Source organism: Dactylosporangium sp. NPDC048998, assembly GCF_043197855.1.
GTDB lineage: Bacteria > Actinomycetota > Actinomycetes > Mycobacteriales > Micromonosporaceae > Dactylosporangium.
This window is the reverse complement of sequence record NZ_JBICTV010000009.1, coordinates 1-57,128: the sequence shown is the minus strand read 5'-3', so window position 1 is coordinate 57,128 and position 57,128 is coordinate 1. Positions and strand designations below refer to the sequence as shown.

Sequence of the window (57,128 nt, the reverse complement as noted above, 5' to 3'; positions counted from 1 at the left end):
GGTGGCAAGGTGGTCGACGCGGAAGAGGTCCTCCAGCTCCTCCGGGTCGGTAGTGCGCCGCTCCATGCGGTCCAGCAGGCCCAGCTGGCGGTGCAGCAGCGTCTGGCTGCGTCGCGCGATGTTGAGGAAGACCTCATTGAGCCCCTGCCGCAGCTGGGCCTCGTGCGCCGCGGACTGGACGGCGGTGCGCTGCACGGCGCTGAACGCGTTGCCCACCTTGCCGATCTCGTCCCAGCCGTACTCCAGCGGGGGCGCCGCGGCCACCACGTCGATCTGCTCGCCCTTGCGCAGCCGGGCGAGCAGATCGGGCAGGCGCACGTCGGCGAGGTCCTGCGCCTCCTGGCGCAGGCCGACCAGGCGGCGGACCAGCGAGCGCCCGATCCGGATCGACAGCAGGATCGAGACCAGCACCGCGATGAGGCCGAGCACGCCGGCGGCGACCACGCGCAGCACGATCGCGGTGCCGACCGGGCCGGCGTTGGCCACGATCACCTCGCCGAAGCGCAGGTCGAGGTAGCGCAGCTGCTCGACGAGCTTGTCGTAGGCCTCGCGCCAGGCGCTCACGTCGATCGGCAGCGCCGCGTTGGGCCGCGCGTCCGACATGATCTTGTTCTCGAACTCCTGCACCCGCCGGTAGGAGTCGCTGGCGGCGATCGGATCCCAGATCTCCCGGCCCTCGGCGGGCAGCTCGACGACCGCCTCGGCGTAGGCGTTGCGCTTGGCGCCGATGACCGCGATCAGGTCGGCCGACTCGGTCTTCTGGAACTTGCCGGCCGCCGCGGCGCCGTTGATCAGCGCGTCCTCGCGGGCGAGCAGCTCGCGGCCGCGGCTGGTGGCGATGACCGTGCGGGCGTTGCGGGTCAGCTCGGCGTCGCTGATGCCGGGCAGGGCGTTGTACCAGCGGTAGATCGCGTCGATCGGGCGGTTGTACGCCTCCATCGCCCGGGCGCGGTCCTCCTGCCCGAGCGAGATGGCGGTGCGGTCGGCGGCGAGCCCGTCGAACGCGGCGACCACATCCTGCAGCCGGCCGCGGGCCAGCTCGGGGATCGCGTCCTGCAGGGCGGAGTCGTCGGCCCGCTGGCGGAAGTCGGCGAGCACCCCGTCGACCTTGCCCCGCTGGTCGTTGAGCGCCGTGACCTCGGGTCCGCCATCCGGGCGCCCGATGGCGAGGTACACCTGCGTCAGCTTGCGCTCGCGCTGCAGCTCGACGATCACGTTCTCGGAGGGCTTACCGCTCAGCGCGTAGTACGTCTGGCTGTCGAACAGCTCGCCCGCGGCGCCGGCGGTCAGCGTCGTCGCGAACACCCACATGATCACGAGCGAGGCCAGCGGCGGCACCAACAGCGTGATGATCTTCGCGCGGATCGACCAGGTGCGGATTCTCCACGAAGGACTCTTCATGCGGTCGGTTCCTCGCTGGGGTCGCGGGGCAGGAGGGAAGGCGCCTCGGGGCATGATACGGACACGGAGGGCGTGAAGTCACCAGCAAGGCAGTGAGCGGTCGAAACCGGTCTCGTCCCCTATCTCGCCCTTTGCCCGGTGTGGGCGACCCGTCCCAGGGCAAACCCGGCGGCATGCGGGTTGCACGTTGGGTGCTGGCGATCACGGCCTGGACCATCTGCGCGGCGGCGCTCAGCGCGTTCAGCCTCTACCGGGTCAATACGACCCGCGACGCATTGATCAAGGCCACGCGACCCGCGCCCGGCGTGAGCCCGCCGGCCTCGCCGTCGCCGTCGCCGGGATCACCCACGATCCTGCGCACGCCCGGCGGCAACATCCTGGCCGGGTGCGACAAGGGCCAGGTGCGGGTGCAGTACCTCAGCCCGGCGATCGGATTCCGCATCGCGAGCGCGGACCGGGCGCCGGCCCCGCAGTCCGGGGTCACGTTCAAGGCCGACGGCCGGGAGGTGCGCGTGATCGTGAGCTGCGCCGACGACGGGCCGCACGCCGAGATCACGCTGGGCTGACTCAAGCCGGCTCGGGCCGGCTCAGGCCGGCTCACAGGTACAGTCCGACACCCGGAGGATCGTCGGCGGGCACGCTGACCCGCGGGCCGCCGTCGCGCAGCTCGTAGAGTTCGGCGAGGGTCGCGCCGTCGGGCCCGATCCCGGCGGACGTGCCTACGGCGGCCTCCAGCCAGGCGGCCGCCTCGTCGAACGGCAGCGGGGCCACGTGCAGCTGCGCGAGGCAGCGGCCGGGGCGTACGACCGCGGGATGGAGCCTGGCCAGATCCTCGTTGGTCGTGACCGCCACCAGCACGTCGCGACCCTGCCCGAGCAGCCCGTCGGTGAGGTTGAGCAGGCGGGACAGGGCCTGGCCGGTGGCCTGCTTGGCCTCGCCGCGGATCAGCTCGTCGCAGTCCTCGAGCAGCAGCAGCCGCCAGCGGCGCTTGCCCTGGTCGTCGCCGTCCGTGCCGAGGGCGGTGTCCATGAGGTACGCGGGCTCCGCGAAGAGCCGCTCGGGGTCCAGCACGCAGTCGACCTGGCACCAGTCCCGCCACCGCCGGGCCAGGGCGCGCAGCAGCGTGGTCTTGCCGGTGCCGGGCGGCCCGTGCAGCAGCAGGAGCCGCCCGGCGACGTGCTCGGCGTCCAGCGCCATGAGCCGGTCGATGGCCTCGGCGGTCTTCGCCGCGTAGTTGGCGCGGATCTCCGTCCAGTCCGGCGCGGTGATGCGCCGCTCCCGCCGCCGCGGGCCGTGCTGGGCGGCGTGCCAGAAGCCGATGGGCACGGTGTCGTCGGCCGGCGGCTCCGCCTCCTCGGCGCCGTCGACCGCGCCGGCCAGGATCCGGTCGGCGAGCTCGGCGTCAACCGCGGTGACCGTCACGGTGGCGTTGCGGCTGTGGTGCCAGCGCGTGGCGCGCAGGGTCCAGCCGTCCCCGGCCGCCAGCGTCGAGCGGTCCTGGTCGTCGATCGCCTCGCGCAGCACGGCGGCGCCGTCGGGCAGCAGCGTGGCGTCCTTGCGCAGGTTGGTCAGGCGGCGGGTGCGCGCGTGCGGCTGCCGGCCGCTGACGAACGCGGACAGGGCCAGCACGTCGAGCACATCGATCACGCCGTCGCCGTCGTCGATCCAGCTGCTGACGGGCACCGCGGCGGTGGGCTCAACGGGGGACATCCCTAAAGGATCAGGCGGGCTCCCGCTGCAGTACACCCATTTTCTCCGGAACCACGGCCGTGCCGACGCCCCGGATCGCCATCGAGGCGCAGCGCTGCGCCACGTCCGCCGCCTCGGCCAGCCCGGCGCCGGCGAGCCGGGCCAGCACAAACCCGGCGAGATAGGCGCCACCGGCGCCGGTCGCGTGGGCGACCGGGGCCGGCGGCGCGGCGGTGCCGACCGTCTCGCCGTCGAGGCTCATGACGACCGATCCCTCCACGTCGAGCGTCACCGCGACGACGGCCGCCCCGGTGCGCCGCAGCAGCTGACCGCGGTCCCGCTCCCGGTCGAACTCGGCGGCGGAGCCCTTGACGGCGTGGCCCGGCTCGCGGCCCAGCACCCGGCTCGCCTCGTCCCGGTTCGGCGTCACCAGGTCGGCACCGACCGCCGCCCACGGCGCGAGGTCGTGCGCGTCGACGGCGAGCAGCGGCATGTCGAGGCGGCGGGCGGCCAGCAGCGCGCGGACCTCCCGCCCGAGTGCGCCGATGCCGTGGTCGCAGACGACCACCGCGTCCGGGCGCGGGTCGGCCCGCAGCGTCTCGTCGAGCCGGCGCACGAGCGTCTCGGCGGCGATCGGGCTCAGCGGGCCGGTGTCGCCGTCGTCGAAGCGGACCAGGACGTACTCGTCGGCGACCACGCGCCGCTTGGTGACCGTGTGCCGCCCGACCGCGGTCACCAGGCGGTCGGCCACGCCGCTGTCCCACACGCAGGTGCGCAGGCGGGCGCCGGCGTCGTCGTCGCCGACCGCGCCGATGAGCGTGGTCCGCGCGCCGAGGGCGGCGAAGTTCGCCGCGGTGTTCGCCGCGCCGCCGCACACCTCGCGGGTGGTGTCGAGCGCGATCACGGGTACCGGGGCCTCACGGCTCAGCCGGGTGGGGGTTCCGCAGAGCCAGCCGTCGAGCAGCGCGTCCCCGACGACGAGCACTGCGGCGTCGCGCCAGCCGTCGGCCAGCGCGGCGAAGTTGCCTGAGGTTTGCACCGGCCGCCGTTACCCGGCTCGGCGCGCTTCATTCCCTGCGACAATCGGGGTATCGAACGCGCAGACGTGGCGATCATCGGCGGGGGCATCGCCGGCCTGGCCCTCGCCGCCGAACTCGCCGAGCTGGATGGCCGGTTGGTCGAGCGGTCGGGCGGCGCCCGGCCGGAGCTGCGCATCGTGCTGCTCGAGCGGGAGAACCAGTTCGCGTACCACACGACGGGCCGCTCCATCGCCACCTTCTCCGAGAGCCTCGGCAGCCCGCAGATGCGCGCCGTCACCCGCGCGTCGCGCACGATCCTCGACGCGCTCGGCGCCGAGTCGGGCACGCCGCTGCTGCGCACCCGGCCGATCGTGTGGGTCGCCGACGAGGAGCACCTCGACCGCCTCAACCGGCTGCTGACGGGCAACCCGGCGCTGCGGGCGGTCGACCCGGCCGCCGCGCAGACCATGTGCCCCGTGCTGCGCGAATCGGTGGTGGCCCGGGCCGCGGTCGAGCGCACCGCCCAGGACATCGACGTGGACGCGCTGCAGCAGCAGTACCGCGACCGCGCCACCGCCGCCGGCGCCGTGCTGCGCACCGCGATCGGCCTCGAGACCGGCACCCGCGATCCGGACGGCTCCGGCTGGCGGCTGACCACCGACCGCGGCGAGCTGCACGCCGGCCGCATCGTGAACGCGGCCGGCCCGTGGGCCGACGCCGTGGCCGGCCGCCTCGGCGTGACCCCGGCCGGCCTGACCAACCTGCGCCGCACCGTGGCGATCGTCTCCGCCGAGCGCATCGGCCCGTCCTGGCCCCTCGTCATGGACGTGGGCGAACACTTCTATTTCCGCCCCGAGCGCGGCGGCCTGCTGGTCTCCCCCGCCGACGAGACCCCGTCCCCGCCGACCGACGCTGTGGCCGTGCCGCGGGACGTCAGCCTGGCGGTGGAGCGCGCGACGACCGCCACCACGCTGCGCCTGCAGCGGGTCCGGACCAGCTGGGCGGGCCTGCGCACCTTCGCACCCGATCGCAACCCGATCGTCGGCCCGGACCCGCGGCACGAGGGGATCTACTGGTTCGCGGCCCTGGGCGGCACCGGCATCCAGACCGCCCCCGCCCTGGCGAGGCTGGCGGCCGCTCAGCTCCTCGACGAGCCGTACGAGATCCCCGGCCTGCGCCTGGAGACGCTGCTGCCGCGCTGACCCACCGCCTCGGCCCAGCCGAACGCCGGGCTACGCGCTCGCGGAGAGGTCCCTGGACACCGGGGCCTGGCGGACCGGGGGCGCGGGCAGCGCGCCTTCCGTGCGCAGCAGCGCCCGATCCGCGTCGTCGACGAAGGACAGGTCGGCCTCCACGTGCCGGCTCGCCGCCGACAGCAGCAGGACCACCACCGGGTCGGTGGCCTTGCGCCGCAGGCCGTCCAGGTTGCGCAGCTCGCGCATGAGATGGGTGCGCTGCTGGCTGAGCACGGTGCGGACCGTGTCCGGATCCCCCGACCGGGCCGCGGCAGTCACCTTGAGGAAGAAGTCGTCCCGGAAGCCGCCGCTGCGCGGGGACGCCTCGCCCAGCCAGCGCCGCAGCTCCTCCCGGCCGCCGTCGGTGATCTCGTAGACCACCCGGTCGGGCTTCACCGCCTGGGCGTGCCGCTGGGAGATCACCATGCCGTCGCGGGACAGCCGGTCGAGGATCTGATAGAGGTGGCCGATGTTCAGCGGGCCCCACTGGGGGCCGACCGCCGTCTCGAAGGCGCCCTTGAGCTCGTAGCCGTAGCTCGGCCCGTTCGACAGCAGCGAGAGCACCGCGTGATGGATCGGCATGCCCAGAGCGTACCCCTTGCATTGTCACAATGCATTGCGACAGAGTAGGCGGGTGATCCCATTCATCTGGGCACACCTCCGGGGGCGCGCGGCGAGGTCGGTGGCGCTCCTGCTCGGCGTGCTCACCGCAACCACCGGCTTCACCGTGCTGACCGGCGCCACCGACACGGCGCGGCTGGAGGTCACCGGCGAGGTCGACCGCACGGCCACGGCCGCCTACCAGGTGCTGGTCCGCCCCAAGGGCGCCCGCACGCAGCTGGAGACCGACCGGCAGAAGGTGAGCCCCAACTCGCTCAGCGGGATCTACGGCGGGATCACCCCCGCGCAGGTCGCACGCATCTCCGGCCTCGCCGGCGTCGACGTCGCCGCGCCGATCGCGATGGTCGGCTACGCCAACGCCATCGCGCACACCACCGTCGACATCACCGACCTCGTCGACCGCTCGCTGGACCGGCAGGTGATCCGCATCGACCGGACGTTCCTCGCCGACCGCGGGCTGAGCGTGGCCAAGGGCCGGCCATTCTTCGTGTACCTCACCAAGCACCAGGTCTCCTGGCCGATCCTGGACGGATACGGGTCGAAGAGGGCGCAGTTCAGCGGCGGGGAGGTACTCCCCGGCGAGCAGCTGTGCAGCGGCGCGATCAGCGTGCTCGAGGACGGCGCGCCGGTCTGCAACTGGCTCACCGAGGCCGTCCTGTCCGATCTGATCACCGACGTGCAGAGCACCGACCTGCGGATCTACCGGCTGACCCCGGACGGGCGCTTCGAGCAGGACGGCTTCGGCCGCGGCGCGAGCGCCGGAACGCGCGACCGGATGACGGTCTCCCTGTACTGGGAGGTGCCGATGCTGCTCGCCGCCGTCGATCCGCAGGCCGAGGCGCGGCTCGTGGGGCTGGACCGGGCGATCGTCGACGGCCGGTACCTGAACGCCGCGGACAAGGTCGGCAAGGAGTTCAGAGACCCGCTGCTGCCGGTGATCGCGGTCAAGCAGCCCTACCCGGACAACAGCCTGCGCATCGGCATGAGCCGCTTCGGGCTGAGCGCCCCGCCGCCCGGCAACGCGCCCCGCGACGCGCTGGACGCCCTCGAAGCGCTGACCGGGCCGGTGCTGGACACCAGGTCGCTGCAGGCCGACCCGTCTCGGGTCGGCCCCGGCCAGTACTTCTACCCGTTCATGCGGGTCGGCGGGGTCGACTACCACGAGAACCCCGACGGCTCGCTGGCCGCCGCCACCGTCGAGGCCGATCCGGAGGCGTGGCGCACCCCCGACATGCACGGGATCATCCTGCCCTGGCAGATCGACGACACCGCGTTCCGCACCATCAGCCAGGCGCATCAGCTCGGCGTCTCCGAGATCGTGGGCACCTACGACCCGAGCCGGATCGCCGCCTTTGACCCGCTCAGCAAGGTGCCGATGGAGACGTACCAGCCGCCCGAGGCGCCCGGCGACGACCAGCGCAGCCGCGACCTGCTCGGCGGGCAGCCGCTGCGCCCGGACGGCTCGGCCGGGTACCTGTCCACGCCGCCGACGCTGCTGACCACCCTCTCCGCGCTCGACGAGCTGCTGGGCCAGGAGCACATGACCAGCGAGCAGGAGGCGCCGATCTCCGCGGTCCGGGTGCGGGTCGCCGGGGTCAGCGGGTTCACGGCCGCGTCGCGGGAGCGGGTGCGGGTCGTCGCCGAGCGCATCGCCGCCGAGACCGGGCTCGACGTCGACATCACGTACGGCTCCTCCCCCGCCCCGCAGGCCGTGGACATCGCGGCCGGCGCGCACGGGCGGCCCGCACTGCGGCTGTCGGAGCTCTGGACGCGCAAGGGGGTGGCGGCGGCCATCGTCAGCGCCGTCGACCGCAAGAGCGTGGTCCTCTTCACCCTGGTACTCGTGGTCTGCGCCCTCTTCCTGGCCAACGCGGTCGCCGCCGGGGTCCGTGACCGGCGCACCGAGCTCGCCACCCTCGCGGCGCTGGGCTGGCCCGCCCGCCGGGTGTTCGCCGCCGTGATCGGCGAGGTCGCCGCGATCGGGCTGCTCGCCGGGGCGGGGACGATGCTGCTCGCGGCGCCGCTCGGGGCCCTGCTCGACGTGCGCGTGCCGTGGGGGCGGGCGCTGCTCGCGGTACCGATGGCGCTGGCTCTCGCGGTCCTGGCCGGCCTGCCGCCCGCGGTGGCCGCGTCGCGGGCACGTCCGGCGCGGGGGCTGCGGCCGGTGGCGTTGCGACCGCGCCGGGCCGGACGGCCGCGCGGCCCGCTCGGGCTCGGCCTGCGCAACCTGCTGCGGGTGCCGGGCCGCACGCTGCTCGGCGCGGCCGCGCTGGCCATCGGGATCACCGCCGCCACGCTGCTCGGCGCGGTCACCTTCGCCTTCCACGGCGCGATCGTCGGCACGCTGCTCGGCGACGCCGTGTCCCTGCAGGTCCGCTCCGTCGACACGATCGCGGTCTCGGCGACGGTACTGTTGGGCGCCCTCGCCGTCGCCGACGTGCTCTACCTCAACATCCGCGACCGCTCCGCCGAGCTGGCCACGCTGCGCGCGACCGGCTGGACGGCGGGCGCGCTGGGCCGCCTGGTCGCCGCCGAGGGCTTCGGCATCGGCGTGCTCGGCGGTCTGCTCGGTGCGGGCCTCGGCCTCGCCGGCGCCGCCTGGCTGGTCGGCGCGGTGACCACCGGCCTGGTGTGGACCGCGATCGCCGCGCTCGCCGCCGGCGCGGCCGTGGCCACCGCCGCCGCGCTCGTCCCCGCGCTGCTGCTGCAGCGCCTGCCCACCGCCCGCCTACTCGCCGAGGAGTGACCATGCCCGAAACCACCGGGGCCGCGCTGTCCGTCGAGGCGCTCACAAAGCGGTTCCACACCGGGGAGCAGGACATCGTCGCCGCCGACGAGCTCTCCCTGTCCGTCGCCGCGGGCAGCTTCACCGCGGTCACCGGGCCGAGCGGCTCGGGCAAATCGACGCTGCTGCACCTCGTCGGGGCGATCGAGTCCGCCGACGCGGGCTCCATCGTCGTCGACGGGGTCGAGGTGACCGCGCTGCGGCGGCGCCGGCTGAGCGAGTACCGGCGCACGGTCGGGTTCGTCTTCCAGCGGTACCACCTGTTGCCCGCGCTGACCGCCCTGGACAACGTCATCGCGCCGGTGCTGCCGTTCAAGGTCGGCTTCGACAAGCGGGCGCGGGCCCGCGAGCTGCTCGACGCGGTCGGGCTGGCCGGCCGGGAGCGCGCGCTGCCGGCCCAGCTCTCCGGCGGCCAGCAGCAGCGGATCGCGATCGCCCGGGCCCTCATCGGCGCGCCGCGGCTGCTGCTGGCCGACGAGCCGACCGGCAACCTCGACTCGGCCAACGGCGGGCAGATCCTCGACCTGCTGCTGGAGCTGCGCGAGGAGCGCGGCATGACGGTCCTGCTGGCCACTCACGAGCAGCACATCGCGGCGCGCTGCGACCGGATGATCCGCCTCGCCGACGGGCGCCTGGTCGAGGACATCGATCTCACCGCGGGCGAATCGCCCGAGTCGACGCTCGCGCGCGCTACCCAGCTGCGGCTTTAGCCGCGGTTTGCACCATTTCACGGGTACGATCGGTATCACGTGCTTGCGGGTTGGGGGTGTTATGCCGCAACTCGATACGGGTGTGCTCACGCACCCGGAGCGGCTTCGGGCCCTGCGCCGCGCGCGCCTGCTGCTGACCTCCTCGTCGGCCCCGGTCGACGGCCTGGTCCGGCTCGCCGCGCGCTCGGTGGTCGCCCCCGTCGGCCTGCTCACCCTCGTCGACGACGAGCGCCTGCACGTCGTCGGCCGGCACGGCCTGCCACAGGACCTCGACCGGGTGGGCGCCGAGCCGGCGACGAGCTCGTTCTGCCAGTTCGTGGTCAGCGAGGACAGCCCGCTGGTCGTCCGCGACGCCCGCGAGGACCCGGTGCTGCGCGACCTCGGCGTGGTGCACAGCCGGAACATCACGGCGTACCTCGGCCAGCCCGTCCACGACGCCGGCGGCCACACGCTGGGCGCGGTCTGCGTCACCGACTCGGTGCCGCGGCACTGGACCGACGACGACATCGCCGCGATCGCCGAGTGCGCGGGCCTGCTGGAGGTCCTGCTCGCCGCCGAGACGTCCCGCGAGGACATCGCGCTGGCCGCGGCCGAGACCGACGCGGTGCTGGAGAGCGCGCTGGAGGCGTTCGTCGCGATCGAGCTGACCGGCGAGATCACCCGCTGGAACCGGGCCGCCGAGCGCACCTTCGGCTGGTCCGCCGAGGAGGCGATCGGCCAGCACGTGCACGAGCTGATCATCCCCGAGCGGTTCCACGCCGCGCACCGCGCCGGGCTGTCCCGGCTGGCCCGCGGCGGCCTGCCGCGCCTGATCGGCCAGCGGTTGCAGCTGTACGCCGTGCACCGCTCCGGCACCGAGTTCCCCGTCGAGTTGACGCTCAACGTCGTCGACGGCCCGCTGGGCCGGCACGCCCACGCCTTCATCTACGACATCAGCGAGCGGGTCATCGCCGAGCGGCAGCTCGCCCGCGAGCGGCACTTCCTCAGCGCCCTGCTGGACAACCTCGACGCGGGCGTGGTCGCCTGCGACGAGCGCGGCCGGCTGATCCTGTTCAACCGGGCCATGCGCGAGATCACCGGCCACGACGCGAACTTCTCGACCGCCGAGGCGTGGACCGGGGAGCGCGGCGCGCCCGGCGGCGGCACGATCCTCGGCGAGGAGATGCCACTGAGGCGCGCGTTCCACGGCGAGCACATCCGCGACGCCGAGGTCGTCATCCACCTGCCGGACCGCCCGCGCCGCTCGTTCACGGTCAACGCCCAGCCGATCCGCGACGCCGACGGCGCCCGGCTGGGCGCGGTCGCGGCCCTGCACGAGGTCACCGAGCGACGCCGGGCGCGGCGGCTGCTCGAGTGCGAGCTCGCCGTGTCGCGCATCCTGGAGAACGCGGCCACGATCGAGGAGGCCGGCCCGGAGCTGCTCGAGACCGTGGCCCGCACGCTGCACTGGCCGCACGCCGAGTTGTGGCTGGTCGACCGGGTCGGCAACGTGCTGCGCAACGCGGCGATGTGGACCGAGCCGGGATACGAGATCCCGCCGCCCGACCTGCTCGCCCCGGGCAAGGGCGTCTCCGGCGTGGCCTGGGAGACCGGGCAGCCGACCTGGGTGCCGGACATCTCCACGGTCGGCAGCCGGCTCAACGTGCCGTCGCTGGCCGAGCACGGGCTGCGGGTCGGCCTGGCCGTGCCGATCCGCGACGGCACCGGGGTGACCGGCACGCTGAGCTTCTTCGGCGACGCCGCCGAGCAGCCCGAGCAGTCCCTCATCGCGCTGCTGTCCGGCATCGCCGCGCACGTCGGGCAGTTCCTGGAGCGCCGCCGCGCCGAGGACCTCGCCGAGCAGCTGGCCCGCACCAAGGACGAGTTCATCGCGCTGGTCGGCCACGAGCTGCGCACGCCGCTGACGTCCATCTCGTCGTACACCGAGCTGCTGCTGCACGACCACGACGACGAGACCACCCGCAGCCAGTTCCTGGCCGTCGTCGCCCGCAACGCGGAGAACCTGCGCGCGATCATCGACGACCTGCTCGACCTGGCCGGCCTGGAGAGCGGCTACGTGACGATGGTCGAGCGTCCGCTCGACTTCGCCGCCGTGGTGCGCGAGGTCGCCGACGCCAACGCGCGGGCGGCCCGGGAGAAGGACCTCGACGTCTGCGTCCGGCTGCCCGGCGGTGCCGCGCCCGTCTCCGGCGACCTGCGCCGGCTGCGCAAGGTCGTCGACCACCTGGTCACCAACGCCGTCAAGTTCACCCCGGCCGGCGGCCGGGTGGAGATCCGCCTCGACAGCGACGCGGCCGGCGTGGCGCTGCGGGTGGTCGACACCGGCGTGGGCATTCCCGAGGAGGAGCGGTCCCGGCTCTTCGAGCGCTTCTTCCGCGGCTCGAACATCCGCAACCAGGGCGTGCCCGGCACCGGCCTCGGCCTGGCAATCAGCCGCACGGTCGTGGAGCGGCACGGCGGCACGATCACCGTCACCGACCACGGCGACAAGCCCGGCACCACGTTTGTGGTGCGTCTCCCCGCGCACCGCCCCTGAGTTGTGTCTTTGCCGCCGTCGGGCAAGCTGGATGCATGCGCGTTCGATGGATGACATTACTCCTGGTCAGCGGGCTGGCGCTCAGCGCGTGCTCCGGCTCCGACACGGCGTGGAAGAGCCCCGGCGGCGACGGCTCGAAAGCCCCCTCCTCCGCGGTACGCATCACGTCGCCGTCGGACGGGGCCAAGGACGTCCCGACCGCGCTCGACCTCGTCTTCTCGGCCCCGTCGTCGGCGACGGTGACGCTGAAGGACGACTCCGGCGCGACGATCACCGGCGCTCCCGCTGCTCCCGCGCCCGGGTCCTCCAGCACCCCTTCGTCCCCTGCCTCGTCCGCCGCTTCGCCGTCCTCCGCGGCGAACAGTGTTCGGTGGATTCCCGACAAACAGCTCAAATGGGGTACCGACTACACCGCCACCGTCACCGCGGGCGGCGCCACCAGCAGCGTGAAGTTCACCACCATGGCCAAGCCCGCGAACGTGACCCGGGTGACCAGCCAGGTCGGCGACAACCAGGTCGTCGGCGTGGGCATGCCGATGATCCTGTCGTTCGGGGTGGACATCCCGAAGGACAAGCGGGCCGAGGTACAGCGGCGGCTCTTCATGTCCTCCGACCCGCCGCAGGAGGGCGTCTGGAACTGGTTCAGCTCCAAGGAGATCCACTACCGCCCGAAGGAGTACTGGCAGGCGGGCACGAAGCTGACCCTGCGCGCGGCGCTCGGGGGTGTTTCGTTCGGCGGGCAATCCGGCAAGGAGACGTACGGCGAGAAGGACCTCACCGTCGATGCCACCGTCGGCAAGCGGCTCATCATGGAGGTCGACAACGCCACCAAGAAGATGACCGTGACCGAGGACGGCGTGCTGCTCAAGACCATGCCGGTGAGCCTGGGCAAGCCGAGCAACCCGTCCGACAGCGGCAACTTCATCGTGATGGTCAAGAACGAGTGGGAGTGGTTCGACTCCTCCACCTACGGCGTGCCGGTGGACTCTCCCGACGGCTACCGCACGAAGGTGCAGTTCCCGCAGCGCATCACCTGGAGCGGCCAGTACATCCACGCCGCCCCGTGGTCCGTCGCCGACCAGGGCAAGCGCAACGTCTCGCACGGCTGCGTGAACATCTCGCTGGAGCTGGCCCAGTGGCTCTATGGCGTCACGCACATCGGCGACCCGGTCATCGTGAAGGGGACCGAGGAGCGCGTGAAGTACGGCGACGGCTGGACCGACTGGGAGCTCCCCTGGGACCAGTACGTCAAGGGAAGCGCCCTCTAGAGCCCCGTTTTGGCTGGCCGAGGGGGACCTGGTAGCCTGATTCATCGCGCACGGTGACGCGTCGTTGTTCCATGCGCCAAGGAAATCCAACCCGAGCTATCAAGACGAGGCTGTCGCGTGGCGAACATCAAGTCCCAGATCAAGCGCAACCGGCAGAACGAGAAGCGCCGCCTGCGCAACAAGTCGGTCAAGTCGTCGCTGAAGACGGCCATCCGCAAGTTCCACGAGGCGAGCGCCTCCGGTGACACCGAGACGGCCACCGCGCTGCTTCGTGACGCGTCCCGCAAGCTGGACAAGGCCGCCAGCAAGGGCGTCATTCACAAGAACCAGGCCGCCAACCGCAAGTCGGCGATCACCAAGAAGCTGAGCGCGCTGACCTCCGCCTGACGGTTTCACCGCCAGCGCTTCTGCACCCGCGAAAAGCGCCGCCCACCCCCGGTGGGGCGGCGCTTTCGCTGTGCGGCAGAGCTTCTGCCGTGCGTGGGCGCCCGTTGTCATAAAAGTGACCTTGGAAGATCCCGGCGAGGCCGAGGTTCCAAGGTCACAGCGCGCCGAACCCGCGGGCAGGCGGCGGATCGAAGCCGTGTCCGGCCTCGTCAGGCGAAGCGGCCCTGGTTGATGCCGTACGCTGGCGGGCCAGGTCCTCGTCCGACCGCCACTGCCGCTCCGCGTGCCGACCGGTCGTGAGGCGGCCCCGTGACCGTCGGCGTAATCGCCGTAACCGTAGGACGGCGCCACGTTATGGCTCTCCGCCGCGCGGTACGCCTCACCCTGCGCCGCCAGATCGCGGGCCGCGCGCTCGTCATCGTCCTATTCCTCCACCGCGCGCAGCGACCACCGCGAACACCGCCCGTTCGAGTGCATAACCGCGGTCATCCGATCCACCCTTCACGGCGGCATTGCACTCCGCAGCCGCCCGCATGGCATCAACGAGCGCCTCGGCCGTCCAGCCACGGGCTTGGCGCTGCGCGCGTTCGACCTTCCACGGAGGCATTCCCAAACTTCCGGCGAGTTGGTATGCGCTGCCCTTCCCGGCGGCGGCGACGCGGGCGACGGTGCGGACCCCGTCGGCGATGGCGTCGGCGATCGGCACCGGGTCGACGCCGACGTGCAGGGCCCACCGCAGCGCCTCCAGCGCGCCGGCCACGTCGCCGACCATCACCGCGTCGGCGACCGTGAAGCCGGAGACCTCGGCGCGGCCCTTGTAGTACTGCGCGACGGTCTTCGCGTCGATCCGGCCACCGGTATCGGCCATGAGCTGCGAGCAGGCCGCGACGATCTCCCGCAGGTCGTTGCCGACGGCCGCGAGCAGCGCCTCGGCCGCGTCCTCGCCGATCTTGCCGCCCTGCCGCCGGATCTCGTTGCGCACGAAGTCGACCCGTTCGCGGTGCTTGGTGATCTTCGCGGCCGCGACGACGTCGGCGCCGGCGGACTTGAGACCGTCGGCCAGCGCCTTGCCCTTGGCCCCGCCGGCGTGCGTGACCACGAGCACGACGTCGTCCTCGGGATCCCCCGCGTAGGCGACCAGCGCCGCCGACACGTCCTTCTTCGCGTCCTGGCCGTCGTGCACGACAAGCACCCGCCGCCCGCCGAACAGCGAGGGGCTGAGCATCTCGGCCAGCTCCCCCGCGACGAGCTCGCCGCCGGGCCGCTGGCGCACCTCGGTGTCCGGGTCGTCGGCTCGGGCGGCGGCGACGGTCTCGGCGACGGCGCGGGCGATGAGCAGCTCCTCGTCACCGATCACCAGGCGAAGGCGGGGAAGATTCGACACGCCAGCCATCGTGTCACGCCTTGCGGACCGCGACCGCCAGGCGACCACCGCCGTCGCGCACCACGGCCAGATCGCCCTGCAGGTCGGTGCGCAGCACCTGCGCCCCGCCCCGCGCGAGCCGGGCCAGCAGCACGGGGCTGGGATGCCCGTAGTCGTTGCCGACTCCCACGCTGACCAGCGCGATCCGGGGCGCCACGGCCTCCAGGAACCCCTCGTCCTGGTACGCCGAACCGTGATGCGCGACCTTCAGAATGTCCGCCCGCAGCAGCCCCGGATCGTCCGCGGCGCGCAGGCTGAGCTGCTCCTCGGTCTCCGCGTCGCCGGTGAGCAGCAGCCGGAAGCCGCCCGTGGCCACGGCCAGCACCAGCGAGTTGTTGTTCGGATCCGATCGCGTGCCGGTCACGGGCCGGACCGGGCCGAGGACCGCGATGCGGACCGGGCCGACGTCCAGCACCGCGCCGGCCGGCCCGGCCACCGCGGGCAGACCCCGCCCGAGCACGGCGGCCCGGCCGGCCGCGGGCTCGGCGAAGTCCGGCGCGAGCAGGGCGTCCACCCGCCGCCCGCGCAGCACCCCGTCGAGGCCGCCGATGTGGTCGGCGTGGAAGTGGCTGAGCACGAGCAGCGGTACGCGCCGCACGCCGAGTCTCCGCAGGCACCCGTCCACCGCGTCCGGGTCCGGCCCGGCGTCGACGACCACGGCCGCGCCCGGCCCGGCCGCCACGGCGAGCGCGTCGCCCTGCCCTACGTCGCAGGCCACGACCAGCCACCCCGGCGGCGGCCAGCCCGCGGCGAGCAGGCGCACCGGCACCGCGCCGAGCACGGCGGCGACGGCCGTGACGAGCGCCCACCGCCGCACCGCCGGCCGCCGGGCCGCGAACAGCATCACGGCGACCAGCGCGCCCAGCAACAGCCCGCCCCCGGCCCCGCCGGGCCACGGCAGCAGCCCGGCCGGCACGTCCGCACCGCGATGGGCGACGAACACCAGCCAGCGGGCCGGCCACGAGGCGAGCCAGGCCGAGAAGGCGGCGGCGGACGGGGCGAGCGGCGACAGTACCGCGGCGAAAATGCCCACGATCGTGGCCGGCGCGACCGCGGGCGCCACGAGCAGGTTGGCCGGGACGGCGGTCAGGCTGACGCTCGCCGAGATCCCCGCGATGACCGGCGCGCACGCGGCCTGCGCCGCGGCCGGGACGGCGAGCGCCTCGGCGGCCACCCGCGGCCAGCCCCGCGCCCGCAGCGCCTCGGTCCACTGGGGCGCGATCAGCACCAGCCCGCCGGTGGCCAGCACCGACAGCGCGAACCCGGCGTCCACCGCCAGCTCCGGATCGACGACGACGAGCGCGAACACCCCGGCCGCGAGCGACGGCACCGCGGCCCGCGGCCGCCCGAGCGCCAGCGCGACGAGCGCGAGCCCGCCCATCGCCGCCGCGCGCAGCACGCTTGGCGACGGCCGTACCAGCACCACGAACCCGGCCAGCGCCAGCACGCACACCACGGCGGCGACCCGTGGCCCGGCCCGGCACCACCGCACGACCGCGAGCACCAGCCCCACGACGATTGCCAGGTTGGCCCCGGATACGGCCGTCAAATGGGTCAGCCCGGTCGCCTTGAAGTCGTCCGCCACCGCTGGATCGAGCCGGCTGGTGTCGCCGACCACGAGCCCGGGCAGCAGGCCGCCCGGCTCGGCCGGTAGCCCCCGGCAGGCCCGCTGCAACCCGGCCCGCAGCACCCCGGCGGCCCGCTGCACGAGGGGCGCGCCCCCGGCGAGCGCGGGCGCGCCGGGAACCGAGACGAGCGCGGCGCGCAGGTCCCCGCCGTCCGCCGGCGCCAGCCGCCCGTCGGCCTCGGCCGCCTGCCCCGGCAGCAGCCCGAGCCACCCGCGGTCGCCGGCGAGCACGAGCACCCGCGCGGAGACCGCGATCCGCGTGCCGTCCCCGGTCGACACCCACTCCAGCCGGGCCGGCACGACGACGGTGGCGTCCCGCCCGGCGCGCGCCCGCCCGAGCCGCGGGTCGTCGGTGATCCGCAGCCCCACCCGCACCGTCGCGTGCCGCGCGGCGAGCCCGCGCAGCGGTTCCGCGTCACGCTCCGCGACCCGCGCCGCGGTGGCCGCCGCCCCGCACGCCACCCCGGCCGCGACCGCCGCGACAATCCATCTGGTACCGCGGATGCCCCGCCCAACCGCCGAACCCCGCCCCAGCGCGGCACTCGGCCCGGAACGCCGCCCGTCCACCGAGACCCGTCGCGGCGCGGGGACGGGTGCGCGGCGACGCCCGGCGCGGGTCGTCGCCGCGGGCCAGGCCACGGCCGCGAGCAGGGCGACCCCCGCGATCGCCCAGCCGGCCCCGGCCGGCACGAAGAGCGCCGCGATCGCCGCGAACCAGCAGCCCAGCGCCGCCCCGGCGAGCCGCATGTCCGCGCTCATACCGTCACACGGTCCTTGAGCTGCCGGAACTTCGCGTCCCCGATCCCCTCGACCTGCCGCAGGTCGGTCACCGCCCGAAACCCGCCGTGCCGGTCGCGGAACTCGACGATCCGCTGCGCGAGCACCTCCCCGATGCCCGGCAGCGTCTGCAGCTCCGTCACGGTCGCGGTGTTGACGTTGACCAGCCCCGCGCCGCCCGCGCCGCCGGCGCTCCCGCCACCCGCCGCGGCCGGCGGCGGCGTCACCCCGATCGCGATCATCTCGCCATCGACGACCTTGCGGGCGAGATTGACCCCGGTGAGATCGACGCCCGGCACGACCCCGCCGGCCGCCTCGATCGCGTCCGCCACCCGCGAGCCGGCGGGCAGCCGCACCAGCCCCGGCCGGTTCACCCGCCCGGTGACGGAAACGACGAGCATCGCGGGCGCGCTGGACGCCGCGGCGGCCGGCGACCCCGAGCTGACCTGCGGCGCCGGGGTTACCCGCGGCCGCGACCACCACACGACCCCGGCCGAGATGCACACCACCAGCCCGGCCACCACGAGCAGGACCCGCACCCCGCGCCGCCCGGGATCGAACGCCGCGAACACCGACGGCCGGCCAGGATCGGGCGCCCCGAAGACCGGCCGCCGCGCCGGCTCCAACGCCTCCTCGAAGCCCGAACGCTCGCCCTGCCCGTCGGCCCCGACCTCGACGCCCTGCCATTCCCGCGCCCGCCGATGCTCAGCGCCCATTCCGAGCTCGGCGGCCTGCCATTCCTGCGCCCGCCGCTGGTCATCGCCCATCTCGTCCGCGGCCGGTCTTCGCCGGCGGCGGAACGTCCGATCCCACGGATAGGCCGCCTCCGCGTCCTCTGGCCATTCCCAGGGTCCGGTCGCGGCCGCACTCGGCGACCTCTCCCGCAAGCCGGCCGCCGCACTCGGCGACCTCTCCGGCATGCCGGCCGCCGCACCCTCCAGCCTCGAATCCGATATTTCCGAAATATCAGATTCGTCCGGCGGCAGAGCTGTCACGCGAGCCAGGCGGGTCGCAGCCGTCGAGCCGTCGTCGTAGTCGTCTGTGCGCCACATGACCCGGCAGGTTAGGCCGGACGCGGGGTGTCTCGCTCGACCCGGACGCCGAATCTGTGGATAACCGACCGCTTGTGGATAAGCCCCGAAACGGCGGTTGATCTGTTATGCGACCCGGTGGACCACCACGGCGACCATGCCCGGCCCGACGTGGGCGCCGACCACCGCGCCGACCTCCGTCAGGTATGCCCCGCGCAGCCGCTCGCCCAGCCGCTCCTTGAGCGTGGTCAGCAGCGCGTCGGCGCGGTCCGGGGCGGCGAGGTGGTGCACCGCGATGTCCACGTCCGTGTCGCCGGCGGCCTCGACGGCGATGTCGACGAGCCGGGCGAGCGCGCGGCTCGCGGTACGGACCTTTTCCCGCACCACCACGCCCTGCCCGGTGGTGTGCAGGATCGGCTTCACCGACAGCGCGGTGCCCAGCAGCGCCGCCGCCGCGCCGATCCGGCCGCCCCGGCGGAGGAACTCGAGCGTGTCGACATAGAAGAGGGTGGTGGTACGCGTCGCCGCGTCCACCGCCGCCTTCCGGACCTCGGCGAGCGTCCCGCCGGCCGCGGCGGCATCCGCGGCGGCCAGCGCCGGGAAGCCGAGCCCCATCCCGGTCGACTCCGTGTCGATGACCTCGACCTTGCCGTCGAACTCCGCGGCGGCGAGCACGGCGGCGTCGTACGTCCCCGAGAGCCGCGCCGACAGGTGAACCGACAGCACGGCGTCCGCGCCGGAGTCGAGCAGTCCGCGGTACACCTGGGAAAACGCCTCGGGGGACGGCCTGGACGTGGTCACGGCGACCCGCCGGGCGTTCAACGCCTCGGCGACCGTGGCGGAGTCGACGTCGACGGTCTCCAGGCCGGGAACGCCGTTGACGACCACGGCGAGCGGCACGACGGTGAGCCGCCCGCCGGACTCGGCGGCGGGCAGCGGCGGCAGATACGCGGTCGAGTCGGTGACCACGGAGACGGCGGGGCGTGGACCGGTCATGACCGCACCGTAGCCGATCCCGGCCCGTCCCGGCCCCCCAGAGCCGCGCCGTCTCAGCGCCGGCTCACCCTCAGCTCTCGACCTTGGTCACCTGGAAGGGGGTGCCCTGCTGGCAGGTGGTCATCAGGTCGGGCTGCGGCGTCCCATACACGGTCACCTGCGCCCCGCTCTTCATCGCCGCCCGATCACCCCCGACGAGCAGATACGTCTTGGAGTCGGTGGCGAGCAGCACGCAGCCGGGCTCGACGCCATTCTTGATCGTGCCGCGGAGGGTCACGGCCGACCCGGACGGCGCCGAGTCGTCGGGCTTGACCGACGCCCCGGCGGAGGACGGCGGGATGACGGACGGGGGTGGGGCGGCGGCCGGCTCCGAGGAACCGGCCGAGCCGCAGCCGGCCAGCCCGCCCAGCCCGATCCCGGCGAGCACGATCAACGCGACGAACCGAAGTCTCATGACCCTTTGACGCTAGCGCCCCGCCCGCGGTTCCGCTGCCCCTGCCCAAGATCCGGGCGGCGCCGCGCCACTCGTCCGCGGACCGCCGGCGCGCGGGGACGCGGCACACGGGCCGACAACCGCGGCGGGACGGCGATCAGGGCAAATTGTGGGCCTGCAGCGTCCAGCCGCGTACCGGATCGTGGCGCAGGTGGGTGGCGTGGCAGTTATGCAGCGCCCCCAGCGTCGGTGCCAGGTCCATCGGCCAGCCGAGCAGCGCGACCGTCGCGAACCGGGCCGCCGCGCCGTGCGTCGCGGCCACGATCACCGCGTCGGGGCCGGCCGCGTCGACCGTCTCCTGCAGCGCCGCGACCATCCGCTTCGCCACCGCGTCGATGTCCTCGACGCCGGCGTCGCCGACCTCCTCGCCGCGGCGCCAGCGGGCGAACGACTCCGGCCAGCGCTGCGTCGCCTCGGCGTGGGTGTGGCCCTCCCACTCGCCGAAGCTCCGCTCGCGCAGCCGCGAATCGTACGTCACCGGCAGCCCCGAAACGTCGGCCAGCGCCGCCGCCGTGCTGGCCGCCCGCGTGAGGTCGCTCGCGACGAGCGCCGTCGGCCCGAGGGCGGCCACGCGCGGCGCGCTCTCCCGGGCCTGCTCGACCCCGACCGCGGACAGGGGCGTGTCGGTCTGCCCCTGAATCCGCCTCGCCGCGTTCCACTCCGTCTGCCCGTGCCGCCAGAGGATGAGCAGCGTCACGCCGCCACCCCCGGCAGACCGCACGAACACGCGCGACACAGCGTCATGCGGACGCGGGCAGGTCGCTGTCGACGAACTCGATCTGCGGGCAGTCCTTCCACAGCCGATCAAGCGCGTAGAACTCCCGCTCCTCGGTGTGCTGGACGTGCACGACGATGTCGACATAGTCCAGCAGCACCCACCGCCCGCCGCGCTCGCCCTCGCGGCGCACCGGCTTGGCCTTCTCCGGCAGCTGGACGAGGCGCTCCTCGATCGCGTCCACGATCGAGAGCACCTGGCGCTCGTTGGGCGCGGAGGCGAGCAGGAACGCGTCGGTGATGACCAGCTGGTCGGCCACGTCGAGGATGACGATGTCTTCGGCCTTCTTGTCGGCGGCCGCCTGTGCAGCGGTGAGCGCCAGCTCGCGGGCACGCTCAGTGGCGGGCACCGGACTCCCTTCGTCGGACTATCCCGGCCAGGTTCGCCGGGCTCGTTCCAGCCTCTCACGCGGGTACGACATTTTGCTGCTCAGTTGTTGCCGACTTTTCGGTACAAACCACGCTTTGCGATGTACTGCACAACGCCGTCCGGCACCAGATACCACACCGGCTTGCCCTCCTCGACCCTCCGCCGGCAGTTCGTGGACGAGATCGCCATCGCCGGGACCTGCACCAGGCTCACCCGGTCGGGCGGCAGGTGCTCCGCGTTGAGCTCGAAGCCGGGCCGCGTCACGCCCACGAAGTGCGCCAGCTCGAAGAGGTCGGCGGCGTCCTTCCACGACAGGATCTTGCCGAGCGCGTCCGCGCCGGTGATGAAGAACAGCTCGGCGTCGGCGCCGTAATAGGTCCGCAGGTCCCGCAGCGTGTCCACGGTGTACGTCGGCCCGCCGCGGTCGATGTCCACCCGGCTGACCGTGAACCGCGGGTTGGAGGCGGTGGCGATGACGGTCATCAGATACCGGTCCTCGGCCGGGCTGACCGCGACCTCGCTCTTCTGCCAGGGCTGCCCGGTCGGGACGAAGACCACCTCGTCCAGGCCGAACCGGTCGGCCACCTCGCTGGCCGCCACGAGGTGTCCGTGGTGAATCGGGTCGAACGTGCCGCCCATGATGCCCACGCGCATCACCGCATCGTAATGATCAGGACGGTCATCCGGCGTCGTGCTGCTCGTCACCTCCGGCACATCCCCCGGCCACCGGCGCCGCCGCGGCGGTCACCGTGCGTCACCCGATCGGCGCGCCGCACGCCGCCTTCGCCGGGCGGTGGCGGTAGCGTGACGCACATGACGCTGTCCCACCCCAAAGGCGAGTTCGACGGATCGCGTGCCGTATGGCGATCGGCCCCCGGCGACAGTCACGGCAGCCGCGTCGAGGTGGCGTTCGTCGACGATCTGATCGGGCTGCGCAACGGCACCGACCCGGACAGCCCCATCCTGGTGTTCACCCAGGACGAATGGGAAGCGTTCGTGGCGGGCGCCAAGGACGGCGAGTTCGACGCCTGACGCCCGCCCGAACTCCTCCGACCTCAGCAGAGCAGCGCCCGCAGCGGCCCCGTGCGCTCCAGCCGCGGCCGGAGCTCGCGCACCCGCAGGGTCAGCGTCACCGCCTCCATGGTCGCCTCGTCGTCGGGCAGCGTCCAGCCCCGCCGCGCCGCCAGCCGCTCCGCGACCTCGGTCCAGTCGTACACGGGCCGCCGCGGATGCGGATGCACCGGCTCGGGCAGATCCCAGGTCCGCACCACCCCCGCGGGCCGGTCCAGCCGCTCGCCGATCGTCTCCAGCGTGACGAGCGGATCGTCGGCGATCGCCGCCGCGATGGCGAGCCCGGCCCCGTCGAGATCACGCACCCCCGACACGACCGCGTCGACCAGCGTCGGCGCCACCCGGTCGAACGCGACCCAGGCGACCCGCCCGCCGAGGCCCGCCGGTGCGAGGCCGCCCAGCAGCCCGTCGAACGCGCGCGGAGCCCGGCCCGCGGCCGGCGGCGAGCCGGCCGCCCCCGGGGCGTAGGACGGCGGCAGCACCTCCACGCACGCGTCGTCGGCCCGGTCGAACAGCGCGTCCGCCGCGGACTCGGCCGGCTCGCCCACGATCAGCAGCCGGAACTGGCGCAGCCGCATCACAGCCCCCGCCCGCACGCCCGGTGCCGGTGCGTGAACGCGTCGATCCGCCGCGCCACGCGCTCGGCCGGCAGCCCGCGCGGCACGTCCGCCGGCACGCCGAGCCAGCCCCGGCACACCGGGCACTCCAGCCGCAGCCAGGCCCGTTCCTCGTCGATGTTCCGATGCACAGGTTCCTCCCCCCGTCGGTCCCTTCCCGGGTACAGCGAACACCAGAAAACGCCGCTTGGGAGGGGCCAGCGGGGAACCCGTCGCCGACACCATTGGCAACGGGGAAGACCGGTGTACCCTCGAATGCATGTCGCAGTGCATCGCCCGACAGTTCAGCTGGCGCGCCCCATAGGGGCGGCCAGACTTCGCGCGCACCGCGACATCCCCACAGATCACCAAGGCCGCCCGGGTCCGGGCGGTCTCTTCGTGTGTGTATCGCTCGGACCTCCGCCGGCCGGCCAGACCAGCCAGACCAGGAGGAACGAGTCGAATGTCCCAGCCCAACCGCCGGATCTCGGGGTTCAAGCCGACCGGCCCGCTGCAGCTCGGCAACTACGTCGGCGCGATCCGCCCCCTCGTCGAGGGGCAGCACGCCCACCCGACGGTCGCGTTCATCGCCGACCTGCACGCCCTGACCGTGCCGCACGACCCGGAGCGGCTTCGGGAGCTGTCCATGCAGGTCGCCGGGCTGCTGCTGGCGTCCGGGATCGACCCCGGGCAGACGATCCTGTACCGCCAGTCGGACCTCCCCGCCCACGCCGAGCTGCACTACCTGCTGGAGTGCTCCGCGACCTACGGCGAGGTACACCGGATGATCCAGTTCAAGGAGAAGGGTGGCGGCAGCGGTACCCGGCTGTCGCTACTCACCTACCCGGTGCTCATGGCCGCCGACATCCTGCTGCACGACATCGCCGAGGTGCCCGTCGGCCGCGACCAGCGCCAGCATGTCGAGCTCACCCGCGACTTGGCGCTGCGGTTCAACGAGCGCTACGGCCCGGTGTTCACCGTCCCCCGAGCGGTGCACCCGCCGGTCGCCGCGCGCCTGGGCGACCTCGCCACCCCGACGGCGAAGATGGGCAAGACCAACGCCTCGGCCGCCGGCGTGCTGTTTCTGCTCGACCCGCCCGACGTGCTGCGCCGCAAGATCATGCGGGCGGTGACCGACGGCGGGACGGAGGTCGCCTACGACCCGGAGCGCAAGCCGGGTGTGTCCAACCTCATCGACCTGATCTCGGCCTGCACCGGCGACGAGGCCGAGCGCATCGCCGAGCGTCATGCGACGTACGGCGGGCTCAAGGCCACAGCCGCGGACGCCGTCATCGCCCTGCTGGAGCCCATCCAGCGGCGGTACCGCGAACTGTCCCCCGCCGACATCGAGCAGACCCTGCAGGAGGGCGCGGAGCGGGCGCGCGAACGCCCCGACGCCACGGTCCGCCGGGTCCGCCACGCGCTGGGCCTCACCAGCGGACGGCGCGCTCCCGCAGGTAGCCCAGCGAGGCCGGCGACGGCGACGGCGTCACGCTGAAGCGGGTCGGCCGGTAGTCGATCTCCTCGACCACCAGATCGGCCTCGGCCAGCAGCGCCCACGGCACGTGGAACACCCGCTCGCCCGGCACGGACACGCCCACCAGATCCACGGCGGGCAGCAGTGTGGGCGTACCGACCGCCCAGGTGGCGGCCGTGAACGCCGACCCGTCCGGCCGGGCGGCGAGGGTGGCCGCGGCCAGCCGCGGGTCGCCCATCGTCCGGCGCTGGTGCTCGGCGACGTCGACCGCGAGCCGGCGGGCGGCCCGGGTCGCGGCCGGGTAGGCGGGGTGCCCGCGCTCGGGCAGGAACGGCACGACCCGCCCCTCGTCGTCGGTGGTGTACGCCATCGGCGACAGCGGCCGCGGGGTGCGCGCGTACTCGTCGGAGGCGAGCTCGTACAGCTGCTCGACCAGGCGCGGCTCGTCGGCGCACACGAGCAGCATCAGCGTGCTGGGCAGGAAGGCGACCGCCCGCCCGCCGACCTGCTCGTCGAGCTCGGCCAGCCAGCCGTCGAGCAGGACCCACGAGACCAGCTGCTCGCCGCCGTAGTCGGGCACGTGCAGTACCGAAGGCCCGAAGAATCCCGCCGAGGCGGGCAGCTCCGCGCGGGCCAGCGTCCGGTGATGGGCCGCGGAGAAGATCTCCTCCGCGCTCACCCCCCACCGCGCCGGGCTGTCGATGTCCAGGGGCACCTCGCCGGCGAGGACGACCTCGTCGAGGTGCGGCAGCGCCGGCCGGCGCAGCGTGCGGGTGCCCCGGGCGGCGTGGCGCAAGGCGAGGCGCAGGTCGGGCAGCGCCTCGGCGAACGTCGCCGGCTGGGCGGGCGGGGCGAGGCTGTGCGCCACGAACTCCCGTACGAACTGTTTGCGGTCGCTGGGACTTCGCTGGCTCCGCTGATACTGCGTGAAGGCCTTCGACAGGAAGAGTGTGCTGTACGCGTCCTGGCCGTATTCGCACACGATGGCGAACTGGGTCGGGCGGAATTCGGCGTCGGTGAATCCGAGTCTGCGCAGCTCGGCCAGCACCTGGTCGGCGAAGCGCTCCCGTGGTGAACGGGCCGGTCGGGTCAGCCGCTCGAGGATGCCCACCGACCAGACACTAGCCTCAGGCGAGCTCAGACGCGATGGGCTCGGGAGCAATCACAAGTTTTTCATAGCACAGGCTGAGCGGGCTGTGTACGTACGGCCCATACGGCGGAATCGGTCGATAACCGGCAGATTCGTACAATCGGATGGACTCGGTCTGGCGGGCGCCGGTCTCCAGCCGGATCACCGGGTAGTGCGAGCCCGCGGCGAGGTCCTCCAGCGCCGCCAGCACGCGCCGCGCGATGCCGTTGCCACGGTACGCCTGCCGCACGTACATGCGCTTGACCTCGACGGTCTGGTCGTCCAACGGCTGGATCGCCCCGCAGCCGGCGCCGACGCCGTCCACGGTCGCGAGCACGAACCTGGCCCTCGGGTCGACCGGGAACCGCCGGGCGTCGGCGCTGCCGTACCGGTTCGCGGCCTCGTCGGCGGCGAGCGCGACCAGCTCCTCGACGGCCGGGTCGGCGGCGGCGCGGCGGACCATCCGCACCTCCCGCCCGGCGTCGTCGAAGCGCTTCTCGAAGCACCGGCTCGCCTCGTACTTCACGTATCGCCCGAAACGCGGGATCGGCCGGTAGCCGGCGGCGAGGAAGAGCGAGATGGCCTCCGGCGCGGTGACGCCCGCCTCCAGGCGCAGCACCCGGTGGCCGCGCGACGCGGCGAGGTCCTCGAGCGCGGCGAGCATCCGGCGGGCCAGGCCGCAGCCCCGGTACGCCGGGCGGACGTACAGCCGGGTCACCTCGGCGGTGTCGATGTCGATCGCGAGCAGCGCGCCGCACGCCACGGCGTCCCCGCCGACGACCGCGACCAGATAGCGGGCGGCCGGGTCCACCGCGTACACGTGGCCCTCCCGGCCACCGTCGCGCGCCCGCAGTTCGACCTGCTGGTCGACGACGAGCGCGATCACCTCCGAGTCGCCCGATGGACGTTGCTCGATCAACATGGAACGACGGTACGCACCCTCGATTTCCCCGGTGTTTCACTTGACGGGCAAATCGCGTTGCGCGACGGGTTAAAAATCCTCGTCCTCGTCGTCACTCGCGGGCGAAACTTCCAGCTCCTCGTAAGGCCGGCGGCGGGCGGCGCGCATGGCCTTGCGCTCGGCCGCGCCGATGCGCTTGGCCGGCCCCTCCAGGCGGTAGTCGGTGCCCCGGTTGCCGGGGACGAACTCCTCCTCGACGAACAGGTTCGGCTGCCAATCGAATTCACGAACGCCAATTCGTACCGGATCGCCGGGCTGTGCGCCGGCCTTCTTCAGCGCCGCCTCGACGCCGAGCCGGGCGAGGCGGTCGGCAAGGTAACCGACGGCCTCGTCGTTGTCGAAGTTCGTCTGGCGCACCCAGCGCTCCGGCGCGCCACCGCGCACCACGTACACGCCCTCGGCGTCGCGCTCGATGGTGAACCCGCTGTCGTCGACCGCGGCCGGGCGCAGGACGATCCGGGTGCGCTCCGGCGGCGGCGCGGCCAGCCGGTGCTGCTTGACCAGCTCGGACAGGGCGAAGACGAGCTCGCGCAGGCCCTCGTGACTGACCGCGCTGACCTGCTGCACCGCGTAGCCGCGCGCCTCCAGCTCGGGGCGCACGATGTCGGCGAGATCCCGGCCGTCCGGCACGTCGATCTTGTTGAGCACGACGAGCCGGGGCCGGTCCTCCAGCCCGCCGTACGCGGCGAGCTCCGCCTCGATGGCGTCGATGTCGGAGAGCGGGTCGCGCTCGGTCTCCAGCGCGGCCGTGTCGACGACGTGCACGAGCACCGCGGTGCGCTCGATGTGCCGGAGGAACTCCAGGCCCAGGCCCTTGCCGGTGGCGGCGCCGGGGATGAGCCCGGGCACGTCGGCGACGGTGAACGTGTCGTCGCCGGCCTGCACGACGCCCAGGTTGGGCACCAGGGTGGTGAACGGGTAGTCGGCGATCTTCGGCCGGGCCGCCGAGATGGCCGCGATCAGCGACGACTTGCCGGCCGACGGGAAGCCGACCAGGCCCACGTCGGCGACGCTCTTGAGCTCGAGCACCACGTGGAGCTCCTCGCCGGGCTCGCCGAACTCGGCGAAGCCGGGCGCCTTGCGGCGGGTGCTGGCCAGGGAGGCGTTACCCCGCCCGCCGCGGCCGCCGCGGGCCAGCTCGAACTGGGTGCCGCCGCCGACCAGGTCGGCGAGGACCTCGCCGTCGACGGTCTGCACGACGGTGCCGTCGGGCACGCGCAGCGCGAGCGTCTCGCCGTTGGCGCCGTCGCGGTGGTTGCCGGCCCCGCCGTTGCCATTGCGAGCCTTCTGGTGCGGGTGGAAGTGGAAGTCCAGCAGCGTGTGGACGCCGGGGTCGACGATCAGCGTGACGCTGCCGCCGTGGCCGCCGTCACCGCCGTCCGGCCCGCCGAACGGCTTGAACTTCTCCCGATGGATCGACACGCAACCGTGACCGCCGTCGCCGGCCTTCACGTGCAGGACGGCCCGGTCAACGAACGAGGTCACCGCGAACTCCCCTTCAGGCAACTACACAGCAAACACAGCAACGGCGGGCCGGAGGCTGGTATGCCCCCTGCCCGCCGCGTGTACGAACGAAATCAGACCCAGGACCAGCCCTAGGCCGGCGTGATGCTGACCGTCTTGCGGCCACGCTTGGTGCCGAAGGTCACGTGACCGGCGGCGAGCGCGAACAGCGTGTCGTCGCCACCGCGGCCGACGAGGTCGCCCGGGTGGAACTTGGTGCCGCGCTGGCGGATGATGATCTCGCCGGCGTTGACCAGCTGGCCGCCGAACCGCTTCACGCCGAGCCGCTGGGCGGCGGAGTCGCGCCCGTTCCGCGAGCTGGACGCACCCTTTTTGTGTGCCATCGCGCTTGCCCTACTTCCCGGTGGAGATGCCGGTGACCTTCACCTGGGTCAGCGGCTGACGGTGACCCTGGCGCTTGTGGTAGCCGGTCTTGTTCTTGAACTTGTGGATCCGGATCTTCGGACCCTTGGTGTGCGCGACGACCTCAGCGGTCACCGCGGCGCTGGCAAGCGCGGCCGCATCGGTGATGAGATCCTCGCCGTCGACAAGCAGGACAGCGGAGAGCGTCAGCGCATCGCCCGGCTCGCCCGCGAGCTTCTCGACCTCGATCACATCGCCCTCGGCGACCTTGTACTGCTTGCCGCCGGTCTTGACGATCGCGTACATGGGACGCGGACTCCTGTCGTAGCTACTGGCGGGCTGGTTCGGGCTAGTGCCTCCGCCAGAAAATCCCGGGCAGAGGCACGCAAAAGACCCTGCGCACGAAAGTGCGCTTTAGAGAGCGTACGCCATGGCCGGCGTACTCCCCAAATCAGGGGCGGGTCCGGCGGCGGACGCCACCCCGGCGGGTCCGGCGCCGGGCGCCGTTGCCCGCGGACTCGTCCTCGTCGTCCTCGACGTTGTCAGGGTCGTCCTCGGAGGCGATCGGCGTGAACTCCGCCTCCTCCTGGACGTCCTCGACCACGTGCGGGGCCTCGAAGGCCCCGCTGGCGCTCTCCTCCTCCGCAGGGGCCTCCTCGACCACCGCGGTGGCGCCGCGGCGGCCACGCCGCCGGCTGCGCGGAGCGGGCGCGTCGGCCTCCTCGACGCCGGTGGTGACGCCGGGCGAGGCGGTGGCCGAGGCGACCTTCGCCACGGCATGGCTCTGTCCACCGGCGCCACTACCGGCACTGCCGCCACCGCGCTTCTCCGGGATCGGCTCGGTGTGGATGATCAGGCCGCGACCCTTGCAGACCTCGCAGGTCTCGCTGAACGCCTCGAGCAGGCCCTGGCCGACCCGCTTGCGGGTCATCTGCACCAGGCCGAGCGACGTGATCTCGGTTACCTGGTGCTTGGTCCGGTCCCGGCCCAGGCACTCGGTCAGCCGGCGCAGCACCAGCTCGCGGTTGGACTCGAGCACCATGTCGATGAAGTCGATCACAATGATGCCGCCGAGGTCGCGCAGGCGCAGCTGGTGGACGATCTCCTCGGCCGCCTCGAGGTTGTTGCGGGTGACCGTCTCCTCGAGGTTGCCGCCGGCGCCGGTGTACTTGCCGGTGTTGACGTCGATCACGGTCATCGCCTCGGTGCGGTCGATGACCAGGCTGCCGCCGGAGGGCAGGAACACCCGCCGGTCGAGCGCCTTGATCAGCTGCTCGTCGATGCGCAGGTCGGCGAAGACGTCGCTGGTGCCGGTGTAGCGGTGCACCCGGTCGACGAGGTCCGGCGAGACGTGCGACAGGTAGGGCTCGACCGAGTCGTAGGCGTCGCCGCCCTGGATGACCAGGTCGCGGAAGTCCTCGTTGAACAGGTCGCGGACGACCCGGACGACCAGCTCGGGCTCCTCGTAGAGCAGCGCCGGGGCGCTGCTGCTGGAGGACTTCTCCTGGATGGCCTCCCACTGCGCCTGCAGGCGCTTGACGTCGCGCGCCAGGTCGTCCTCGGAGGCGCCCTCGGCCGCGGTGCGCACGATCACGCCGGCGCCGTCGGGGACCAGGTTTTTGAGCACGTCGCGCAGGCGCTTGCGCTCGACGTCGGACAGCTTGCGGCTGATGCCGGAGGCGTTGCCGTGCGGCACGTACACCAGGTGCCGCCCGGACAGCGCGATGTGGCTGGTCAGGCGGGCGCCCTTGGTGCCGATCGGGTCCTTGGTGACCTGCACGAGCACGGAGTCACCGGACTTCAGCGCCTGCTCGATGGTGCGGGTGCGCCCCTCCAAGCCGGTGGCGTCCCAGTTGACCTCGCCGGCGTAGAGCACCGCGTTGCGGCCCCGGCCGATGTCGACGAACGCCGCCTCCATGCTGGGCAGCACGTTCTGCACCCGGCCGAGGTAGACGTTGCCGACCATCGAGCTCGACGACGCCCGGGTCACGTAGTGCTCCACGAGCACCTTGTCCTCGAGCACGGCGATCTGGGTGCGGTCGTTCTTCTGCCGGATGACCATCGTGCGGTCGACGGCCTCGCGGCGGGCCAGGAACTCCGACTCGCTCAGGATCGGCGGGCGCGTGCGGCGCTGCTCGCGGCCGTCCCGGCGACGCTGGCGCTTGGCCTCCAGCCGGGTCGAGCCGGAGACGCCCTGCACCTCGTCGCGGTCGCGGGTGGCGGTGCGCGGCTCGCGGATCTTCACGACCACGTGCGGGTCGTCGCCGGCCTCGGCGTCGGCCGAGCCCTTCCGGCGGCGGCGGCGCCGGCGACGGGTCAGCCCCTCGCCGTCGTCCTCGCCGTCCTCGTCGGCGGACGCCTCCGCCTCCTCGTCGGCGGCCTCCGCCTCGGCCTCGCCGTCGGCCTCCGCCTCGTCCAGCTCCTCGCCGGCGGGGCCACGGCCACGGCCACGGCCACGGCGGCCCCGGCGGCGGCGACGGCGGCCGGCGGCGTCGAAGCCCTCGTCGTCCTCCTCCTCGTCGGCCTCCGCCTCGTCGGTCTCGGCCGGGGCCTCGACGGCCACGTCGACCGGCGCCTCCGTGAAGGCCTCCTCGGCGGCGGCACGGCCGCGGCGCCGTCGCCGGCCGCGGCCGGCCGGCTCCTCCTCGGCGAGCTCCTCCTCGGCGAGCTCCGCGCGCTCGGCCCGGGTGGACGCGACCTGCTCGCTCGGCGGCATGAACAGCAGCTGGACGGGGGCGGCGCGGCGGCCCCGGCGGGCCGGCGGCCCCTCGACGACCAGCGGCTCGAGCTCCTCCGGCGTGTCGGCGTCCTCCTCGCGCTCCTCCGCGGTGAGCTCCTCGGCGGCCGGTTCCTCCGCGGCGGGCTCGATGGCGACCGGCTCCTCGACGGGAGGCGCTTCGGCGGGCGGCTCCTCGACGACCTTCGCACGGCTGCGGCGGGTCCGGGTGGCCTTGACCGGGGCGGGCGGCTCCTCGAGCGGCAACTCCTGCTGCCCAGACTCGCCCGGTTCGCCCGGTTCGGCACTCGCCGTCGCCTTCCGCCTCCGGCGGGTGGTGGTGGGCGGGGGGGCGGCCTCCGGCTCGGCGGTGACCTCCGGCGCGGCCGCAGCCTCGGCCGGGGGCGCCTCGGCGGCGGCCTTCGTGGCCCGGCGGCGCGTGCGCCGGACGGGGGTGGTGCTCTCTGCTTCGCTGGCTGCGGCAACAGCCACCGGCTCGGCGCCGGTGGTGTCGCCGCTCGCCGACTCGTTGTCGAACATGCGGACGTTCTCCAGTTCTGGCGCTCCCGGGCGCGTAGCAACGCAGCCACACGGGGGCACCGCATATATGTTGTGCCGGCGGAGGTATCCGCTCTCGCGGACGATCCGCCGAAAGTCTGCCAACCTCGCGCCCGGCGGCCGGCGGCCCGCCAGCTGGCGGATCACCCGTCGTCTACAGCGACGAAGTCCCCACGACGGCCGCCGGCCGATCCTCAACGCCAGCCTGGGCGAGTGGATCGACGAGGTCGCCCTGCTCGGTCAGCACTCCCTGAGCCAGTCGGGTCGCACGGGGCGGTACCGGCGGCTCCAGGTCGGCCACTACGCGCAGACCGGACAGCACATCGTCGGGTCGCACGGTCGGGGTTACCTGCCGCACGACAAGGTCGAGTATCGCACACGGTATGTCGGTGACCTCGGAAGGTAGGTCGCCAAGGGCGGAATCCGACAGATTCTCAAGGTCGGAACACGTGAGCCGGACCACTGCGGCGCGCGTGTCGAAGGTCCGCCGGCCCTGCTTGGTGAGGCGCTCGACGAGCACCTCGGGCGTGTCGAGGAACGTGTGCACGGCGACGGCGGCGTCGTGCGCGGCGATCCCGGGCAGCTCGATCCGCCAGCTCGACGCGTCGATGCGGTCGGCCAGGCTGCCGCCGCCGTTGAGCGGCGACTCGATCGCCTCGATCACGTCCAGGCCCGGCGACAGGGCCGCGTCCAGCGCCACCCGCAGCTGCGCCGGGTCGACCGCCGCCCGCAGGCCGATCTCCAGGTACTCCGCCTCGCTGGCCACCCCGGTCGGCGCGGCCGACGCGTAGGAGACCTTCGGGTGCGGCGTGAAGCCCTGCGAATACGCGATCGGCACGTTGGCCCGCAGCAGCGCCCGCTCGAACGCACGGGCGAAGTCACGGTGGGAGGTGAAGCGCAGGGGGCCGCGCTTGGCGTACCGCAACCGGATCCGCTGGACGACGGGCTCCTGGTTGCTCTCCGGCTGACGCTTAGGCATGCGGCACCCCGTCCGGAGTCCGCAGCCCCGCGACCGGCGTGAGCGGCAGCAGCTTGCGGCCGGTCGGCCCGATCTGGATCTCGGTGTCCTGGCTGGGGCAGACGCCACAGTCGAAGCACGGCGTCCAGCGGCAGTCGTCCTGCTCGTAGCCGGTCAGCGCGTCCTGCCAGTCCTGCCAGAGCCAGTCCTTGTCCAGCCCCGAGTCGAGGTGGTCCCAGGGCAGGACCTCGTTCTGCCCGCGCTCGCGGGTGGTGTACCAGGCCAGGTCCACGCCGAACGCGGGCAGGACCTCGGCGGAGGCGTCGACCCAGCGCTGGAACGAGAAGTGCTCCGACCAGCCGTCGAAGCGGCCGCCGTTCTCCCAGACCCGGCGGATCACCGCGCCGATGCGCCGGTCGCCGCGGCTGAGCAGGCCCTCGACCTGGGAGGGCTCGCCGTCGTGGTACCGGTACCCGATCGCCTTGCCCAGCGACCGGTCCGAGTTGATGGCCTCCTTGAGCGCCTTGAGCCGCCGGTCGATGACCTCCGGCTCGGCCATCGACGCCCACTGGAACGGGGTGTGCGGCTTGGGCACGAACCCGCCGATCGACACCGTGCAGCGGATGTCCCGCGACCCGGTGGCGGACCGGCCGGCCTTGATCACCTCGTGCGCGAGCTTGGCGATCTGCAGCACATCCTCGTCGGTCTCGGTGGGCAGGCCGCACATGAAGTACAGCTTCACCTGGCGCCAGCCGTTGGTGTATGCCGTGACGACGGTGCGGATCAGGTCCTCCTCGGTGACCATCTTGTTGATCACCTGGCGGATCCGTTCCGAGCCGCCCTCGGGCGCGAAGGTGAGGCCGGTACGCCGCCCGTTGCGCGAGAGCTCCTGGGCGAGCGTCACGTTGAACGCGTCGACCCGGGTCGAGGGCAGCGACAATGAGACGTTCGTCCCCTCGTACTGCTGCGCGAGCCCCGAGCACATGTCGCCGATCTCGGAATGGTCGGCCGAGGACAGCGACAGCAGCCCCACCTCGTGGAAGCCGGAGAACTCCAGCCCCTCCTTGACCATCTGCCCCACGGTCGTGATGCTGCGCTCCCGCACCGGCCGCGTGATCATCCCGGCCTGGCAGAAGCGGCAGCCACGGGTACACCCGCGGAAGATCTCCACCGCGTAGCGCTCGTGGACGGTCTCGGCCAGCGGGACCAGCGGCTTCTTCGGATACGGCCACGCGTCGAGGTCCATCGTGGTGCGCTTGTGCACCCGGAACGGCACGTCGGCGCGGTTGGGCACGACCCGCTGGATGCGCCCGTCGGGCAGGTAGTCGACGTCGTAGAAGCGCGGCACGTACACCGACTCGGTGCGGGCCAGGCGCAGCAGCAGCTCGTCGCGGCCGCCGGGCCCGCCCTCGGCCTTCCACTGCCGGACGATCCCGGTGATCTCCAGGACCGCCTCCTCGCCGTCGCCGAGCACGGCGGCGTCGATGAAGTCGGCGATCGGCTCCGGGTTGAACGCCGCGTGGCCGCCGGCGACCACGATCGGGTGCCGGTCGTCCCGCTCGCGCGCCTCCAGCGGAATGCCGGCCAGGTCGAGCATGGTGAGCAGGTTGGTGTAGCCCAGCTCGGTCGAGAACGACACGCCGAACAGGTCGAACGCGGCGACCGGCCGGTGCGCGTCCACGGTGAACTGCGGCACACCCTCGTCGCGCATGAGCCGCTCGAGGTCGGGCCAGACCGCGTAGGTCCGCTCGGCGAGCACGTCGGGCTGCTCGTTGAGCACCTCGTAGAGGATCTGCACGCCCTGGTTGGGCAGGCCGACCTCGTAGGCGTCGGGGTAGGACAGCGCCCATCGCACGGTGACGGCGTCCCAGTCCTTCACGACCGCGCCGAGCTCACCGCCGACGTACTGGATCGGTTTGCTGATCCGTGGCAGCAGTCGCTCGAGTTTCGGGAAGACGCTCGTCACACTCACGGACAACCAGGGTACCTATCCCTCCCGCTTACGACGACGCGGCGCCCGGCCGCTCGGCTGGGACGGGGCCGGGGTCGCCGGGTGCGGCGCGGGAATACGCAGCGTGACCGGCTCGCCGGCGCGGACGGTGACCTGGTCGCCGTGGTGGCGCAGGGTGACCTCGCCCCCGTCGACGGCATAGGTCGCGTGGCCGTGCTCGACCGTGACGCGCAGTATCTCGCCGTGGACGGTGACCGCGAAGCGCAGCCGCTTGAGCTCGCCCGGCAGCCGCGGCACGAAGGACAGCTCGCCGCCGTAGTCGCGCATGCCGCCGAAGCCGGCCACGATCGCCAGCCAGGTGCCCGCCAGCGACGCCATGTGCAGCCCGTCGCCGACGTTGTGCTGCAGGTCATAGAGGTCGACGAAGGCGGCCTCGCCGAGGTAGTCGTAGGCGAGCTCGGTGTGCCCGACCTCGGCCGCCATCACCGCCTGCGTGCTGGCCGACAGCGAGGAGTCACGAACCGTGCGCTCGTCGTAGTAGTGGAAGTTGCGGGCCTTCTCCTCCGGCGTGAACGCGTCGCCGCGCCAGTGCATCGCCAGGACCAGGTCGGCCTGCTTGACCACCTGGCGGCGATAGAGATCGAAGTACGGGTAGTGCAGCAGCAGCGGGTAGTGCTCCGGCGGGGTGTTCGCGAAGTCCCACTCCTGGTGCAGCGTGAAGTTGATCGCCTGCTGGTGCACGCCCAGCTCCTTGTCGTACGGCAGGTGCACCCGCTCCGCCGCGTCCCGCCACGAGGAGATCTCCTCGTCGTCGACCCCGAACGTGCGGGCGAGCTCCGGGTGCCGCTCGGCGGCCACAGCGGCCGAGCGCAGGTTGAGCTGCGCCATCAGGTTCGTGTAGATGTTGTCGTCCGAAATCGCGCTGTACTCGTCCGGGCCGGTCACCCCGTCGATGTGGAAGACGCCGTGCCGGTCGTGGTGGCCGAGCGAGCGCCACAGCCGGGCGGTCTCGACCAGCACCTCCAGCCCCGCCTCGGCCTCGAACCGGTGGTCGCCGGTGGCCTGCACGTAGCGGGCCACGGCCGCGGCGATGTCGGCGTTGATGTGGAAGCCCGCGGTGCCGGCCGGCCAGTACGCCGAGCACTCCTGCCCGCGGATCGTGCGCCAGGGGAAGGCGGCGCCCTTCAGCCCGAGCTGCCGGGCCCGGTCGCGGGCCAGGTCGAGCGTGTCGTGCCGCCACCGCAGCCCGTCGCGGGCCACCTGGGGATGGGTGTACGTCAGGACGGGCAGCACGAAGCTCTCGGTGTCCCAGAAGACGTGGCCGTCGTAGCCGCGCCCGGTCAGCCCCTTCGCGGCGATCGGCCGGGCCTCGGATCGCGCGCCCGCCTGCATGAGGTGGAACAGCGCGAAGCGCACCGCCTGCTGGATCTCCGCGTCGCCGTCGATCTCGACGTCGGCCTGGCACCAGAACTGGTCGAGGTACTTGCGCTGCGACTTGACCAGCCCGTCCCAGCCGCCCAGCCGGACGCCGGCGATCGCGCCGTGCACCTGGTCGCGGATCGCCTGCCGGGAGCGCTGGCTGGACCAGCCGTAGGCGATGTATTTCACGATCCGCAGCCGCTGTCCGGGCTGCAGCTCGCAGGCGAACGTGGTGCGGGCCCAGTCGTCGGTGGCCTCGGTCTGCGAGCGCACCGGCACGGGCGCGTCGACCTCGTGGTCCATCTCGGCGCCGAGGCGCAGGCAGCTCGCGTTGGTGCGGTGCAGCAGCTGGGCGTTGAGGTCGCTGGCGTAGTGGCCCTCGGCGACCAGCGCGTGCCCGAGCGCCGCGGCGACCCGCGGGTCCTTGCTCGGGGCCGGCACGTCCTCGTTCGCCACCAGCTCGGACTGCACGATGATCCGGGCCGCCTCGTCGATCGGCTCGACCTCGTACCGGAAGGCGGCGACCGAGCGCTGCTCGAGCGAGACCAGCCGGGTCGTGCGCAGCTTGATCCGCTGCCGCGCGGGCGAGGACCACTCCACGTCGCGCTGCAGCGTGCCGGCCCGCAGGTCGAGCACCCGCTCGTGGGCATGCAGGTTGCCGTACCGCACGTCGAACGGCTCGTCGTCGACCAGCAGCCGGAACACCTTGCCGTTGGTGACGTTGAGGATCGACTGCCCCTCCTCCGGGAAGCCGTACCCGGCCTCGGCGTAGGGCAGCGGCCGCTCCTCGTAGAAGGAGTTGAGGTAGGTGCCGGGCAGGCCGAACGGCTCGCCCTCGTCCAGGTTGCCCCGCAGCCCGATGTGCCCGTTGGACAGGGCGAACAGTGACTCCGTCTGGGCCAGGTCGTCGAGGTCGAGGCTGGTCTCGCGCAGCGCCCACGGCTCCACCGGGAACGTGGTCATGACTCCTCCTCGAGCAGCTTTCCCAGATCCGGTACCACCACGTCGGCGCCGCTGCGCCGCAGGTCCTCGGCGTGCTCGCCGCCGATCCGGTCGACGCCCACGACGAAGAACCCGCCGGCCCTCCCCGCGGCTACCCCGGCCAGCGCGTCCTCGAACACCGCCGCGTGCGCCGGCTCGACGCCCAGCTCGCGAGCCCCCTCCAGGTAGGTGTCCGGGGCCGGTTTGCCCTTGAGCCCGCGCTCGCGGATCATCACCCCGTCGACCCGGACCTCCAGCAGGCCGGCCAGCCCGGTCGAGGTGATCACCTGCAGCGTGTTGGCGCTCGAGCTCACCACCGCGCGGCGCAGCCCGGCCTGCTGGGCCCGCTCCAGGTAGGTCACCGAGGACGGGTACGGCTTGAGCCCGCCCTGGCGCAGCAGCTCCAGTAGCAGGACGTTCTTGCGGTTGCCCAGGCCATTGACGGTGTTTGCGTCCGGCGGGTCGTCCGGCTTGCCCTCCGGCAGCGAGATGCCGCGCGAGGTAAGGAAGTCGCGGACGCCCGCCTCGCGGGGCTTGCCGTCCACGTAGTCGTTGTAGTCGTGGACCGGGTCGAACTCCCGCAGGCCCCTGGCCCGGAGGAACTCGTTGAACGTCGCGGTCCAGGCTTTGTTGTGGATGACCGCCGTCGGGGTCAGCACACCGTCGAGATCGAACAGGCACGCGCTCACGTGATCCGGTAGACCCAGCACGTCTGCGACCGTATCCCCGCCGGGCGAACTCTGCGCGGCGTGCACGCGGTGGTTAGCCTTCGAGTTGTGACAAAACCGCCGGACGAGTCGCCGACCCAGCGGCAGCCGGCCTCCCCGACGTGGGTCGGCTCCGCCTCCGTGCCGCCCGGCGGCTCCCGCCGGCGCCGGCAGTGGGAGGACACCCTCGACCTGCCGGCCGCGCCGCGCACCCTGGACCTGCCGGCTCCCCCGCCGGAGCCTGCCCCCGCGCCCCAGCCCCAGCCCCTGCACCAGCCCCAGATCCGGTACGTCCCGGTCGTGCCGCCCGGCTACGGTCCGCTGCCGCCAGGCTACCGCCCGGGGCCGTTCCCGCCGCCGCACCAGTTCCGACGCCGGCGGCGCAAATGGCCGTGGGTGATGCTGGCGCTGTTCGCGCTGTGCGCGGGCTGCTGCGGCGGCGGCTACGCCTGGGCCCGCCCGTGGTGGGTGCAATACCCGGCCAGCGTGCACGTCGACGCCACCGTGCCTGACCTGACCAGGCTGAACGAGGCCGCGTCGACGAAGGCCGCCGAGCAGTTGCAGACCTCGCTGACCTCGGACCACCTGGACGAGTCCGGCTTCACGGCCGTCTACCAGGACGACAGGGACAACCGGCAGCGGGTGCTGGTCTTCGGCGCGACGCGGTTCATCACCAACCCGTCGCGCGACCTGGAGGCGAGCCTGCGCAAGCTCGGGCAGAAGATCCAGATCCAGGACGTGCGCGAGGTCGACCCGGGCGTGGCCGGCGGCGAGCAGCGCTGCGCCGCGTCGCGCTACAACGGCCGCGCCGCCACCGTCTGCGGCTGGTCGGACCACGGCGTGATCGCGATCGGGGTCTTCACCGGCAAGTCCCTGGACGCCGCGTCGACCTCGATGCAGAACATCCGCGCCGCGATCATCACCCGGAACTGATCACCCGCTGATGAAAGCCAGTGCGGGGAGACCGGGCGCTGGGAACACCCGATCTCCCCGCACTGTGTTGGTGGTGGAAGGTTCCGGTTACGGCAGCCGCTAAGGCAGCGTCGCCAGGTGCGGCTTGACCGTCTTGGCGAAGCCGTTGCCGTTCTTGACGTCCCAGTTGATCGACCAGGTCATCGCGCCGCGGATGCCCGGGTACGTGTGCGGCGGCTTGAAGGTGCCGCAGTTGGTGCCCAGGGCCAGGCAGTCCAGCGCCTGGTTGACGACCGACGGGGAGACCACGCCGCCGCCCGCCGCGCCGGTGCCGGCCGGCAGGCCGAGGGCCACCTGGTCGGGGCGCAGGCCGTTCTCCAGCTGGATGCAGGCCAGGGCGGTGATGAAGTTGACCGTGCCCTGCGAGTACGCCTGCATCTGGTCGCAGCCGAGCATGCTGCCGGAGTTGTAGTACTGCGTGTGGACGACCGTCAGGATGTCCTTGATGTTGAGCGCCAGCGCGAAGTAGCTGCCGCCGGTGGACTGCATGTCGATCGTCTGCGGCGCCATCGTGATGATGAGGTTCGCGCCGGCCTTGGACCGCAGCGAGCGCAGGGCCTGCGCCATGTACGTCGGGTTCAGGCCGTTCTCGAGGTCGATGTCGATGCCGTCGAAGCCGTACGCCTGCATGATCGACCAGGCGGTGTTGGCGAAGTTGGTCGCGGCGTTGGCATCGCCGACGCTCACGGTGCCGGCCTCGCCGCCGACGGACAGGATGACCTTCTTGCCGCGCGAGTGCAGCGTGGCGACGTCGGCCTTGAAGTCGGCGTCGGTGTAGCCGCCCAGCGCGCTGGACAGGCCCGAGTCGACGCTGAACGCCAGCCCGCCCGGCGTGGACGTGGCGGTGGCGAACGCGACGGCGATGAGGTCGTACTCGCTCGGCACGTCCCGCAGCCGCAGCGGCGTGGCCGGGTTGGTGAAGTCCTGCCAGTACCCGGTCAGGAAGTGTTTCGGCAGCGAGCCGGTGGGCGTCGACGGCGACGTCGAGGGTGAGCTCGACGGCGAGGACGACGGCGACTTGGAAGGTGATGCGGAGGGGGACGCGGACGGGGACGCCGAGGGCGACGCCGACCGCGAGGGCGACGCCGACGGGGTCGTGGGCCCGGTTGTGGTCGGGTTGCCGCCGGGGCCGTTGAGTGAGAAGTCGTCGGCCGTGTACGCCGGCTGGCCGTACCAGCCGTGCACGTAGACGACCGCCGAGGTCTGGCTCGCGCCCGTGGTGAACGAGACGGTGAGCTGGGAGTACGCGCCGCCGGTGCCCGGCGTCCAGGTGCTCGCGTCGACCCCGCCGGTGACACCGATGAAGACGTAGGAGCCGTTGACGTAACCCGAGAGGGTGTACTTCGTGTTGGGCTGCACGGACACGGTCTGCGAGCACTGCGCGGTGGTGCTGCCGCCTGGCGTGCCCGCCAGCTTGTAGGTGCCCGAGTGCGCGGCGCCGGAGGTGACCGACGCGGACTCGCAGGTCCAGCCGGACGTGGAGCCGGTCTCGAAGCCCGGGTTGGTGAGCAGCTCCGCGGCGGACGCGGGCATGGCGAGCACGACCCCGGCGAGGGTCAGTACCGCCGCGCCGGCCCCCGCGAGCAGGGTGACATGGCGTGGACGCATGGGTCGCTCCAGGTTGGGCCGCAGGAGGGGCACGGACGTCGATGGCCGTCGACGTGTTCCTCCACGGTCCACGCACCGGAATTTAATGTCAAGGTTTCTTTACTATTTATTATGGCGCCGCCGGAACCCGCTTCGGGCCTGGTCTCTGGTCGCGGTATCCTCGATACACAGGCGTCGACCCGGCCATCACCGGCGAGCCTCCGGAAGAACGGCCAGCCAAGATCACGAGGCCGGCCTACTAGACCCGGACGGGTCCGGCCCGTGACAGCCGGCCAACGAGCGGCCGCCGACGCACCATCCGGCGGCAAGCGGGGTGGTACCGCGGATCGGGCGACCGGTTCGTCCCCGCGTGGAGTCGAGACAGATGAGTCGAGACAACCGACCACGCGAGGAGAGAGCGACCACCGATGGCCTACCCGATGCACCGTTCCGGCGCCTCCGGGGTGCCGGCCAGCCCCAACCTGCCCGAGGTCGAGCGCGAGGTCCTGGACTACTGGTCCGGCGACGAGACGTTCGTGGCCTCCGTGGAGCAGCGGCCGGCCGGCGACAACGGGTCGAACGAGTTCGTCTTCTACGACGGGCCCCCGTTCGCCAACGGCCTGCCCCACTACGGGCACCTGCTGACCGGCTACGCGAAGGACGTCGTCCCGCGGTACAAGACCATGAAGGGCTACCGCGTCGAGCGCCGCTTCGGCTGGGACTGCCATGGCCTGCCCGCCGAGGTCGAGGCGGAGAAGCAGCTGGGCATCACGACGAAGGCCGAGATCCTGCAGCTCGGCGTCGACAAGTTCAACGCGGCCACCAAGGAGTCGGTGCTGCGCTACACCAGCGAGTGGGAGCGCTACGTCACCCGCCAGGCGCGCTGGGTCGACTTCACCAACGACTACAAGACGCTCGACCTGGACTACATGGAAAGCGTCATGTGGGCCTTCAAGACCCTGCACGACAAGGGCCTGGTCTACGAGGGCTTCCGGGTGCTGGCGTACTGCTGGCGGTGCGAGACCCCGCTGTCCAACACCGAGCTGCGCATGGACGAGGACGTCTACCGCGACCGGCAGGACCCCGCGCTGACCGTGGCGTTCCAGTTGGAGACCGGCGAGCGGATCCTGGTCTGGACCACCACGCCGTGGACCCTGCCGTCCAACCTGGCGATCGCGGTCGGCCCCGAGATCGAGTACGCGGTGTTCGAGGAGGAGGGCGTCCGGTACATCCTCGCCGACTCGCGGGTGGGCGCCTACGAGAAGGAGCTGGCCGCCGCGACCCGCGTGGACACGGTGCCCGGTTCGGAGCTCGTCGGCCGGCGGTACACCCCCCTCTTCGACTTCCTCGCGGACACGCCGAACGCCTTCCAGGTCATCGGCGCGGACTTCGTCACCACCGAGGACGGCACCGGCGTGGTCCACATGGCGCCGGCCTTCGGCGAGGACGACCAGAACGCGTGCGCGACGGTCGGCATCCCGACGGTGGTGACCGTCGACGAGCACACCCGGTTCACCTCGCTGGTGCCGCCGTACCAGGGGCTGCAGGTCTTCGAGGCCAACAAGCCGGTCATCCGCGACCTCAAGGCCGCCGGCGTGGTCGTGCGGCACGACACCTACACGCACTCGTACCCGCACTGCTGGCGCTGCGACACCCCGCTGGTCTACAAGGCGGTGTCGTCGTGGTTCGTCGCGGTGTCGACGTTCCGCGACCGGATGGTGGAGCTCAACCAGCAGATCACCTGGACGCCGGAGCACATCAAGGAGGGCTCGTTCGGCAAGTGGCTGGCCAACGCCCGCGACTGGTCGATCAGCCGCAACCGGTTCTGGGGCTCGCCGATCCCGGTGTGGAAGTCGGACGATCCGCAGTACCCGCGCGTGGACGTCTACGGCTCGCTGGACGAGCTCGAGCGCGACTTCGGGGTGCGCCCGGCCGACCTGCACCGGCCCGAGATCGACAACCTGACCCGGCCCAACCCGGACGACCCGACCGGGCAGTCCGTCATGCGCCGGGTGCCGGAGGTGCTGGACTGCTGGTTCGAGTCCGGCTCGATGCCGTTCGCGCAGGTGCACTACCCGTTCGAGAACGCCGACTGGTTCGAGCACCACTACCCGGGCGACTTCATCGTGGAGTACATCGGCCAGACCCGCGGCTGGTTCTACACCATGCACGTGCTGGCCACGGCCCTGTTCGACCGCCCGGCGTTCAACAACTGCGTCAGCCACGGCATCCTGCTCGGCGAGGACGGGCGCAAGATGTCCAAGAGCCTGCGCAACTACCCGGACGTGTACCGGGTGTTCGACGAGTACGGCTCGGACGCGATGCGCTGGTTCCTGGTCGCCTCGCCGGTGCTGCGCGGCGGCGACATGCCGGTCACCGAGAACGGCATCCGCGACGCGGTCCGGCAGGTCCTGCTGCCGCTGTGGAACGTGTGGTACTTCTTCACGCTCTATGCCAACGCCGACGGCTACACCGCCAGGCGGCGCACCGACAGCGCCGACCTGCTGGACCGCTACGTGCTGGCCAAGACGGGCGAGCTGGTGTCCACCGTCGAGCGGCAGCTGGACGCCTACGACCTGTCCGGGGCCTGCGCCACGGTCCGCTCCTACCTCGACGCGCTGACCAACTGGTACGTGCGCCGCTCGCGGGACCGCTTCTGGTCCGGCGACCACGACGCGTTCGACACGCTGTTCACGGTGCTGTCGACGCTGACGCAGGTCGTCGCGCCGCTCGCGCCGCTGACCGCGGAGGAGATCTACCGCGGCCTGACCGGCGAGCGCTCGGTGCACCTGACCGACTGGCCGTCGGCGGAGCAGTTCCCGGCCGACCACGAGCTGGTGGCGAACATGGACGCGGTGCGCGACGTGTGCTCGGCGGCCCTGTCGCTGCGCAAGGCCCGCGGCCTGCGGGTGCGCCTGCCGCTGTCGGCGCTGACGGTGGCCGTGGCAGACGGGCCCAACGCGGCGGCGCTGCGGCCCTTCGCCGCGCTCGTCGCCGACGAGGTCAACGTCAAGCAGGTCGACTTCACCGACGACGTGGCCGCGCACTGCACGCGGGTGCTGACCCTGGTGCCGCGGGTGCTCGGCCCGCGCCTCGGCAAGGAGGTCCAGCAGGTCATCAAGGCCGTCAAGGCCGGCGACTGGGGCCTGACCGGCAGCGCCGTGGTGGCCGGCGGGGTGGAGCTGCAGGAGGGCGAGTACGAGCTCAAGCTCGTCGCCGCCGACCCGACGCAGTCCGCGCCGCTGCCCGGCGGCGAGGGCGTGGTCGTGCTCGACAGCACGGTGACGCCGGAGCTGGCGGCCGAGGGCCTGGCCCGCGACCTGGTCCGGGTGGTGCAGCAGGCGCGCCGCGACGCCGACCTCAACGTGTCGGACCGGATCGTGGTCGTGGTCGACGGCCCGCCCGCGGTCGCCGACGCGCTGCAGGCGCACGCGGCGTTCGTCGCCGGCGAGACCCTGGCCGACTCCGTCTCGCTGGGCTCGGCGCCGGACGGCTTCGCCGGCGAGGTCGGCGAGGGCGAGGCCGTGCGCGTCCAGGTTGAACGCGTCCAGATTTGACCGCGTCCAGGTTGAACAAGGTCTAGCCGCGCCGGTCCAGCTCGCCGGTCGGCATCACGACCACCATGGTGAGGACCGCCTCCACCGCGCCGGAATTCCGGTACCGGTGGGGGCGGTCCGCCGGGAAGTCGATGGTCTCGCCGGTGCGCACCTCGTAGTCGGCGCCGTCGACGGTGACGACCAGCGCGCCCTCGCGGACCTGGATGATCTCCCGGGTGCCCGGCGCGTGGTCGCCGGAGTCGTGCCCCTCGCCCGGCGCCATCCGCCATTCCCACACCTCGACGAACGCGGGGTCGTTGACGCCGCGCAGCAGCCGCCCGGTGCCGCCGTCCGGCCCGCGCCACAGCACCGCCGGCTCGTCCGCGCCGACGATCTTCACCACCGGCTCCGGCTCGGCCTCCAGCAGCCGGCCGATGCTCACCCCGAACGACTCGGCGACCCGGCACAGCGTGCCGATGCTCGGGTTGGTGCGGGCGCCCTCGATCTGCACGAGCATGCCCTTGCTGACGCCCGAGCGGCTGGCCAGCTCGTCCAGCGACCAGCGCCGGCCCTGCCGCAGGCTCTTCACCTGCCGCGCGATCGCGGCCTGCGCGTCCCGCTCGCGGTCGGTCAACATATTTTCCTTCACGGTCAGTATTGTGGTACGACTATGGCATGTTCGCCGTCGCCGATGAGGTACTCGACCTGTGCCGTTCCGTGGGGCACGAGGCTACCGTGTTCGCGGTCCTCGCCGACGGGCTGCGCAACGGCCCGAGCGACTCGCGGAGTGCGGCCCTGCTGCGCGACGCGATCGACGCCGCCGGCGACCTGACCGCGCCGCACCCCCACCTGGAGGCGTGGCGAGATGTGTACCGCGCGTTCGGCGCCAAGCCCCAGCGCACCCCCTGCTCGGCGGAGGCGCTGCGCAAGCGGGCCGCCCGCGGCGACGTGCCGTCGGTCAACCAGCTCGTCGACGCGTACAACGCGGTGAGCATCCGCTTCGCCGTGCCCATCGGCGGCGAGGACCGCGCCCGGCTCGCCGGCACCGAGCGGCTGGTGCGGGCCGACGGCGACGAGGACTTCGACACCGTCAAGGACGGCGCGCCCGTCGTCGAGTCGCCCGAGCCCGGCGAGGTGATCTGGCGCGACGACGTGGCCGTGACCTGCCGCCGGTGGAACTGGCGCCAGGGCCGCCGCACCGCGCTGACCGACGCCACGACCTCGGCTGTCTTCCTGCTCGAGGGCCTCGACATCGACCTGCGCCCCGCCGCCGACCTCCTCGCGGAGCTGCTGGACGCCGACACGGTCCGCATCGAGCGGATCGCATGACCGGTCCGGAGCGGAGCGGAGGGGCCGGTCATCATGGGCTCAGTTCCCAATCATGCCGCAGCCGGAGCGAAGCGGAGGTTCCGGCATGATCGGCATCATGTTGGCGGCATTGTCCGGGCTGGTCTGGGGCGTCGGCGACTTCGCCGGCGGCAAGGCCAGCCAGCGGGCCGACGCGCTGCTCGTCGTGGTGCTGTCCAAGGCTGCGAGCCTGCCGCTGCTCGCGCTCTACCTGCTGGTGATGCCGGCCGCCGTGCAGCCGCGCACGCTGGCCTGGGGCGCCGCCGCCGGCCTGCTCGGCGTGCTCGGCATGTTCGTGTTCTACCGCGCCCTGGCCGGCGGGGCGATGGCGATCGTCGCGCCGGTCAGCGCCGTGACCACCGCGCTGCTGCCGGTCGCGTTCGGCCTGGCCTCCGGCGAGCGCCCGGGCGCCCTCGCGCTGACCGGCGCCGCCTGCGCCATCGCCGCGATCGGCCTCGTCAGCGCGGCCGGCGGCCCCACCGGCCGGGTGACCGGCCGCCTCGTCGGGCTGGCCTTGCTGTCCGGCGCCGCGTTCGGCCTGTTCTTCACCTGCCTGTCCCGGGCCGGCGACGAGGCGGGCGGTCAGGCCGGGCTGTGGCCGATCGCCGGTGCCCAGCTCGCCGCGCTCGCCCTCGGCGCGCCGCTGGTGGTGCGCCGCCTGCGGGCCGGCGCGCCCCGCCCGGCCGGGGCGCCGCTGCGCTGGCTGGTGCTCGCGGGCACGCTGGACATGTCCGCCAACGCGCTCTACCTGCTCGCCGTCGGCCGCGGCGACCTGAGCATCATCGGGCCCGTCGCGTCGCTCTATCCCGTCTCGACGGTACTGCTGGCCATGCTCGTCGACCGCGAGCGCATGCGCCCGCTCCAGCTGGCCGGCCTCGGCCTCGCCGCCACCGCGCTCGTCCTCGTCGCCTCGTAACCTTCGGGTGATATCCCCCGCCGGGGAGGGTTAGCCCTCGGGTGGTGTTGCCCACCTTGTGAGCTCCCCGGCTGCCGCGGCCCCACCCGGCCGTTAGAGTGTGCGACAGCGTCGAGGTCGAGCCTGGTGGAGGGCATTTGTCCGCGCTCTATGCGGTCGGCAAGATGACGATCGCACCCCTTGTCCGGCTGCTGTGGCACCCCAAGATCATCGGGCTGGACAACGTCCCGAAGACTGGCCCGGCGATCCTGGCGAGCAACCACCAGTCGGTCCTCGACTCGGTGATGATGGGCGCGATCGCGCCGCGCAACGTGTACTTCCTCGCCAAGGACCAGTATTTCCTCGGCCCCGGCGTCAAGGGCGCGGCGCTGCGCAACATCATGTACGGGCTGAACCAGATCCCCGTCGACCGCTCCGGCGGTCGCGCCAGCCTCCTGGCGCTGGACGCCGCGCTGCCGGTGCTGCGCGCCGGGCACGTGCTGGGCATCTTCCCGGAGGGCACCCGCTCCACCGACGGCCGCCTGTACCGCGGCCGCCCGGGCGTGGCCAAGCTGGCCCTCGACGCGCCCGCCCCGATCATCCCGGTCGGCCTGATGGGCTTCGACAAGGTCATGCCGGTCGGCGCGTCGCTACCGAAGCTGGGCCCGAAGGTCGAGGTCCGCATCGGTGAGCCGCTCGACCTGAGCCAGTGGCAGGGCGGCGGCGAGGTCGACAGCCGGGCGCTGCGCGAGGTGACCCTCAAGCTCATGAACGCGATCCAGCAGCTCACCGGGCAGGAATACGTGGGCCGCTATGCCCCCAAGCGCCCCGACCAGCTGCCGGAGCCGGGCGCCGACTGAGGCCCGCCGCAGTGCTAGAGCGCCAGGTCCGGGAACCAGAGCGAGATCTCGCGCTTCGCGCTCTCCGGCGAGTCGGAGGCGTGGACCAGGTTTTCGCGATTGGACAGCGACAGGTCGCCGCGGATGCTGCCCGGCGCGGCCTTGCGGCCGTCGGTGGCGCCGATCAGGACACGTACCACCGCGATGGCCTCGTCGCCGGAGACGATCATCGACACGAGGTCGCCGCCCGTCATGAAGTCGCGCAGCGGCGGGTAGAAGTCGCGCTCGACGTGCTCGGCGTAGTGCTGGTCGGCCAGCGCGACGTCCATCGTGCGCAGGGTCATCGCCTCGATGGCCAGGCCCTTGCGCTCGAACCGGCCGATGATCTCACCCACCAGGCCGCGGCGGACGGCATCGGGCTTGATGAGAACGAGCGTGCGCTCCGACACGGGACTCCTCCAGGTATCGCGGTACTGCGCGAAGCCTACCGAGCGTCACCACACGCGGCCCCTCAGGGTGCCGGAGACTTCCGTTTCGGTGATGATCAGGCATAGCCTGATGTCAGTCGTCTGGGGAGGTCGACTTGCCGTCCAGCAACCGCACGTCATCGTCCGGCGGCCGGAACCTGGTCATCGCGCTGCTGATCCTGTTCGGCGGCTTCCTGGCCTTCTGCGGCCTGGGCCAGGAGGAATCACTGATGGTCGCGCTCGGCGTGGTCGTCGCCGCGGCCGGGCCCGTCATGATCTTGGTGCTGAACTCGCGTAACAAGATCCGCCTGTACGTCCAGGGCACCGCTGTCGTCGACGGCGTCACGCCGCGGCCGACGGTCAACGGCTCCGCCGCCCGTGGGCGCCTCAAGCTGACCATCACCGCGACCGGCATCCGCGGCTACACGGTCGCCGGCACCGACCCCGCCATCCCGCTGGACAAGTGGCCCGAGCCGGGCGCGGTGCTGCCGGTCCGGGTCCTCAAGGGCAACCCGCGCAAGTTCGCGGTGCTGTGGGACCGCGTGCAGACCCACCAGGAGGTCGTCCTCGCCGAGCACCATCCAGCTGGCGGCTCGGCCGGCGACGACGTCGGCTACACCCTCGACGGCGACGACTACGGCCCGCCGTCCGAGGACGCCTACGGCAACCTGTTCCCGGCCGACAACAGGCCCACGATGACCAACCTCCCGCCGATCGACGCGGGCATCGACGAGCCACTGGGCGCCCCGTCCGGCACTCGCGCGGGCACCGCGGTGGCCGACCCGGTCGCGGCCCCCGCCGAGCAGATCCCGGACGCGGCCCGCCGTGCGGCCCGACCCGGCGTCCCGGCGAGCCGGCCCGGCCGGCCCCACCACGCGACCGCCGACCCCGCGCACCACCCGGCCGAGCCGCTCGGCGCCCCAGCCACCGCGGTCGCCTTCGCCGAGTCACCGGTCGCCTCCCCGACGGCCCCGACCGACATCGACGCGCACCGGACGGGCCCGGGCGCGTCCGCGAACGGGGTCGCCACGCACGCGCCGGGCGCGTCCCCGATGGTGTCCACCACGGAAGACGCCGCGGAGCAGACGGGAACGGCCGACACGGCCGAGGTGGCCACCGAGCCGAAGGCAGCCGGCGCGGCCGAGGCTGCCGCGGAGGCAAAGACGGGCGAGGCTGCCGAGGCTGCCGCGGAGGCGAGGACCGGCGGCGCCGCCGGGGCTGCCGCGGAGGAGGAGAGCGCGAGCGACTCGGACCTGGCGACGACCGAGGGCACGGACCGCGTGGCGGCGCCCGTGGCGATCCTCGGCACCGGCGCCGGGCAGACCGTCATCGGCGAGGAGGACGAGCCGATCATCATGCGGCTGCGCTCGACGCCCCGGCCCGGCGGCGGCCAGCACCGCCGGCCCAGCCCGCATCCGCGCTCGGGCGCGCACGACCGGGTCCGCCGCCCCCGCACGGGCCGCGCCCGTCCCGGGAGCGAGCCGCCCGCCATCCCGGCCGGCGAGGAGACCACCGACGGCCACGACCTGATCGGCACTGTCGCGCCCCCGGAGGAGTACACGATTCCGGAGAGCGGCTCCCTGGTCGCCGCCCCGGAGGCCTCGGCGGACCACGGGGCCGCGTGGTGGCCGGCGGCGCCCGGCGCGCCGAAGACACCGCCGGCCGAGGCCGCGGAGAGCCCCGCCCCGGCCGCGTTCTCCGCGGACCGGGAGGCGGAGCAGCCGCCGACCCGCATCGCCCGGCTCGACCAGGTGCCGCCCCCGGCGGTCATCGAGGGCGAGGTCGCCTGGGAGTCGCCTGAGGCGCCGCCCGCCGCCGGCGAGCCCACGGCGGAGACGCTCGAGCCGGTGACCGCCGAGACGGAAGTCATCGAGCCGGAGACGGTCGAGGCCGAGGTCCTCGAGCCGGAGACGGTCGAGGCGGAGATCATCGAGCCGGAGCGGCCCGCGGGATCCGCCTGGTCGATGAACGGGCGGGGGCCGGTGCCGGTCGGCGCGGGCCTCTACAGCGCGCCGCCGGTCCTGCGGACTCCCAGCGCCCCGGCCGCGGACCCGGACGACGAGGACGAGGCGGTGACGCCCGACCCGTACGCGACCGAGCACTACCTGCCGCCCGAGGACCAGCTGGAGGAGCAGCCGCTCAGCGAGGGCGCGGTCGCCGAGTTCCTGGCCACCGCGCCGCGGCGGCAGGCCATGCCGCTGGACGGGGTCAACGGGGTGAGCGTCACACTCATCGTCTCCGACCTGCAGCGCTCCCGCCGGTTCTACCGCGACACGCTCGGGCTGACCGAGGTGGACAGCGGGGAGAAGAGCGTGGTGCTGGAGACCGGGTCGGCGCGGGTCGTGCTGCGGCGGGTCGCGGACATGCCGCCGGTCGACCGCCGCGTGGTGCACCTCAACCTCGACGTCCCCGATGTGTACGAGGCCTACGAGCGCCTCCGCGAACAGGGCGTCGACTTCGTGCACCGCCCCCGGGTGGTACCGCAGGGCGAGCAGCTGGAGCTGTGCTCGGCGACGTTCCGCGACCCGGACGGCCACGCCATCGCGCTCACGCGCTGGGAGCTGCGTCGCTAGGAGGCGTTGTAGCGGCGCAGCGTCTCCTCGGCCGTGGCGCGCATCAGCTCGCGCAGCTCCGGCGGCTCGAGCACCTCCACGTCGGGCCCGAACCGGCCCAGGTCTATCCGCGCGTGCTCGAACGACTCGATCGGCATCACCACGCGCAGCCAGCCGTCGCCGTCGGGCTCGCCGGTCTCACGCAGCGCCCGCTCCGCGACCGGCCCGAGCATCCACCACATGCGCGCGGCGCGCGGCGCCAGCCGTACCGTGGCAGAACCACCGCTGTAGAGCGTCTGCTGCAGCCGGTCGGACCACTCCAGCCAGTACCGCCGCAGATCGAAGTCGGCGGGGCGCTCGAAGGCCTCGTCGCGCACGGCGACCTCGTCGATGCGGGAGATCCGGTAGCCGTTGACGCGCGACCGGCCGCGCGCGATGAGATACCAGGCGGTGCCCTTGAGCACGAGCCCGAGCGGGTCGAGCGTGCGCTCGACGGGGGTCTGGTCCCATTTGCGGTACCGGATGTCGATCCGCCGCTGCTCCCAGACCGCCGTCGCGACGGCGTCGAGGTGGGGCGGGGCCTCCGGGTCGCGAAACCACCCGGGCGCGTCGACGTGGACGCGCTCCTGGATGCGCCCCGCCATTGAGCGCTGCTCGGCGGGCAGCGAGGCGAGCAGCTTGAGCCGCGCCGCCTCCAGCGTCGGGCCGAGCCCGAGGTCGCCCGCGGTCGCGCCGCTACCGGCGAGGAACAGCGCGGCGGCCTCGTCGGTGGTGAGGCCGGTGAGGCTGGTCCGGTAGCCGTCGAGGAGCTGGAAGCCGCCGGCCGGGCCACGGTCGGCGTAGACGGGCACCCCGGAGGCGGACAGCGCCTCGATGTCGCGGTACACGGTGCGGACGGACACCTCGAGCTCGTCCGCGATCTGCTGTGCGGTGAGCCGGCCCCGGGTCTGCAACAGCAGCAGCGTCGACAGGAGCCGGCTCGCTCGCATCAGTCGGGCTTGTTCGAGTAGACGGATCGGCGCACGTAGAGCGCGTAGAGCCAGGCGGGGCCGAACACGATCCCGAGGGCGAGCAGCGACCAGTGCAGGAAGCCGCCGGCGAGCAGGACGACCTGCACGACGAGCCCGGCGATCCAGGCCCACGAGTGCTTCAGCAGCCCGCAGAGCAGAAAGCACACGACGGCGAGGACGGCGCAGACCCAGATCGCGGCGGTGGTGTCGCCGTGGCCGAGCTTGGCCAGCGGCAGCAGCGCCAGCAGCAGCACGACGCCCTCGACCACGAGCCCGGCGGCCCCGACGCCGCGGACCGCGGCCCCGGGGTTCTTCAGTCCGGCCGGCGAGCTCATCGCTTCAGCAGCCCGCGGGCGTCGGCGACGGTCACGACCGAGCCGGTGATGAGGATGCCGACGGTGCCGGGCACCGCGTTGTCGGACTCGGCCAGCGTGACCGCCGCGTCGATGGCGTCGGGCAGGTCTGGCACCACGTGCACCCGGTCGGGGCCGAACAGCTCCTCGGCGAGCGCGCCGAGCTGCGCGACCGGCATCGCCCGCGGCGAGCTGTTGCGGGTCACCACGACACTCTCGGTGATCGGCTCCAGCAGCTCCAGCATGCCCTCGACGTCCTTGTCGGCGAGCGCCGCGACGACCGCGACGAGCCCGCTGAACGCGAACTCCTCGGTGAGCGCCCGGACCGTGGCGGCCATGCCGTGCGCGTTGTGCGCGGCGTCGAGCAGGATCGGCGGCGAGTTACGGATGCGCTCCAGCCGGCCGGGCGACGTGACGCGGGCGAACCCGTCGCGGACCGCCTCGGCGTTGAGCACCCGCTCGGCACCCGCGCCCAGGAACGCCTCGACCGTGGCGAGCGCGATCGCCGCGTTCTGCGCCTGGTGCTCGCCGTGCAGCGGCAGGAAGATGCCCTCGTACACCCCGGAGAGGCCCTGCAGCGTCAGCACCTGCCCGCCGACGGCGAGGTCGCGGTGCACGACACCGAACTCGCGCCCCTCCCGGGCGAGCGTCGCGCCGACCTCGGCGCAGCGCTCCAGGATCGGGTGCATCGCCTCCTCCGGCTGCAGCGCGCAGATCAGCGTCGTGCCCTTGTGCACGATGCCGGCCTTGGCCCAGGCGATCTCCTCCAGCGTGTCGCCCAGCCACTCGGTGTGGTCCAGGCCGATCGGCGTGATGACCGTCGTCTGCGCCTGCAGCACGTTGGTGGAGTCGTCCGAGCCGCCGAGGCCGACCTCGACCACGGCCACGTCGACGGGCGCGTCAGCGAACGCGGCGAACGCCATCGCGGTGGTCATGTCGAAGTACGTCAGGGGCTGGTCGTTGCGCGCGTCGAGATACTCCGCCAGCGGCGCAACCTCCTCGTACACCTCGACGAACTTCTCCTCGCTGATCGGCTCGCCCTCGATGCTGATCCGCTCGGTGATGCTCTGCAGGTGCGGGCTGGTGTACCGGCCGGTGCGCAGCCCGTGCGCGCGCAGCAGCGAGTCGATCATCCTGGCCGTGGACGTCTTGCCGTTGGTGCCGGTCAGGTGGATCGCCGGGTAGGCCCGCTGGGGGCTGCCGAGCGAGTCGAGCAGCCCCTCGATCCGCCCCAGGTCGAACACCATGCGGGTGAACCCGCGGGCGTTCAGCTCCTGGTCGACCTCGGAAAATGACCTCGTCACAGTGCTTCCAGCTGGGCGGCGATCCGGGTCAGGTCGGCTTCGGCGGCCTCGAGCCGCTGGCGGATCTTCGCCACCACCTGCTCGGGGGCCTTGTCGGTGAAGGCCGGGTTGCCGAGCTTGGCCCGGCACTGCTCGGCCTCCTTCTCCGCCGCGGCCCGGTCCTTGGTCAGCCGCGCACGCTCGGCGGCGACGTCGATCGCGCCGCGCGTGTCGAGCTCCACGGTGACCCCGACGCCGACGGCCAGCTTCGCCGTGGCCGCGAAGTCCCCGCCGATTGGCTCCAGCCGGGCCAGCGAACGGATCAGGCCGTCGTGCGCGGCCAGGCCGGCGGCGTCGAGCCCCTCGAGCCGCGCCACGACCCGCTGCGCCGGCTTCACGCCCTGGTCGGCGCGGAACCGCCGGACCTCGGTGACGACCCGCTGGAGGTTCTCCACCTCGCGCTCGGCGGCGTCGTCGGTGAGCTCCTTGTCCGCGACCGGCCAGTCCGCGCGGACCACGGTCGGGCGGCCGGTGAGCGTCGTCCACAGCTCCTCGGTCACGAACGGCATGATCGGGTGCAGCAGCCGCTGCAGGCTCTCCAGCACGTGGCCGAGCACGCGCCGGGTGCGCGCCTTGGCCTCGGCGTCGTCGCCGGTGAGCACCGGCTTGGTCAGCTCCAGGTACCAGTCGCAGACGTCGTCCCACGCGAAGTGGTACAGCGTGTCGCACACCTTCGCCAGCTCGAAAGCCTCGAACTGCTGGTCGACCTCGCCGATGACGTGCTGCAGGCGGGACAGGATCCACCGGTCGACGGTGCTGAGGCCCTCGGTGGGCAGCTCGCCCTCGACGGTGGCGCCGCCCGCCAGCCCGTACCGCGTGGCGTTCCACAGCTTGTTGGCGAAGTTGCGCGCGCCCTGGACCCAGTCCTCGCTCACCGGCACGTCGGCGCCCGGGTTGGCCCCGCGCAGCAGGGTGAACCGGGTGGCGTCGGCGCCGAAGCGCTCGATCCAGTCCAGCGGGTCGACGACGTTGCCGAAGGACTTCGACATCTTCTTGCCGTACTGGTCACGGACCATGCCGTGCAGCATGACCACGTCGAAGGGCTGCCGGCCGCCCATCGCGTAGAGGCCGAACATCATCATCCGGGCGACCCAGAAGAACAGGATGTCGTACCCCGTGACGAGCACGCTGGTCGGATAGAACTTCGCCAGGTCGGGCGTCTCGTCGGGCCAGCCGAGCGTGGAGAACGGCCACAGCGCCGAGCTGAACCAGGTGTCGAGCACGTCGGCGTCCTGCACCCAGCCCTCGCCGGTGGGCGCCTCGTCGTCCGGACCGACGCACACGATCTCGCCGTTCGGCCCGTACCACACGGGGATCCGGTGCCCCCACCACAGCTGCCGCGATATGCACCAGTCGTGCATGTTGTCGACCCAGGCGAAGTACCGCTTGGTGAGCTCCGGCGGCTCGACCCGGACCCGCCCGTCGCGCACCGCGTCGCCGGCGGCCCGGGCCAACGGCTCGGTCCGCACGAACCACTGCATCGACAGCCGCGGCTCGACGGTGGTGTTGCACCGCTGGCAGTGCCCGACGGCGTGGACGTACGGCCGCTTCTCGGCCACGATGCGCCCCTCGGCCCGCAGCGCGGCCACGACCGCCGGCCGGGCCTCGAAGCGGTCCAGGCCCAGGAACGGCCCGTGCACCGTGATCACACCGCGCTCGTCCATCATGGTCAGGCTCGGCAGGTCGTGCCGCTGGCCGATCTCGAAGTCGTTGGGGTCGTGCGCCGGGGTCACCTTGACCGCGCCCGTGCCGAACGCCGGGTCGACGTGCTCGTCCGCGACGATCGGAATCCGTCGGCCGGTGAGCGGCAGCTCTACCTCGGTGCCGACCAGGTGCTTGTAGCGCTCGTCGTCGGGGTGCACCGCCACCGCGGTGTCGCCCAGCATCGTCTCGGCCCGGGTGGTCGCCACGACGATCGCGTCGTCGCCGTCGCCATAGCGGATCGAGACGAGCTCGCCCTCGTCGTCGGAGTGCTCGACCTCGATGTCGCTCAGCGCCGTCAGGCACCGCGGGCACCAGTTGATGATCCGCTCGGCCCGGTAGATGAGCCCGTCGTCGAAGAGCCGCTTGAAGATGGTGAGCACGGCCCGGGACAGGCCCTCGTCCATCGTGAACCGCTCGCGGCTCCAGTCCACGGAGTCGCCGAGCCGGGTCATCTGCCCGAGGATCTTGCCGCCGGACTCGGCCTTCCACTGCCACACGCGCTCGACGAACGCCTCGCGGCCGAGATCGTGCCGCGACATGCTGTCGCTGGCCAGCTGGCGCTCGACCACGTTCTGCGTGGCGATGCCGGCGTGGTCCATGCCGGGCAGCCAGAGGGTCTCGTACCCCTGCATGCGCTTGCGACGGATCAATGCGTCCTGGACGGAGTGGTCGAGGGCGTGACCGATGTGCAGCGACCCGGTGACGTTCGGCGGCGGCAATACGATCGCGAACGGCGGCTTGTCGCTGGACGCGTCCGCCTTGAACAGACCGTCGGCTACCCATTGCTCATACCGCCGCTGCTCGACCTCGCCAGGGGCATACTGAGCCGAGAGCGCCGGGGTTGCCTGCGCCGCGCGTGGAGTATCCGTCACACGCAAAGTCTAGAACTGTCGCACAGGGGGTCTACGCTCGCCATTGCCCCTTAACTCAGGAGACTGATCGACGGTGACTTACCCGCCGCAAAACCCGGATGACGAGCCGCGCTCGGAGCCGTTCCGACCCATGTCGTACGACCTCGCTCCGGAGTTCGGCACACCCCCGCCGGCGAACAACGCGGGCCCCTACCCCGGCTCCGAGCAGGCCGCGCAGCCCGTCCCGCCCGTCTCGGCCCAGCCCGGCTATCCGGTGTCCGGCCAGCCCGGCTACCCCGCTCAGAGCCGGCCCGGTTACCCCGCATCGGGGCAGCCCGGCTACCCGTCCGTCCAGCCCGGTTACCCGGTGTCCGCGCAGCCCAGCGCCTATCAGCAGCCGGCGTACCAGCATCCGCCCGCCTACCTGCCGCCCCCGCCCCCGCCGCCGAAGAAGGGCAAGGGCCTGAAGATCACCCTGGGCGTCCTCGGCGGCGTGTTCCTCGTCTGCGCCATCGCCGCCTGCGTGCTCGTCTACCCCTTCCTCGCGGAGGGCACCTCGCACGTGTCCGCGCCGCCGACGCTGCCCGGCAACCTCACCAAGGACTCCAGCGACTCGTCGGCGACCCTGGCCGGCAAGCTGGAGTCCAGCCTGCGCAAGGACGTCTCGGGCCTCGAGGAGGTCGCGGCCGGCGTCTACACCCCGGGCGACAGCGACCTGCAGCACCTCGTCGTCCTGGTCGCCGCGACGGGCTCGTTCCTCTTCCCCAGCTCGCAGGTCGACGACGCCTTCTCGGGCTTCGACTCCAGCGGCGACGATTCCCTGGGCACCCCGACGTCGTACGACGCCGGCAAGCTCGGCGGCACCGTCAAGTGCGCCGACGGCACGAGCTCCACCGAGGCGGCCAGCAAGTTCGCCATGTGCGTGTGGGCCGACCACGGCAGCGTGGGCCTGGTCCTGTTCTTGGGCCGCAGCGCCGGCGAGTCCGCATCGCAGTTCGTCCAGATCCGCGAGGTAGTCCAGATCCGCAGCTGACCCTCTCCACAGGGACGCCGCTTCGCAGGGCCGCCGCGCAACCCCGGCTGAGCTTGGGGAACGCGGTGGCCGGCGCCTGTGCGGCGGGTGCGCAGGATTCGCTGCTACAGTGCGCCGATGGTCGACCCCGACGGCGGTCCCGCCGGCCTGTACACCGACGACGAGGACCCCGAGGAGGCCCCCTCCGGCCGCCTCCCCCTCAAGCGCATCGCCATCGTCTGCGCCTCCATCGCGGCCGCGGTGGTGGCGGTCTCGGGCGTGATCTACGGCCCGACGCTCGTGCGCGTGCTGGGCCAGAGCGACACCACGATCGACTCCCCGGACAAGGTGGGCGCCTTCACGCTGGACACCAGCGACGGCGCGGCAGAAGCCGCCGAATACATCCGGGACGCCATCGCCACGAAGGTCAGCCTCGACACGAGCCGCGGCCTCATCTACCGCGACGGGAAGACCGACGCGATCCTGGTCGCCGGCACCGCCCGCATCTGGAAGCCGGACAACGCCCTCGACTCGGCGTTCGGCGTGGTGACCGACGACAACGGCGGCGTCCGCGACGTCCACGGCGTCGACGCCGGCCCCCTGGGCGGCACGATGCGCTGCGGCGTCACGAAGGTCGACGACGCGGACCTGTCGGTGTGCGGCTGGGCCGACAACGGCTCGCTCGGCGTGGCCCTCTTCTCGAACCGCTCGGCCGCCGACTCGGCGAAGTCGCTCCTGGAGCTGCGCACCGCCGTCGAACACCGCGCCTGACAACCGGGACCGCACGCTTCCGTGCCAGCCTCCGCCAGCCGCGGGCCACACCCGCCGGCGCTCGTGACAATCGCGCGTTCCAGCCAGCGCTGGCCAACGGCCCGGCCAGGTCGGCCGCACACGCTCATCTGTGCCGGCTTCCGTGGCGGCTCTGCCTGCCGAGGTCACCCGCCGGCGCTCCTGCGCCGGTAAATCCCGCCCGTCGGCCAGCTACCGGATGCCCGTGTACGCGATCGTCCTGGGCCGATTCGAAAACGGCACGGAAAATGCTTCAGGGGCTCACCGAAATGGTGAGCCCCTGAGCGAAAGATTGTCCGGCGGCGTCCTACTCTCCCACACTCTCTCGGGTGCAGTACC

Annotated in this window: 48 protein-coding genes (1 of these 48 running past the window's edge); 17 read left to right on the top strand and 31 right to left on the bottom strand. The window is 72.8% G+C overall.

Annotated elements, in window-relative coordinates; genetic code table 11:
• Positions 1-1,401 carry the 5' portion of a nitrate- and nitrite sensing domain-containing protein gene (locus ACGFI8_RS22000; RefSeq protein WP_392807445.1) on the bottom strand. The gene continues 1,053 nt to the left of window position 1, outside the view, so the window shows 1,401 of its 2,454 coding nt (coding positions 1-1,401); its start codon is at positions 1,399-1,401; the stop codon falls past the left edge of the window.
• 173 nt (positions 1,402-1,574) lie between these two features.
• Between ACGFI8_RS22000 and ACGFI8_RS21995 the strand changes: the two genes are divergently transcribed.
• Entirely contained in the window at positions 1,575-1,967 is a 393-nt protein-coding gene (locus ACGFI8_RS21995) for a hypothetical protein (protein ID WP_392807443.1), read from the top strand.
• A gap of 31 nt (positions 1,968-1,998) precedes the next feature.
• On the opposite strand, the gene ACGFI8_RS21990 is transcribed toward ACGFI8_RS21995, so the two are convergent.
• Both ACGFI8_RS21990 and ACGFI8_RS21985 read right to left on the bottom strand, forming a co-directional pair.
• Positions 1,999-3,111 (bottom strand): DUF5925 domain-containing protein, encoded by a 1,113-nt coding sequence (locus ACGFI8_RS21990; protein ID WP_392807441.1) that lies wholly within the window; start codon positions 3,109-3,111, stop codon positions 1,999-2,001.
• A 10-nt stretch (positions 3,112-3,121) separates the two neighbouring features.
• Positions 3,122-4,129 carry a bifunctional heptose 7-phosphate kinase/heptose 1-phosphate adenyltransferase gene (locus tag ACGFI8_RS21985; RefSeq protein WP_392807439.1) on the bottom strand — a complete coding sequence of 336 codons (1,008 nt, stop codon included), beginning with the start codon at positions 4,127-4,129 and terminating at the stop codon, positions 3,122-3,124.
• A gap of 66 nt (positions 4,130-4,195) precedes the next feature.
• Between ACGFI8_RS21985 and ACGFI8_RS21980 the strand changes: the two genes are divergently transcribed.
• On the top strand, positions 4,196-5,311 hold the full coding sequence (locus tag ACGFI8_RS21980; RefSeq protein WP_392807438.1) for an NAD(P)/FAD-dependent oxidoreductase: 1,116 nt from the start codon (positions 4,196-4,198) through the stop codon (positions 5,309-5,311).
• A gap of 30 nt (positions 5,312-5,341) precedes the next feature.
• Here the strand turns inward: ACGFI8_RS21980 and ACGFI8_RS21975 are convergent, their stop codons facing one another.
• Positions 5,342-5,926, bottom strand: coding sequence for a PadR family transcriptional regulator (locus tag ACGFI8_RS21975; RefSeq protein WP_392807436.1), 585 nt, complete (start codon positions 5,924-5,926; stop codon positions 5,342-5,344).
• 52 nt (positions 5,927-5,978) lie between these two features.
• Here ACGFI8_RS21975 and ACGFI8_RS21970 point away from each other — a divergent pair, with 52 nt between their 5' ends.
• The 5 genes from ACGFI8_RS21970 (at position 5,979) to rpsT (ending at position 13,651) form a co-directional block, all read left to right on the top strand.
• Positions 5,979-8,711, top strand: coding sequence for an FtsX-like permease family protein (locus ACGFI8_RS21970; RefSeq protein WP_392807434.1), 2,733 nt, complete (start codon positions 5,979-5,981; stop codon positions 8,709-8,711).
• Between the two features lie 2 nt (positions 8,712-8,713).
• The gene (locus ACGFI8_RS21965; RefSeq protein ID WP_392807433.1) at positions 8,714-9,460 is read left to right on the top strand and encodes an ABC transporter ATP-binding protein; all 747 of its coding nucleotides are present in this window, start codon (positions 8,714-8,716) and stop codon (positions 9,458-9,460) included.
• Between the two features lie 61 nt (positions 9,461-9,521).
• The gene (locus ACGFI8_RS21960) at positions 9,522-11,996 is read left to right on the top strand and encodes an ATP-binding protein (RefSeq protein ID WP_392807431.1); all 2,475 of its coding nucleotides are present in this window, start codon (positions 9,522-9,524) and stop codon (positions 11,994-11,996) included.
• 50 nt (positions 11,997-12,046) lie between these two features.
• Positions 12,047-13,264, top strand: a complete 1,218-nt coding sequence (locus ACGFI8_RS21955; RefSeq protein ID WP_392807429.1) for an Ig-like domain-containing protein — start codon at positions 12,047-12,049, stop codon at positions 13,262-13,264.
• 117 nt (positions 13,265-13,381) lie between these two features.
• Positions 13,382-13,651 carry a 30S ribosomal protein S20 gene (gene rpsT, locus ACGFI8_RS21950; RefSeq protein WP_392807427.1) on the top strand — a complete coding sequence of 90 codons (270 nt, stop codon included), beginning with the start codon at positions 13,382-13,384 and terminating at the stop codon, positions 13,649-13,651.
• 415 nt (positions 13,652-14,066) lie between these two features.
• On the opposite strand, the gene holA is transcribed toward rpsT, so the two are convergent.
• The 8 genes from holA to nadD form a co-directional block, all read right to left on the bottom strand.
• On the bottom strand, positions 14,067-15,044 hold the full coding sequence (gene holA / locus ACGFI8_RS21945; RefSeq protein WP_392807425.1) for a DNA polymerase III subunit delta: 978 nt from the start codon (positions 15,042-15,044) through the stop codon (positions 14,067-14,069).
• Positions 15,045-15,048: 4 nt separating this feature from the next.
• On the bottom strand, positions 15,049-17,460 hold the full coding sequence (locus ACGFI8_RS21940; RefSeq protein WP_392807423.1) for a ComEC/Rec2 family competence protein: 2,412 nt from the start codon (positions 17,458-17,460) through the stop codon (positions 15,049-15,051).
• Positions 17,457-18,245: a helix-hairpin-helix domain-containing protein gene (locus ACGFI8_RS21935; protein ID WP_392807421.1), complete on the bottom strand. Its 789-nt coding sequence runs from the start codon at positions 18,243-18,245 to the stop codon at positions 17,457-17,459. Before ACGFI8_RS21935 ends, ACGFI8_RS21940 begins: the two co-directional genes overlap by 4 nt.
• A 390-nt stretch (positions 18,246-18,635) precedes the next feature.
• Positions 18,636-19,505, bottom strand: coding sequence for a DegV family protein (locus ACGFI8_RS21930; RefSeq protein ID WP_392807420.1), 870 nt, complete (start codon positions 19,503-19,505; stop codon positions 18,636-18,638).
• A 70-nt stretch (positions 19,506-19,575) separates the two neighbouring features.
• Positions 19,576-19,959 carry a hypothetical protein gene (locus ACGFI8_RS21925; protein ID WP_392807418.1) on the bottom strand — a complete coding sequence of 128 codons (384 nt, stop codon included), beginning with the start codon at positions 19,957-19,959 and terminating at the stop codon, positions 19,576-19,578.
• Positions 19,960-20,095: 136 nt separating this feature from the next.
• Positions 20,096-20,695 carry a histidine phosphatase family protein gene (locus ACGFI8_RS21920; RefSeq protein ID WP_392807417.1) on the bottom strand — a complete coding sequence of 200 codons (600 nt, stop codon included), beginning with the start codon at positions 20,693-20,695 and terminating at the stop codon, positions 20,096-20,098.
• 43 nt (positions 20,696-20,738) lie between these two features.
• A complete protein-coding gene (rsfS, locus tag ACGFI8_RS21915) occupies positions 20,739-21,122 on the bottom strand; it encodes a ribosome silencing factor (RefSeq protein ID WP_392807416.1) in 384 nt (127 codons plus the stop codon).
• An 80-nt stretch (positions 21,123-21,202) separates the two neighbouring features.
• Complete coding sequence (gene nadD / locus ACGFI8_RS21910; protein WP_392807414.1) at positions 21,203-21,796, bottom strand: nicotinate-nucleotide adenylyltransferase; 594 nt, start codon at positions 21,794-21,796, stop codon at positions 21,203-21,205.
• A 159-nt stretch (positions 21,797-21,955) separates the two neighbouring features.
• Here nadD and ACGFI8_RS21905 point away from each other — a divergent pair, with 159 nt between their 5' ends.
• On the top strand, positions 21,956-22,174 hold the full coding sequence (locus tag ACGFI8_RS21905; protein ID WP_392807413.1) for a DUF397 domain-containing protein: 219 nt from the start codon (positions 21,956-21,958) through the stop codon (positions 22,172-22,174).
• Positions 22,175-22,197: 23 nt separating this feature from the next.
• Here ACGFI8_RS21905 and ACGFI8_RS21900 read toward each other — a convergent pair whose 3' ends face one another.
• Together ACGFI8_RS21900 and ACGFI8_RS21895 are read right to left on the bottom strand one after the other, a co-directional pair.
• Entirely contained in the window at positions 22,198-22,791 is a 594-nt protein-coding gene (locus ACGFI8_RS21900) for a hypothetical protein (RefSeq protein WP_392807411.1), read from the bottom strand.
• The gene (locus ACGFI8_RS21895) at positions 22,791-22,961 is read right to left on the bottom strand and encodes a hypothetical protein (protein ID WP_366230108.1); all 171 of its coding nucleotides are present in this window, start codon (positions 22,959-22,961) and stop codon (positions 22,791-22,793) included. Before ACGFI8_RS21895 ends, ACGFI8_RS21900 begins: the two co-directional genes overlap by 1 nt.
• A 311-nt stretch (positions 22,962-23,272) precedes the next feature.
• Between ACGFI8_RS21895 and trpS the strand changes: the two genes are divergently transcribed.
• Positions 23,273-24,307 (top strand): tryptophan--tRNA ligase, encoded by a 1,035-nt coding sequence (gene trpS / locus ACGFI8_RS21890; RefSeq protein ID WP_392807408.1) that lies wholly within the window; start codon positions 23,273-23,275, stop codon positions 24,305-24,307.
• Here trpS and ACGFI8_RS21885 read toward each other — a convergent pair.
• From ACGFI8_RS21885 to ACGFI8_RS21840, 10 genes are all read right to left on the bottom strand, one after another.
• Positions 24,240-25,397, bottom strand: a complete 1,158-nt coding sequence (locus ACGFI8_RS21885; protein WP_392807407.1) for a hypothetical protein — start codon at positions 25,395-25,397, stop codon at positions 24,240-24,242. The genes trpS and ACGFI8_RS21885 overlap by 68 nt on opposite strands.
• Before the next feature lie 16 nt (positions 25,398-25,413).
• Positions 25,414-26,337, bottom strand: a complete 924-nt coding sequence (locus ACGFI8_RS21880) for a GNAT family N-acetyltransferase (RefSeq protein WP_392807405.1) — start codon at positions 26,335-26,337, stop codon at positions 25,414-25,416.
• A 69-nt stretch (positions 26,338-26,406) separates the two neighbouring features.
• Complete coding sequence (gene obgE, locus ACGFI8_RS21875; RefSeq protein ID WP_392807403.1) at positions 26,407-27,861, bottom strand: GTPase ObgE; 1,455 nt, start codon at positions 27,859-27,861, stop codon at positions 26,407-26,409.
• A 110-nt stretch (positions 27,862-27,971) separates the two neighbouring features.
• Positions 27,972-28,223 carry a 50S ribosomal protein L27 gene (rpmA, locus tag ACGFI8_RS21870; RefSeq protein ID WP_392807402.1) on the bottom strand — a complete coding sequence of 84 codons (252 nt, stop codon included), beginning with the start codon at positions 28,221-28,223 and terminating at the stop codon, positions 27,972-27,974.
• Positions 28,224-28,233: 10 nt separating this feature from the next.
• Entirely contained in the window at positions 28,234-28,548 is a 315-nt protein-coding gene (rplU, locus tag ACGFI8_RS21865) for a 50S ribosomal protein L21 (RefSeq protein WP_392807400.1), read from the bottom strand.
• A 145-nt stretch (positions 28,549-28,693) separates the two neighbouring features.
• Complete coding sequence (locus tag ACGFI8_RS21860) at positions 28,694-31,498, bottom strand: Rne/Rng family ribonuclease (RefSeq protein ID WP_392807399.1); 2,805 nt, start codon at positions 31,496-31,498, stop codon at positions 28,694-28,696.
• 172 nt (positions 31,499-31,670) lie between these two features.
• Positions 31,671-32,417, bottom strand: a complete 747-nt coding sequence (locus tag ACGFI8_RS21855) for a TIGR03936 family radical SAM-associated protein (RefSeq protein WP_392807820.1) — start codon at positions 32,415-32,417, stop codon at positions 31,671-31,673.
• A gap of 70 nt (positions 32,418-32,487) precedes the next feature.
• Complete coding sequence (locus ACGFI8_RS21850) at positions 32,488-34,446, bottom strand: TIGR03960 family B12-binding radical SAM protein (protein ID WP_392807397.1); 1,959 nt, start codon at positions 34,444-34,446, stop codon at positions 32,488-32,490.
• A gap of 15 nt (positions 34,447-34,461) precedes the next feature.
• Positions 34,462-36,807: a glycoside hydrolase family 65 protein gene (locus ACGFI8_RS21845; protein WP_392807395.1), complete on the bottom strand. Its 2,346-nt coding sequence runs from the start codon at positions 36,805-36,807 to the stop codon at positions 34,462-34,464.
• Positions 36,804-37,535 (bottom strand): beta-phosphoglucomutase family hydrolase, encoded by a 732-nt coding sequence (locus tag ACGFI8_RS21840; RefSeq protein ID WP_392807393.1) that lies wholly within the window; start codon positions 37,533-37,535, stop codon positions 36,804-36,806. The genes ACGFI8_RS21845 and ACGFI8_RS21840 overlap by 4 nt, the downstream gene beginning before the upstream one ends.
• A gap of 66 nt (positions 37,536-37,601) precedes the next feature.
• Between ACGFI8_RS21840 and ACGFI8_RS21835 the strand changes: the two genes are divergently transcribed.
• Entirely contained in the window at positions 37,602-38,465 is an 864-nt protein-coding gene (locus ACGFI8_RS21835) for a hypothetical protein (protein WP_392807391.1), read from the top strand.
• Positions 38,466-38,564: 99 nt separating this feature from the next.
• Here ACGFI8_RS21835 and ACGFI8_RS21830 read toward each other — a convergent pair whose 3' ends face one another.
• Positions 38,565-40,112 (bottom strand): chitinase, encoded by a 1,548-nt coding sequence (locus tag ACGFI8_RS21830; protein WP_392807390.1) that lies wholly within the window; start codon positions 40,110-40,112, stop codon positions 38,565-38,567.
• A 407-nt stretch (positions 40,113-40,519) separates the two neighbouring features.
• Here ACGFI8_RS21830 and ileS point away from each other — a divergent pair, with 407 nt between their 5' ends.
• A complete protein-coding gene (gene ileS, locus ACGFI8_RS21825; protein ID WP_392807389.1) occupies positions 40,520-43,648 on the top strand; it encodes an isoleucine--tRNA ligase in 3,129 nt (1,042 codons plus the stop codon).
• A gap of 22 nt (positions 43,649-43,670) precedes the next feature.
• Here ileS and ACGFI8_RS21820 read toward each other — a convergent pair whose 3' ends face one another.
• Positions 43,671-44,276 carry a helix-turn-helix domain-containing protein gene (locus ACGFI8_RS21820; protein WP_392807388.1) on the bottom strand — a complete coding sequence of 202 codons (606 nt, stop codon included), beginning with the start codon at positions 44,274-44,276 and terminating at the stop codon, positions 43,671-43,673.
• 26 nt (positions 44,277-44,302) lie between these two features.
• Between ACGFI8_RS21820 and ACGFI8_RS21815 the strand changes: the two genes are divergently transcribed.
• The 3 genes from ACGFI8_RS21815 (at position 44,303) to ACGFI8_RS21805 (ending at position 46,729) form a co-directional block, all read left to right on the top strand.
• A complete protein-coding gene (locus ACGFI8_RS21815; RefSeq protein ID WP_392807386.1) occupies positions 44,303-44,956 on the top strand; it encodes a B3/4 domain-containing protein in 654 nt (217 codons plus the stop codon).
• Positions 44,957-45,041: 85 nt separating this feature from the next.
• Positions 45,042-45,890, top strand: a complete 849-nt coding sequence (locus ACGFI8_RS21810) for an EamA family transporter (protein ID WP_392807384.1) — start codon at positions 45,042-45,044, stop codon at positions 45,888-45,890.
• 164 nt (positions 45,891-46,054) lie between these two features.
• Positions 46,055-46,729, top strand: a complete 675-nt coding sequence (locus ACGFI8_RS21805; RefSeq protein ID WP_392807383.1) for a lysophospholipid acyltransferase family protein — start codon at positions 46,055-46,057, stop codon at positions 46,727-46,729.
• A 14-nt stretch (positions 46,730-46,743) separates the two neighbouring features.
• Here ACGFI8_RS21805 and ndk read toward each other — a convergent pair whose 3' ends face one another.
• Entirely contained in the window at positions 46,744-47,157 is a 414-nt protein-coding gene (gene ndk / locus ACGFI8_RS21800; protein WP_392807381.1) for a nucleoside-diphosphate kinase, read from the bottom strand.
• 134 nt (positions 47,158-47,291) lie between these two features.
• On the opposite strand from ndk, the gene ACGFI8_RS21795 reads away from it, so the two are divergent.
• Positions 47,292-49,748, top strand: a complete 2,457-nt coding sequence (locus ACGFI8_RS21795) for a VOC family protein (protein WP_392807380.1) — start codon at positions 47,292-47,294, stop codon at positions 49,746-49,748.
• Here ACGFI8_RS21795 and ACGFI8_RS21790 read toward each other — a convergent pair.
• Genes ACGFI8_RS21790 through ACGFI8_RS21775 form a run of 4 tightly spaced genes read right to left on the bottom strand, consistent with a single transcriptional unit; the run spans position 49,745 to position 55,009 of the window.
• The gene (locus tag ACGFI8_RS21790; protein ID WP_392807378.1) at positions 49,745-50,716 is read right to left on the bottom strand and encodes a helix-turn-helix transcriptional regulator; all 972 of its coding nucleotides are present in this window, start codon (positions 50,714-50,716) and stop codon (positions 49,745-49,747) included. The genes ACGFI8_RS21795 and ACGFI8_RS21790 overlap by 4 nt on opposite strands.
• Entirely contained in the window at positions 50,716-51,072 is a 357-nt protein-coding gene (locus ACGFI8_RS21785; RefSeq protein ID WP_392807377.1) for a DUF4233 domain-containing protein, read from the bottom strand. The genes ACGFI8_RS21790 and ACGFI8_RS21785 overlap by 1 nt, the downstream gene beginning before the upstream one ends.
• Entirely contained in the window at positions 51,069-52,337 is a 1,269-nt protein-coding gene (locus ACGFI8_RS21780; protein ID WP_392807817.1) for a bifunctional folylpolyglutamate synthase/dihydrofolate synthase, read from the bottom strand. Before ACGFI8_RS21780 ends, ACGFI8_RS21785 begins: the two co-directional genes overlap by 4 nt.
• 53 nt (positions 52,338-52,390) lie before the next feature.
• Complete coding sequence (locus tag ACGFI8_RS21775) at positions 52,391-55,009, bottom strand: valine--tRNA ligase (protein WP_392807375.1); 2,619 nt, start codon at positions 55,007-55,009, stop codon at positions 52,391-52,393.
• Positions 55,010-55,139: 130 nt separating this feature from the next.
• On the opposite strand from ACGFI8_RS21775, the gene ACGFI8_RS21770 reads away from it, so the two are divergent.
• Both ACGFI8_RS21770 and ACGFI8_RS21765 read left to right on the top strand, forming a co-directional pair.
• Entirely contained in the window at positions 55,140-56,021 is an 882-nt protein-coding gene (locus ACGFI8_RS21770; RefSeq protein ID WP_392807373.1) for a hypothetical protein, read from the top strand.
• 117 nt (positions 56,022-56,138) lie between these two features.
• A complete protein-coding gene (locus tag ACGFI8_RS21765) occupies positions 56,139-56,771 on the top strand; it encodes a hypothetical protein (RefSeq protein WP_392807371.1) in 633 nt (210 codons plus the stop codon).
• The last annotated feature ends 357 nt before the right edge of the window (positions 56,772-57,128 follow it).

Bases quoted from the DNA above. Each gene is read 5' to 3' on its own strand.
- ACGFI8_RS21995 (WP_392807443.1), top strand. From the start codon at position 1,575: ATGCGGGTTGCACGTTGGGTGCTGGCGATCACGGCCTGGACCATCTGC.
- ACGFI8_RS21990 (WP_392807441.1), bottom strand. From the start codon at position 3,111: ATGTCCCCCGTTGAGCCCACCGCCGCGGTGCCCGTCAGCAGCTGGATC.
- ACGFI8_RS21975 (WP_392807436.1), bottom strand. From the start codon at position 5,926: ATGCCGATCCATCACGCGGTGCTCTCGCTGCTGTCGAACGGGCCGAGC.
- ACGFI8_RS21965 (WP_392807433.1), top strand. From the start codon at position 8,714: ATGCCCGAAACCACCGGGGCCGCGCTGTCCGTCGAGGCGCTCACAAAG.
- ACGFI8_RS21960 (WP_392807431.1), top strand. From the start codon at position 9,522: ATGCCGCAACTCGATACGGGTGTGCTCACGCACCCGGAGCGGCTTCGG.
- ACGFI8_RS21955 (WP_392807429.1), top strand. From the start codon at position 12,047: ATGACATTACTCCTGGTCAGCGGGCTGGCGCTCAGCGCGTGCTCCGGC.
- holA (WP_392807425.1), bottom strand. From the start codon at position 15,044: ATGGCTGGCGTGTCGAATCTTCCCCGCCTTCGCCTGGTGATCGGTGAC.
- ACGFI8_RS21940 (WP_392807423.1), bottom strand. From the start codon at position 17,460: ATGAGCGCGGACATGCGGCTCGCCGGGGCGGCGCTGGGCTGCTGGTTC.
- ACGFI8_RS21935 (WP_392807421.1), bottom strand. From the start codon at position 18,245: ATGGGCGATGACCAGCGGCGGGCGCAGGAATGGCAGGCCGCCGAGCTC.
- ACGFI8_RS21930 (WP_392807420.1), bottom strand. From the start codon at position 19,505: ATGACCGGTCCACGCCCCGCCGTCTCCGTGGTCACCGACTCGACCGCG.
- ACGFI8_RS21925 (WP_392807418.1), bottom strand. From the start codon at position 19,959: ATGAGACTTCGGTTCGTCGCGTTGATCGTGCTCGCCGGGATCGGGCTG.
- nadD (WP_392807414.1), bottom strand. From the start codon at position 21,796: ATGCGCGTGGGCATCATGGGCGGCACGTTCGACCCGATTCACCACGGA.
- ACGFI8_RS21905 (WP_392807413.1), top strand. From the start codon at position 21,956: ATGACGCTGTCCCACCCCAAAGGCGAGTTCGACGGATCGCGTGCCGTA.
- ACGFI8_RS21900 (WP_392807411.1), bottom strand. From the start codon at position 22,791: ATGCGGCTGCGCCAGTTCCGGCTGCTGATCGTGGGCGAGCCGGCCGAG.
- trpS (WP_392807408.1), top strand. From the start codon at position 23,273: ATGTCCCAGCCCAACCGCCGGATCTCGGGGTTCAAGCCGACCGGCCCG.
- ACGFI8_RS21880 (WP_392807405.1), bottom strand. From the start codon at position 26,337: ATGTTGATCGAGCAACGTCCATCGGGCGACTCGGAGGTGATCGCGCTC.
- rpmA (WP_392807402.1), bottom strand. From the start codon at position 28,223: ATGGCACACAAAAAGGGTGCGTCCAGCTCGCGGAACGGGCGCGACTCC.
- rplU (WP_392807400.1), bottom strand. From the start codon at position 28,548: ATGTACGCGATCGTCAAGACCGGCGGCAAGCAGTACAAGGTCGCCGAG.
- ACGFI8_RS21860 (WP_392807399.1), bottom strand. From the start codon at position 31,498: ATGTTCGACAACGAGTCGGCGAGCGGCGACACCACCGGCGCCGAGCCG.
- ACGFI8_RS21845 (WP_392807395.1), bottom strand. From the start codon at position 36,807: ATGACCACGTTCCCGGTGGAGCCGTGGGCGCTGCGCGAGACCAGCCTC.
- ACGFI8_RS21830 (WP_392807390.1), bottom strand. From the start codon at position 40,112: ATGCGTCCACGCCATGTCACCCTGCTCGCGGGGGCCGGCGCGGCGGTA.
- ileS (WP_392807389.1), top strand. From the start codon at position 40,520: ATGGCCTACCCGATGCACCGTTCCGGCGCCTCCGGGGTGCCGGCCAGC.
- ACGFI8_RS21815 (WP_392807386.1), top strand. From the start codon at position 44,303: ATGTTCGCCGTCGCCGATGAGGTACTCGACCTGTGCCGTTCCGTGGGG.
- ACGFI8_RS21810 (WP_392807384.1), top strand. From the start codon at position 45,042: ATGATCGGCATCATGTTGGCGGCATTGTCCGGGCTGGTCTGGGGCGTC.
- ACGFI8_RS21805 (WP_392807383.1), top strand. From the start codon at position 46,055: ATGACGATCGCACCCCTTGTCCGGCTGCTGTGGCACCCCAAGATCATC.
- ACGFI8_RS21790 (WP_392807378.1), bottom strand. From the start codon at position 50,716: ATGCGAGCGAGCCGGCTCCTGTCGACGCTGCTGCTGTTGCAGACCCGG.
- ACGFI8_RS21785 (WP_392807377.1), bottom strand. From the start codon at position 51,072: ATGAGCTCGCCGGCCGGACTGAAGAACCCCGGGGCCGCGGTCCGCGGC.
- ACGFI8_RS21780 (WP_392807817.1), bottom strand. From the start codon at position 52,337: ATGGTGTTCGACCTGGGGCGGATCGAGGGGCTGCTCGACTCGCTCGGC.
- ACGFI8_RS21770 (WP_392807373.1), top strand. From the start codon at position 55,140: ATGTCGTACGACCTCGCTCCGGAGTTCGGCACACCCCCGCCGGCGAAC.
- ACGFI8_RS21765 (WP_392807371.1), top strand. From the start codon at position 56,139: ATGGTCGACCCCGACGGCGGTCCCGCCGGCCTGTACACCGACGACGAG.